This window comes from Streptomyces indicus, from assembly GCF_900100315.1.
GTDB classification, from domain to species: Bacteria; Actinomycetota; Actinomycetes; order Streptomycetales; family Streptomycetaceae; genus Streptomyces; species Streptomyces indicus.
Genome location: NZ_FNFF01000001.1, coordinates 507,802 through 564,015, shown reverse-complemented (window position 1 = coordinate 564,015; position 56,214 = coordinate 507,802). Strand labels below are relative to the sequence as shown.

General features: G+C 71.2%; 48 protein-coding genes and 4 pseudogenes (1 of these 52 only partly in view). 23 read left to right on the top strand and 29 right to left on the bottom strand.

What is annotated here, in order from left to right; translation table 11 throughout:
• Positions 1-1,693, top strand: the 3' portion of a protein-coding gene (locus tag BLT97_RS02575; protein WP_093606974.1) for a putative bifunctional diguanylate cyclase/phosphodiesterase. 470 nt of this gene lie to the left of the window's left edge; the window shows 1,693 of its 2,163 coding nt (coding positions 471-2,163); the start codon falls outside the window, past its left edge; its stop codon occupies positions 1,691-1,693.
• 94 nt (positions 1,694-1,787) lie between these two features.
• Positions 1,788-2,342 (top strand): ATP-binding protein, encoded by a 555-nt coding sequence (locus BLT97_RS02570; protein ID WP_176953614.1) that lies wholly within the window; start codon positions 1,788-1,790, stop codon positions 2,340-2,342.
• A gap of 42 nt (positions 2,343-2,384) precedes the next feature.
• Here the strand turns inward: BLT97_RS02570 and BLT97_RS02565 are convergent, their stop codons facing one another.
• Entirely contained in the window at positions 2,385-3,275 is an 891-nt protein-coding gene (locus tag BLT97_RS02565; protein WP_093606973.1) for a LysR family transcriptional regulator, read from the bottom strand.
• 95 nt (positions 3,276-3,370) lie between these two features.
• On the opposite strand from BLT97_RS02565, the gene BLT97_RS02560 reads away from it, so the two are divergent.
• From BLT97_RS02560 to BLT97_RS02550, 3 genes are read left to right on the top strand one after another with little or no spacing between them, the layout of a single operon-like run.
• Positions 3,371-4,135, top strand: a complete 765-nt coding sequence (locus tag BLT97_RS02560; protein ID WP_176953613.1) for a succinate dehydrogenase — start codon at positions 3,371-3,373, stop codon at positions 4,133-4,135.
• Between the two features lie 2 nt (positions 4,136-4,137).
• A complete protein-coding gene (locus BLT97_RS02555; RefSeq protein ID WP_093606972.1) occupies positions 4,138-6,087 on the top strand; it encodes a fumarate reductase/succinate dehydrogenase flavoprotein subunit in 1,950 nt (649 codons plus the stop codon).
• Entirely contained in the window at positions 6,084-6,833 is a 750-nt protein-coding gene (locus tag BLT97_RS02550; protein WP_093606971.1) for a succinate dehydrogenase/fumarate reductase iron-sulfur subunit, read from the top strand. Before BLT97_RS02555 ends, BLT97_RS02550 begins: the two co-directional genes overlap by 4 nt.
• 42 nt (positions 6,834-6,875) lie before the next feature.
• On the opposite strand, the gene BLT97_RS02545 is transcribed toward BLT97_RS02550, so the two are convergent.
• On the bottom strand, positions 6,876-7,730 hold the full coding sequence (locus BLT97_RS02545) for a helix-turn-helix domain-containing protein (protein ID WP_093606970.1): 855 nt from the start codon (positions 7,728-7,730) through the stop codon (positions 6,876-6,878).
• Between the two features lie 145 nt (positions 7,731-7,875).
• On the opposite strand from BLT97_RS02545, the gene BLT97_RS02540 reads away from it, so the two are divergent.
• On the top strand, positions 7,876-8,421 hold the full coding sequence (locus tag BLT97_RS02540; protein WP_093606969.1) for a YceI family protein: 546 nt from the start codon (positions 7,876-7,878) through the stop codon (positions 8,419-8,421).
• Positions 8,422-8,431: 10 nt separating this feature from the next.
• Here BLT97_RS02540 and BLT97_RS02535 read toward each other — a convergent pair whose 3' ends face one another.
• The gene (locus tag BLT97_RS02535) at positions 8,432-10,852 is read right to left on the bottom strand and encodes an excinuclease ABC subunit UvrA (RefSeq protein WP_176953612.1); all 2,421 of its coding nucleotides are present in this window, start codon (positions 10,850-10,852) and stop codon (positions 8,432-8,434) included.
• A gap of 246 nt (positions 10,853-11,098) precedes the next feature.
• Positions 11,099-12,196 (bottom strand): MsnO8 family LLM class oxidoreductase, encoded by a 1,098-nt coding sequence (locus tag BLT97_RS02530; RefSeq protein ID WP_093606967.1) that lies wholly within the window; start codon positions 12,194-12,196, stop codon positions 11,099-11,101.
• A gap of 51 nt (positions 12,197-12,247) precedes the next feature.
• On the opposite strand from BLT97_RS02530, the gene BLT97_RS02525 reads away from it, so the two are divergent.
• Positions 12,248-12,736, top strand: a complete 489-nt coding sequence (locus BLT97_RS02525; protein ID WP_093606966.1) for a phosphatase domain-containing protein — start codon at positions 12,248-12,250, stop codon at positions 12,734-12,736.
• A 40-nt stretch (positions 12,737-12,776) separates the two neighbouring features.
• On the opposite strand, the gene BLT97_RS02520 is transcribed toward BLT97_RS02525, so the two are convergent.
• Positions 12,777-12,992: a dodecin gene (locus BLT97_RS02520; protein WP_093606965.1), complete on the bottom strand. Its 216-nt coding sequence runs from the start codon at positions 12,990-12,992 to the stop codon at positions 12,777-12,779.
• A gap of 291 nt (positions 12,993-13,283) precedes the next feature.
• Here BLT97_RS02520 and BLT97_RS02515 point away from each other — a divergent pair, with 291 nt between their 5' ends.
• From BLT97_RS02515 to BLT97_RS02505, 3 genes and pseudogenes are all read left to right on the top strand, one after another.
• Positions 13,284-14,552, top strand: a complete 1,269-nt coding sequence (locus tag BLT97_RS02515; RefSeq protein WP_093606964.1) for an extracellular solute-binding protein — start codon at positions 13,284-13,286, stop codon at positions 14,550-14,552.
• 43 nt (positions 14,553-14,595) lie between these two features.
• Positions 14,596-14,853 (top strand): annotated as a pseudogene (locus BLT97_RS38365) (KR domain-containing protein); the annotation flags it as partial.
• A gap of 127 nt (positions 14,854-14,980) precedes the next feature.
• Positions 14,981-15,799: a TIGR02452 family protein gene (locus BLT97_RS02505; RefSeq protein ID WP_093606963.1), complete on the top strand. Its 819-nt coding sequence runs from the start codon at positions 14,981-14,983 to the stop codon at positions 15,797-15,799.
• 23 nt (positions 15,800-15,822) lie between these two features.
• Here the strand turns inward: BLT97_RS02505 and BLT97_RS02500 are convergent, their stop codons facing one another.
• Positions 15,823-16,278 carry a type II toxin-antitoxin system PemK/MazF family toxin gene (locus tag BLT97_RS02500; RefSeq protein ID WP_093606962.1) on the bottom strand — a complete coding sequence of 152 codons (456 nt, stop codon included), beginning with the start codon at positions 16,276-16,278 and terminating at the stop codon, positions 15,823-15,825.
• Between the two features lie 135 nt (positions 16,279-16,413).
• Here BLT97_RS02500 and BLT97_RS02495 point away from each other — a divergent pair, with 135 nt between their 5' ends.
• Entirely contained in the window at positions 16,414-17,508 is a 1,095-nt protein-coding gene (locus BLT97_RS02495) for a glycosyl hydrolase family 18 protein (RefSeq protein WP_093606961.1), read from the top strand.
• A 96-nt stretch (positions 17,509-17,604) separates the two neighbouring features.
• Here the strand turns inward: BLT97_RS02495 and BLT97_RS02490 are convergent, their stop codons facing one another.
• The 3 genes from BLT97_RS02490 to BLT97_RS02480 all read right to left on the bottom strand — a co-directional run bounded on the left by BLT97_RS02490 (position 17,605) and on the right by BLT97_RS02480 (position 20,962).
• Positions 17,605-19,107 carry a flotillin family protein gene (locus BLT97_RS02490; protein WP_093606960.1) on the bottom strand — a complete coding sequence of 501 codons (1,503 nt, stop codon included), beginning with the start codon at positions 19,105-19,107 and terminating at the stop codon, positions 17,605-17,607.
• Between the two features lie 123 nt (positions 19,108-19,230).
• Complete coding sequence (locus BLT97_RS02485) at positions 19,231-19,434, bottom strand: hypothetical protein (protein ID WP_093607716.1); 204 nt, start codon at positions 19,432-19,434, stop codon at positions 19,231-19,233.
• Positions 19,435-19,492: 58 nt separating this feature from the next.
• Complete coding sequence (locus tag BLT97_RS02480; protein WP_093606959.1) at positions 19,493-20,962, bottom strand: amidase; 1,470 nt, start codon at positions 20,960-20,962, stop codon at positions 19,493-19,495.
• Between the two features lie 172 nt (positions 20,963-21,134).
• On the opposite strand from BLT97_RS02480, the gene BLT97_RS02475 reads away from it, so the two are divergent.
• Positions 21,135-22,196, top strand: coding sequence for a LacI family DNA-binding transcriptional regulator (locus tag BLT97_RS02475; protein ID WP_176953610.1), 1,062 nt, complete (start codon positions 21,135-21,137; stop codon positions 22,194-22,196).
• A gap of 70 nt (positions 22,197-22,266) precedes the next feature.
• On the opposite strand, the gene BLT97_RS02470 is transcribed toward BLT97_RS02475, so the two are convergent.
• A complete protein-coding gene (locus BLT97_RS02470) occupies positions 22,267-23,289 on the bottom strand; it encodes a LacI family DNA-binding transcriptional regulator (RefSeq protein ID WP_093606957.1) in 1,023 nt (340 codons plus the stop codon).
• 295 nt (positions 23,290-23,584) lie between these two features.
• Between BLT97_RS02470 and BLT97_RS02465 the strand changes: the two genes are divergently transcribed.
• Positions 23,585-24,760 (top strand): 4-hydroxybenzoate 3-monooxygenase, encoded by a 1,176-nt coding sequence (locus tag BLT97_RS02465; RefSeq protein ID WP_093606956.1) that lies wholly within the window; start codon positions 23,585-23,587, stop codon positions 24,758-24,760.
• Positions 24,761-24,832: 72 nt separating this feature from the next.
• Positions 24,833-26,269: a benzaldehyde dehydrogenase gene (locus tag BLT97_RS02460; protein ID WP_093606955.1), complete on the top strand. Its 1,437-nt coding sequence runs from the start codon at positions 24,833-24,835 to the stop codon at positions 26,267-26,269.
• 99 nt (positions 26,270-26,368) lie between these two features.
• On the opposite strand, the gene BLT97_RS02455 is transcribed toward BLT97_RS02460, so the two are convergent.
• Positions 26,369-26,779 (bottom strand): thioredoxin family protein, encoded by a 411-nt coding sequence (locus BLT97_RS02455; RefSeq protein WP_245769100.1) that lies wholly within the window; start codon positions 26,777-26,779, stop codon positions 26,369-26,371.
• A 151-nt stretch (positions 26,780-26,930) separates the two neighbouring features.
• On the opposite strand from BLT97_RS02455, the gene BLT97_RS02450 reads away from it, so the two are divergent.
• On the top strand, positions 26,931-28,367 hold the full coding sequence (locus BLT97_RS02450; protein WP_093606953.1) for a dihydrolipoyl dehydrogenase family protein: 1,437 nt from the start codon (positions 26,931-26,933) through the stop codon (positions 28,365-28,367).
• A gap of 16 nt (positions 28,368-28,383) precedes the next feature.
• Here the strand turns inward: BLT97_RS02450 and BLT97_RS02445 are convergent, their stop codons facing one another.
• The 3 genes from BLT97_RS02445 to BLT97_RS02435 form a co-directional block, all read right to left on the bottom strand.
• Positions 28,384-28,650 carry a DUF6199 family natural product biosynthesis protein gene (locus tag BLT97_RS02445; protein ID WP_245769099.1) on the bottom strand — a complete coding sequence of 89 codons (267 nt, stop codon included), beginning with the start codon at positions 28,648-28,650 and terminating at the stop codon, positions 28,384-28,386.
• A 51-nt stretch (positions 28,651-28,701) separates the two neighbouring features.
• A complete protein-coding gene (locus tag BLT97_RS02440; RefSeq protein WP_093606951.1) occupies positions 28,702-31,056 on the bottom strand; it encodes a lysylphosphatidylglycerol synthase transmembrane domain-containing protein in 2,355 nt (784 codons plus the stop codon).
• 213 nt (positions 31,057-31,269) lie between these two features.
• The gene (locus BLT97_RS02435; protein ID WP_093606950.1) at positions 31,270-31,611 is read right to left on the bottom strand and encodes a tetratricopeptide repeat protein; all 342 of its coding nucleotides are present in this window, start codon (positions 31,609-31,611) and stop codon (positions 31,270-31,272) included.
• A gap of 298 nt (positions 31,612-31,909) precedes the next feature.
• On the opposite strand from BLT97_RS02435, the gene BLT97_RS02430 reads away from it, so the two are divergent.
• A complete protein-coding gene (locus BLT97_RS02430; protein WP_176953609.1) occupies positions 31,910-33,040 on the top strand; it encodes a methyltransferase in 1,131 nt (376 codons plus the stop codon).
• Positions 33,041-33,135: 95 nt separating this feature from the next.
• Positions 33,136-34,101: a pirin family protein gene (locus BLT97_RS02425; protein WP_093606949.1), complete on the top strand. Its 966-nt coding sequence runs from the start codon at positions 33,136-33,138 to the stop codon at positions 34,099-34,101.
• Positions 34,102-35,092: 991 nt separating this feature from the next.
• Here BLT97_RS02425 and BLT97_RS02415 read toward each other — a convergent pair.
• The 3 genes from BLT97_RS02415 to BLT97_RS02405 all read right to left on the bottom strand — a co-directional run bounded on the left by BLT97_RS02415 (position 35,093) and on the right by BLT97_RS02405 (position 38,749).
• The gene (locus tag BLT97_RS02415) at positions 35,093-36,082 is read right to left on the bottom strand and encodes an extracellular catalytic domain type 1 short-chain-length polyhydroxyalkanoate depolymerase (protein WP_093606947.1); all 990 of its coding nucleotides are present in this window, start codon (positions 36,080-36,082) and stop codon (positions 35,093-35,095) included.
• Between the two features lie 177 nt (positions 36,083-36,259).
• Positions 36,260-37,573, bottom strand: a complete 1,314-nt coding sequence (locus tag BLT97_RS02410; RefSeq protein WP_093606946.1) for an SLC13 family permease — start codon at positions 37,571-37,573, stop codon at positions 36,260-36,262.
• A 15-nt stretch (positions 37,574-37,588) separates the two neighbouring features.
• Positions 37,589-38,749 carry a CaiB/BaiF CoA transferase family protein gene (locus tag BLT97_RS02405; RefSeq protein ID WP_176953608.1) on the bottom strand — a complete coding sequence of 387 codons (1,161 nt, stop codon included), beginning with the start codon at positions 38,747-38,749 and terminating at the stop codon, positions 37,589-37,591.
• A gap of 154 nt (positions 38,750-38,903) precedes the next feature.
• On the opposite strand from BLT97_RS02405, the gene BLT97_RS02400 reads away from it, so the two are divergent.
• Both BLT97_RS02400 and BLT97_RS02395 read left to right on the top strand, forming a co-directional pair.
• Entirely contained in the window at positions 38,904-39,794 is an 891-nt protein-coding gene (locus BLT97_RS02400; protein WP_093606944.1) for a LysR family transcriptional regulator, read from the top strand.
• Between the two features lie 349 nt (positions 39,795-40,143).
• The gene (locus tag BLT97_RS02395; protein WP_093606943.1) at positions 40,144-41,040 is read left to right on the top strand and encodes an SMP-30/gluconolactonase/LRE family protein; all 897 of its coding nucleotides are present in this window, start codon (positions 40,144-40,146) and stop codon (positions 41,038-41,040) included.
• 420 nt (positions 41,041-41,460) lie between these two features.
• Here the strand turns inward: BLT97_RS02395 and BLT97_RS02390 are convergent, their stop codons facing one another.
• From BLT97_RS02390 to BLT97_RS39055, 3 genes are all read right to left on the bottom strand, one after another.
• Entirely contained in the window at positions 41,461-42,894 is a 1,434-nt protein-coding gene (locus BLT97_RS02390; RefSeq protein WP_093607714.1) for a carboxylesterase/lipase family protein, read from the bottom strand.
• Entirely contained in the window at positions 42,891-44,372 is a 1,482-nt protein-coding gene (locus BLT97_RS02385) for a long-chain-fatty-acid--CoA ligase (RefSeq protein WP_093606942.1), read from the bottom strand. The genes BLT97_RS02390 and BLT97_RS02385 overlap by 4 nt, the downstream gene beginning before the upstream one ends.
• 190 nt (positions 44,373-44,562) lie before the next feature.
• Entirely contained in the window at positions 44,563-44,637 is a 75-nt protein-coding gene (locus BLT97_RS39055; protein ID WP_425442657.1) for a hypothetical protein, read from the bottom strand.
• Positions 44,638-44,829: 192 nt separating this feature from the next.
• Here BLT97_RS39055 and BLT97_RS02375 point away from each other — a divergent pair, with 192 nt between their 5' ends.
• Positions 44,830-45,468: a SpoIIE family protein phosphatase gene (locus BLT97_RS02375; RefSeq protein WP_176953606.1), complete on the top strand. Its 639-nt coding sequence runs from the start codon at positions 44,830-44,832 to the stop codon at positions 45,466-45,468.
• A gap of 221 nt (positions 45,469-45,689) precedes the next feature.
• Here the strand turns inward: BLT97_RS02375 and BLT97_RS39050 are convergent.
• The 4 genes and pseudogenes from BLT97_RS39050 to BLT97_RS02350 form a co-directional block, all read right to left on the bottom strand.
• Positions 45,690-45,800: pseudogene (locus BLT97_RS39050) on the bottom strand (transposase family protein); the annotation flags it as partial.
• Between the two features lie 380 nt (positions 45,801-46,180).
• Positions 46,181-47,062, bottom strand: a complete 882-nt coding sequence (locus tag BLT97_RS02365; protein WP_093606939.1) for an arginase family protein — start codon at positions 47,060-47,062, stop codon at positions 46,181-46,183.
• Between the two features lie 127 nt (positions 47,063-47,189).
• Positions 47,190-47,375 carry a hypothetical protein gene (locus BLT97_RS02360; protein ID WP_143041302.1) on the bottom strand — a complete coding sequence of 62 codons (186 nt, stop codon included), beginning with the start codon at positions 47,373-47,375 and terminating at the stop codon, positions 47,190-47,192.
• Positions 47,376-47,926: 551 nt separating this feature from the next.
• Positions 47,927-48,556 carry a class I SAM-dependent methyltransferase gene (locus BLT97_RS02350; protein WP_093606936.1) on the bottom strand — a complete coding sequence of 210 codons (630 nt, stop codon included), beginning with the start codon at positions 48,554-48,556 and terminating at the stop codon, positions 47,927-47,929.
• On the opposite strand from BLT97_RS02350, the pseudogene BLT97_RS02345 reads away from it, so the two are divergent.
• Positions 48,545-49,503: pseudogene (locus BLT97_RS02345) on the top strand (IS5 family transposase). The gene BLT97_RS02350 and the pseudogene BLT97_RS02345 overlap by 12 nt on opposite strands.
• Positions 49,504-49,584: 81 nt before the next feature.
• Here BLT97_RS02345 and BLT97_RS02340 read toward each other — a convergent pair.
• Positions 49,585-50,739, bottom strand: coding sequence for a tyrosine-type recombinase/integrase (locus tag BLT97_RS02340; RefSeq protein ID WP_245769098.1), 1,155 nt, complete (start codon positions 50,737-50,739; stop codon positions 49,585-49,587).
• Positions 50,740-50,835: 96 nt separating this feature from the next.
• Here BLT97_RS02340 and BLT97_RS02335 point away from each other — a divergent pair.
• A pseudogene (locus BLT97_RS02335) lies at positions 50,836-51,000 on the top strand (pirin family protein); the annotation flags it as partial.
• Positions 51,001-51,137: 137 nt separating this feature from the next.
• Here the strand turns inward: BLT97_RS02335 and BLT97_RS02330 are convergent.
• From BLT97_RS02330 to BLT97_RS02320, 4 genes are all read right to left on the bottom strand, one after another.
• Entirely contained in the window at positions 51,138-52,265 is a 1,128-nt protein-coding gene (locus BLT97_RS02330; protein ID WP_093606934.1) for a sensor histidine kinase, read from the bottom strand.
• Entirely contained in the window at positions 52,262-52,939 is a 678-nt protein-coding gene (locus tag BLT97_RS02325; protein ID WP_093606933.1) for a response regulator, read from the bottom strand. The genes BLT97_RS02330 and BLT97_RS02325 overlap by 4 nt, the downstream gene beginning before the upstream one ends.
• Before the next feature lie 236 nt (positions 52,940-53,175).
• Entirely contained in the window at positions 53,176-53,328 is a 153-nt protein-coding gene (locus BLT97_RS37720) for a hypothetical protein (RefSeq protein WP_176953605.1), read from the bottom strand.
• Between the two features lie 54 nt (positions 53,329-53,382).
• Entirely contained in the window at positions 53,383-54,651 is a 1,269-nt protein-coding gene (locus BLT97_RS02320) for a cation:proton antiporter (RefSeq protein WP_093606932.1), read from the bottom strand.
• Between the two features lie 184 nt (positions 54,652-54,835).
• Here BLT97_RS02320 and BLT97_RS02315 point away from each other — a divergent pair, with 184 nt between their 5' ends.
• Positions 54,836-56,137, top strand: a complete 1,302-nt coding sequence (locus BLT97_RS02315; RefSeq protein WP_093606931.1) for a DUF418 domain-containing protein — start codon at positions 54,836-54,838, stop codon at positions 56,135-56,137.
• Positions 56,138-56,214 lie beyond the last annotated feature (77 nt).

Sequence of the window (56,214 nt, the reverse complement as noted above, 5' to 3'; positions counted from 1 at the left end):
CAGCGAGGCCCGCTTCCGCGCCGTCTTCGAGGGCGCCGCCATCGGCATCGGCATCGCGGACCTCGACGGCAACATCCTCCAGGTCAACGACGCGCTGAACGCGATGTTCGGCGCGGGCGGCATGAACGGATCGCTGCGCGGCCGCAAGGTCTCCGACTGGACCCACCCCGACGACGCGCCTCAAGTCTGGCGGCTGTACGAGGAGTTGGTGCAGGGGCGCCGCGAGCACTACCGCGTCGAGAAGCCGTACTACCGCGCCGACGGCACCGTCCTGTGGACCAACCTGACCGTCTCGCTGCTGCGCGACGCCGACGGACGGCCCCAGTACCAGCTGGCGCTGATGGAGGACACCACCGAGCGCCGCCTGCTCAACCTGCGGCTGCGGTACGAGGCCACGCACGACGCGCTGACCGGCCTGCCCAACCGCACCCTGTTCTTCGAGCGCCTGGAGAAGGCCCTCGCGGCGGGCGAGGGACGGCGCTTCGGCCTGTGCTACCTGGACCTCGACGGGTTCAAGGCGATCAACGACAGCCTCGGGCACGCGGCCGGGGACCGGCTGCTCGTGGAGATCGCCGACCGGCTCCAGGCCTGTGCGACCCGGCCCGGCGAGATGGTGGCGCGGCTCGGCGGCGACGAGTTCGTGGCGCTCACCACCGGACCCGACACCGAGAGCGAGGTCGACGAACTCGCCTCGCGCATCCTCAGCATGCTGGCGATCCCCGTCCGGATCGAAGGGCGCGAACTGACCGTGCGCGGCTCGATCGGCATCGTCGAGGGCCCGGCGGGGGAGCGCAGCCCGGCGGAGGTGCTGCGCAGCGCGGACATCACGATGTACCGGGCGAAGTCGGCCGGCGGCAACCGCTACGAGATCGCCGACCCCGAGGCCGACGCCCGCACGATCACCCGCTACGGCCTGACCACCGCCCTGCCCACCGCGCTGGCACGCGAGGAGTTCTTCATCGAGTACCAGCCGCTGGTGAACCTGGCGGACGGCAGCGTGCGCGGTGCGGAGGCGCTCGTACGGTGGTCGCATCCGCAGCACGGGACGCTCAGCCCCGACCGGTTCATCCCGCTCGCCGAGCACACCGGGCTGATCGTGCCGCTCGGGCGCTGGGTGCTCGACCAGGCGGTGCGCCAGGCGCGCGAGTGGGAGGAGCGGCACGCGGACGCCGGGCCGCTGCGGATCAACGTCAACCTGTCCCCGCACCAGCTGCACTATCCGGGCCTGGTCTCCGACACCGTGGAGATCCTCCAGCGCTCCGGCCTCTCGCCCGGCTCCCTGTGCCTGGAGGTCACCGAATCCGCCCTGATCGGCGCGGACGACGACCTCCTCAAGCCGCTGCGGCGCCTTGCCGAGATGGGCGTGGACATCGCTCTGGACGACTTCGGCACGGGCTACTCGAACTTGGCGAACCTGCGGCGCCTGCCGGTGAGCGTCCTGAAACTGGACCGCTCGTTCACCCAGGGCATGCAGCGCTTCCCCGTGGACCCCGTGGACCTGCGGATCGTGGAGGGCATCGTGGGCCTGGCCCACAGCCTGGACCTGTCGGTCACCGTGGAGGGGGTCGAGACCGGGGCGCAGGCGGACCAGCTCAGGGAGCTGGGCTGCGACACGGCACAGGGCTGGTACTACGCCCGCCCCGGACCACCGGACCGGCTGCACGAGCTGGCGCTGGTGGATGCGGTGGGGTGAGGGGCGGCTTCGCGTGACGGTGCGCGTGCGTGAGGGTGGTGGGCGTCGTATGACGGCGGTGGGCGCCGCTTGACGGCGGCTTAGCATCACCTGCATGAACGCCGCCGCCGCACCCGGCCCTCCGACTCCTTCCGCCCTCCTGCTCACCGGCACGGTCGGCGTCGGGAAGACCTCCGTCGCGGACGAACTGGGGGACCGCCTGGCCACAGCAGGCGTCCCGCACGGCGTGATCGACCTCGACCGCCTGAGCCAGGCGTGGCCGGCGCCGGCGGATGACCCCTTCAACGCGGCCCTGATGCTGCGCAACTTGAAGGCGGTGGCGGCCAACTACCTCGCGGCCGGGGCCCGGCACCTCGTCCTGGCCGGAGTCGCCGAGGACGAGACCGACCGCGGACGCCTCGCGGACGCGCTCGGCGTCCCGCTCGCCGTCTGCCGCCTCACGGTGCAACTCCCGGTGGTGCACGAGCGGTTGCGCCACCGGCACGAGGACCGGCCGGACGACCTGGCATGGCACCTGAAGCGCTCGGGCGAACTGGCCGCGATCCTGGACCGGGCCCGCGTCGAGGACTTCACGGTGGACGCGACGCACGCGCCGGTGGGCGAGGTGGCGGATGTGGTGCTGGCGGGTGCGGGGTGGCTCGCTCGGTGACCTGAGCCGTCAGGCACCGCACCGTCAGGACAAGTTGCCCGGTCAGGACAAGTGCCCCGTCAGCATCCGCTGCAGCTCGCGCGCAGCCCGTGGTGGAGCCACATCGCTGCGGTGGGCCAGCGCGATCGTGCGGTGAAGGCCGGGGCGGGTCAGCGGGGTGACGCGGAGGCCGAGGCCTGCTCGTGTGGCGACCATGCGGGGGACGACCGCGACGCCGAGGCCTGCCCGTACGAAACCGAGGACCGCGTCCATCTCCCCGCCCTCCACCGCGAAGTCCGGCTCGAACCCCGCGGCGCGGCAGGCCGCCACCGTCAGCTCCCGCAGGTCGTAGCCGTGCCGGAACATCACGAGCGGCTCGTCCTGGAGGTCGGCGATCCGCACCGAGCGGCCCGCGCGGCCCGGTGCGGGTGAGGCCGGCGAGGAGACCACCACCAGGTCCTCGCGCAGCAGCTCCACCGTGGTGAGGGCGGGGGAGGGGGAGGGCAGGGGCAGGACGACGAGTGCCAGGTCCAGGGCGCCGCGCGCCAGATGGCGGACGAGGTCGTGCGAGCCGCCCTCCTCGACCATCAGCCGCACCCCCGGATACGCGTCGTGGAACGTGCGCAGGATGTCCGGCAGCAGCCCCGTGCACAGACTCGGTGTGGCTCCGAGACGGACCCGGCCCCGGCGCAGCTGGGCCAGCTCCTGCACCTCCAGGCGCGCGGTGTCCGCATCCGCGAGGATCCGGCGCGCGAGCGGGAGGAGCGCCTCGCCGGCGTCCGTGAGCGCGATGTTGCCCCGCGCCCGGCTGAACAGCTCCGCGCCCAGCTCCCGCTCAAGGGCCTTGATCTGCTGGGACAGCGAGGGCTGCGCCACGTGCAGCGCGTCGGCCGCCCGCGTGAAGTGACGGGTCTCGGCGACCGCGACGAAGTACTGGAGCTGCTGGAACTGCATACACGGCAGCGTACCCGCACGATAGGCAGTGGCTATGGAAATGAGGCGGATCATGTCTTGGACTGATCAGGTCCTTGGCCCCTACCGTCATCTCCATGGCTCTGGCAACGCGCCCCGACAAGGACACCGCACCGGGCAAGGCCCCGGGCAAGCGTCCGTCCCCGGCCCGCTCGGGCATGCGCCCCTCCCTGGTGCGCTCGGTGTGGGACTCGACGATCGGCAAGAAGACCGTGATGGCCGTGAGCGGGCTCATCATGCTCGGCTACCTGGTCGCCCACATGATCGGGAACCTGAAGATCTTCTTCGGACCCGAGGACATCAACGAGTACGCGCACTGGCTGCGCACCATGGGCGAGCCGGTGCTCCATTACGAGTGGGCGCTGTGGCTCGTACGGATCGTGCTGGTCGCCGCGGTCGTGCTGCACGCCGTGTCCGCGTACCAGCTGAGCCGCCGCGACATCAAGGCGCGCCCCGCCAAGTACGTGCACAAGCGCAAGCGCGCGAGCTACGCGACGCGGACCATGCGCTGGGGCGGCATCATCCTCGCCCTGTTCATCGTGTGGCACCTCCTCGACCTGACCACGGGCACCGTCCACCCGGGCGAGTTCGAGCACCTGCACCCGTACCAGAACATCATCGACACCTTCTCGACCTGGTACAGCAACGTCATCTACATCGTCGCGGTCGTCGCCGTCGGCCTGCATGTGCGGCACGGCTTCTGGAGCGCCGCGCAGACCCTCGGCGCGGGCAACGCGCGCCGCGACAAGGTCCTCAAGGCCACCGCCAACGCCCTTGCCCTGGTGCTGACGCTGGGCTTCGTCTCCGTCCCCGTCGCCGTCATGACCGGAGTGGTGAGCTGACCATGAGCACATACGCGGAATACGCAACCGGCGCACCCGTCGTCGACACCAAGGCGCCCTCCGGTCCGGTCAACGAGCGCTGGGACAAGCGCCGTTTCGAGGCCAAGCTGGTCAACCCGGCCAACCGCCGCAAGCACACCGTGATCGTCGTCGGCACCGGACTCGCCGGCGGCTCGGCGGGCGCGACGCTGGCCGAACAGGGCTACCACGTCGTGCAGTTCTGCTTCCAGGACTCGCCGCGCCGCGCCCACTCGATCGCCGCGCAGGGCGGCATCAACGCCGCGAAGAACTACCGCAACGACGGCGACTCGATCCACCGGCTCTTCTACGACACCGTCAAGGGCGGCGACTTCCGGGCCCGCGAGTCCAACGTGCACCGGCTCGCGCAGATCTCGGTGGAGATCATCGACCAGTGCGTGGCCCAGGGCGTCCCCTTCGCCCGCGAGTACGGCGGCCTGCTCGACACCCGCTCCTTCGGCGGCGTCCAGGTCTCCCGTACGTTCTACGCCCGCGGCCAGACGGGACAGCAGCTCCTGCTCGGCGCCTACCAGGCGCTGAGCCGGCAGATCGCCGCGGGGAACGTGGAGATGCACGCCCGCACCGAGATGCTCGACCTGATCGTGGTCGACGGACGGGCCCGCGGCATCGTCGCCCGCGACCTCATCACCGGGAAGATCGACACGTACTTTGCGGACGCCGTGGTGCTGGCCTCCGGCGGCTACGGCAACGTCTTCTACCTCTCGACGAACGCCATGAACTCCAACGCGACCGCGATCTGGCGGGCCCACCGCCGCGGCGCGTACTTCGCCAACCCCTGCTTCACGCAGATCCACCCCACCTGCATCCCGCGCACCGGCGACCACCAGTCGAAGCTCACGCTGATGAGCGAGTCGCTGCGCAACGACGGCCGGATCTGGGTGCCCAAGGCCAAGGGCGACACCCGTCCCGCGGCCGAGATCCCCGAGGACGAGCGAGACTACTACCTGGAGCGCATCTACCCGTCCTTCGGCAACCTGGTGCCCCGCGACATCGCCTCGCGCGCCGCGAAGAACGTGTGCGACGAGGGCAGGGGAGTGGGCCCCGGCGGCCAGGGCGTCTACCTGGACTTCGCCGACGCCATCCAGCGCATGGGCCGCAAGGCCGTCGAGGCCAAGTACGGCAACCTCTTCGACATGTACCAGCGGATCACCGACGAGGATCCGTACGAGGTCCCGATGCGGATCTATCCCGCCGTGCACTACACGATGGGCGGGCTGTGGGTGGACTACGACCTGCAGACCACCATCCCCGGCCTGTTCGCGATCGGCGAGGCCAATTTCTCCGACCACGGCGCGAACCGCCTCGGCGCCTCTGCACTGATGCAGGGCCTCGCCGACGGCTACTTCGTCCTGCCGTCCACGATCAACGACTACCTGGCCCGCAACCCGCACCAGGACGAGCTGTCGACGGAACACCCCGTCGTGCAGGAGGTGTTGGCGGAGACCGAGGACCGCCTGAACCTCCTCCTCTCCGTCGACGGCGACCGCACCCCCGACTCCTTCCACCGCGAACTCGGCGAGCTGATGTGGGAGTTCTGCGGCATGGCGCGTACGGAGACGGGCCTGCGCAAGGCCCTGGAGCGCATCCCGCAGATCCGCGAGGAGTTCTGGCGCCGGATCAAGGTGCCCGGCACGGGCGAGGAGTTCAACCAGTCCCTGGAGAAGGCCAACCGCATCGTCGACTACCTCGAACTCGCCGAGCTGATGTGCCTGGACGCCCTGCACCGCGCCGAGTCCTGCGGCGGCCACTTCCGCGAGGAGTCGCAGACCGCGGACGGCGAGGCCGAGCGCAAGGACGAGGAGTTCTCGTACGCCGCGGCCTGGGAGTTCACCGACACGGGCGCTTCCCCCGTGCTCCACAAGGAAGAGCTGACCTTCGAATACGTACACCCCACCCAGCGGAGCTACGCATGAAGCTCACCCTGCGCGTCTGGCGGCAGAAGAACGCCGGCGCCGACGGCGCGATGTCCACGTACGAAGTGGACGGGATCTCCCCGGACATGTCGTTCCTGGAGATGCTCGACACCCTCAACGAGGAGCTCATCGTCAAGGGCGAGGACCCCGTCGCCTTCGACCACGACTGCCGCGAGGGCATCTGCGGCGCCTGCTCGCTGGTGATCAACGGCGACGCCCACGGACCCGAGCGCACCACCAGCTGCCAGCTGCACATGCGCTCCTTCCAGGACGGCGACACCATCGACGTCGAGCCGTGGCGGGCCGCGGCCTTCCCGGTGGTCAAGGACCTCGTCGTGGACCGCTCGGCCTTCGACCGGATCATCCAGGCGGGCGGCTACATCACCGCCCCAACGGGTGCGGCCCCCGAGGCACATGCCACCCCCGTGCCGAAGCCGGACGCGGACTTCGCCTTCGAGCACGCCGAGTGCATCGGCTGCGGGGCGTGCGTGGCCGCCTGCCCCAACGGCTCGGCGATGCTGTTCACTTCGGCCAAGGTCAACCACCTCAACGTCCTTCCGCAGGGCTCGCCCGAACGCGAGACCCGCGTGCTCGACATGGTGGACCAGATGGACGCGGAGGGCTTCGGCGGCTGCACCCTCACCGGCGAGTGCGCCACGGCCTGCCCGAAGGGCATCCCGCTGCCGTCCATCGCGGCGATGAACAAGGAGTGGCTGCGGGCGCAGCGCAGGGTCGCACGCCGCTGAGCGGCGGCCGGTGAGGGGTGCGGGGGTCCGCCGCCGCGCCCCTCAGCTGCCGACGGCCCGCAGCGTGCCGGGCCGGCGCCCGTTGAGCAGATCGAGGGCGGCCGAGGCCGCCTCGTCGGCCGGCAGATGCACGATCATGCGCTGGCCGTCGCCCTCCGGCAGCTCCAGGATCTCGTACGCGAGGCGCAGCTCGCCCGCCTCCGGGTGCACCAGCGTCTGCGTGCCGCTGCGCCGGGCGACCCGCGCCGGTGCGGCGATGCGGTCGGTGAACGCGGCGCCGACGGTGATCGTCAGCTCCTGCGCGAGCTCCGTGGTCTCCGGGTCGCCCTTCGTGATGCCGAAGCGCAGCAGCTCCACCTGTTCGTCGGCGGCCCGCTCCCAGTCGGCGTACGCGTCCTTCGCCCGCGGATCGGTGAGGACATAGCGCGGCAGGCTCGGCGCCTCGCCGTCCAGCATGCCGAGCGGCCGCGCGAGCCGTGCGAAGCCCTCCGTGTACGCGGCGATCTCGCCGAGCCAGTTGACCACCAGCGCCGGGGTGGGCTCAAGGCGGTCGAGCAACGCCCGTACGGTGGGCCGCACTTCGCGCTGCGGACGCGGCCGGACCGCGCACAGGAAGTCGCTCTCCTCCGACTTCAGGAGCTGCCGCAGATAGAGCCGCTCCTCCAGCGGGATCCGCAGCGCGTCGCAGAGGGCCCCCAGCACCTGCGGCGACGGATGGCGGTCGCGCCCCTGCTCCAGGCGGGCCAGATACTCCACGCTGATGTCCGCGAGCATCGCCAGCTCGGAGCGGCGCAGCCCCGGGGTGCGCCGGCGCGGCCCCTCGGGCAGGCCCACCTCGGCGGGTGTGACGGCCTCGCGGCGGGCGCGCAGGAAGGAGCCGAGCTCGTTGTCGGTCATCCGTCGATCGTACGAGGGGCAGGGCGCCGGAGGGTGGCCCTGCCACTACCAGCCTCCGCCGGGCCAGCCTTCCCCGGACCAGCCTCAGCCGGACCAGCCTCGGCCCGGCCTTCCTGGTCCGCCCGTAGCGCCCGAGGGTGGAGCCATGACGACCTCACGGACCACCACGCTCCCCCTGTCCGCCGGCGCCTGGGCCTTCGACCCCTTCCACTCCGCCGTCGGCTTCACCATCCGCCACCTCGGCATCTCCAAGGTGCGCGGCCGCTTCGACCAGCTGGACGCCACCCTGACCGTGGGCGAGACCCTCGCCGACTCCTCCGTCACCGCGACGGTGGCCCTGGAGTCCATCGACACCGGCAACGCCGACCGTGACGCCCACGTGCGCTCCTCCGACCTCCTCGACGTCGCCAACCGGCCCACGATGAGCTTCCGTTCGACGCGCATCAAGGGAGCGGGCGAGGACTGGACGATGGAGGGTGAGCTGACCATCGGGGACGTGACCCGGCCGGTCACCTTCGCCGTGGAGTTCGGCGGCGTCGCCGATGCGCCGATGGGCGGCAAGCATGCGGGATTCGAGGCCACGGGGGAGATCCGGCGGAGTGAGTTCGGGCTCACCTTCGCGCCCGGTCTGCTCGGCGAGGTGGTGAAGATCCACCTGGACGTGCAGTTCATCGCGCCCGCCCAGGTTTGACGCGCGCGTCTCAGCCGCGCCGACCACCTGTCCCGCTGCCGAGCCGAGCCGCCAGATACGGGGCGGTCCGGCTCCCGGCCGTCCGCGCGACCTCGGCCGGCGTCCCGGCCGCCATGATCCGGCCGCCGTCCGCGCCGCCGCCCGGCCCCAGGTCGATCACCCAGTCCGCACCCGCGACCACCTCCATGTCGTGCTCGACCACGATCACCGAGTGGCCGGCGTCGACCAGACCGTGCAACTGCCGCATCAGCACCTCGACATCGGCCGGGTGCAGACCGGTGGTCGGCTCGTCCAGGAGGTACAGCGTGTGGCCGCGCCGCGCCCGCTGGAGCTCGGTCGCGAGCTTGATCCGCTGCGCCTCGCCGCCGGACAGTTCGGTGGCGGGCTGCCCGAGCCGCAGGTGGCCCAGGCCCACGTCGAGCAGCGTGCGCAGCGAGCGCGCCGCGGCCGGGATCTCCCCGAGGAACTTCGCGGCCGCCTCCACGGACAGGTCGAGCACGTCGGCGATGTTCCGGCCGCGGTACGTGACCTCCAGCGTCCCGGGGTTGTAGCGGGCGCCGTGGCAGTCCGGGCAGGGCGCGTACGTACTGGGCAGGAAGAGCAGCTCGACCGAGACGAACCCCTCGCCCTGGCAGGTCTCGCAGCGCCCGCCGGCCACGTTGAACGAGAACCGTCCCGCCTTGTAGCCGCGCGCCCGCGCCTGGTCGGAGTCGGCGAAGACCTTGCGTACGACGTCGAACAGGCCGGTGTACGTGGCCAGGTTGGAGCGCGGGGTGCGGCCGATGGGCCGCTGGTCCACCTGGACGAGCCGGTCCACGGCCCCGTCCAGCCTTCCCGGCCCCGGCTGCCCGTCCAGGAGCGGCGCGAGCACCTGCCCCACGAGGGTGGACTTGCCCGAGCCCGAGACGCCGGTCACGGCCGTGAACACCGCGAGCGGGAACTCCGCGTCCACGCCCCGCAGGTTGTGCAGCTCGACCCCGGTGAGCTTCAACCACCCCTTGGGGGTACGGAGTTCGCGTACCGGTGCGGGTCCGCGGGCGAACAGGTGGCGCGCCGTCGCGGACTCCTCGACCGCCGCGAGCCCGGCGACCGGCCCGCTGTGCAGCACGCGCCCGCCATGCTCACCGGCGCCCGGACCCACGTCGACCAGCCAGTCCGCCTCGCGCACGACGTCCAGGTGGTGCTCGACCACGCAGACCGAGTTGCCCGCCGCCTTGAGCCGGCGCAGCACGGTGAGCAGCGCTTCGGTGTCGGCCGGGTGCAGACCGGCCGACGGCTCGTCGAGCACGTACACGACGCCGAACAGGCCGGAGCGCAACTGCGTGGCCAGGCGCAGGCGTTGGAGCTCGCCCGCGGAGAGAGTGGGGGTGGCGCGGTCCAGGCTCAGATAGCCGAGGCCGAGCTCGGTGACGACGGCGATCCGGGCCAGCAGGTCTTCGGTGAGGACACGGACCGTCTCGTCACCGGTGTCCGCCGTGCCGAGCAGTGCGGCGAAGCGGTCGAGGGGGAGTGCGGCGAGGTCCGCGATCGTACGGCCGGCGAACGTGACGGCGAGCGCCTCGGGGCGCAGCCGGCTGCCGCCGCAGGACGAGCACGGCGTGCTCTCCAGGAAGCGCTCGGCCTTGGCGCGCAGGCTCTGGCTCTTGGACTCCGCGAAGGTCTTGAGGACGTAGTGCCGGGCGCTCATGTACGTGCCCTGGTAAGGGCGTTGGATCCGGTCCGCGTCGCGCACCGGGTGCACGGTGACGACCGGCTGCTCCTCGGTGAACAGGATCCAGTCGCGGTCGGCCCGGTCGAGGTCGCGCCAGGGCCGGTCCACGTCGTAACCGAGCGCGTCGAGGATGTCGCGCAGGTTCTTGCCCTGCCACGCGCCGGGCCACGCGGCGATCGCGCCCTCGCGGATCGAGAGCGACGGGTCGGGGACGAGCAGGGCCTCGGTCGTACGGTGGACGCGGCCCAGGCCGTGGCAGGCGGGGCAGGCGCCCGCGGCGGTGTTCGGCGAGAACGCGTCGGAGTCGAGGCGCTCGGCGCCGGCGGGGTAGTCGCCCGCGCGCGAGAAGAGCATCCGCAGGGAGTTCGAGAGCGTGGTGACCGTACCGACGCTGGAGCGCGAGGTGGGCGTGGCGCGGCGCTGCTGGAGCGAGACGGCCGGCGGCAGGCCCGTGATCTCCGCGACCTTCGGGGCCCCGATCTGGTGGATCAGACGGCGGGCGTACGGGGCGACCGACTCGAAGTAGCGGCGCTGGGCCTCGGCGTAGAGGGTGCCGAAGGCGAGGGAGGACTTGCCGGAGCCGGAGACGCCGGTGAACACGACAAGGTGGTCGCGGGGGATGTCCACGTCGACGGCCTTGAGGTTGTGCTCGCGGGCGCCGCGGATGCGGATGTTCGGGTCCTGGGCTTGCATGTGGGGCTCCGGGGTGGGGCTTTCCATGATCTCAGGGTGGGGGTGGCGGTGGGGGTATGGGCGTTTGTGGGTGCGGTGCGCTGTGGTGCGGGTCGGCTTGGGCTGAGGTGGGTGGCGCCTGCGGCGGGCGGAATTCCCCTACCCGCCCCTTCCCGAAACCGGGGGCTCCGCCCCCGGACCCCTTGGTGGGCACCCACGCGGGGGCTTCGCCCCCTGCACCCACTTTGGGGCTTCGCCCCTTGCCCCCGTATCGCGCCTGGACGGCGCTCGTCCTCAAACGCCGGACGGGCTGACAGTTGCCCCACCGGCAGAAAGCTGCGCACCGGCAGCAAGCTGCCCACGGGCCGAAGGGGGCCCCATCGCCGACATCAGTCTCGTGAACGAGTTCAGGAGCTCGTCCCGGTCGTACGTCGACGTAGTCACCAGCACCTCGTCCGCGCCCGTCGCCGTGATCACCTCGGCCAGGGCCGTCCTGACCTCGTCCTCCGTGCCGTAGAGCTTGCCGCGCAGACCGGACTCGAAGAGGTCGCGCTCCTTCGGCGACAGCTCGCGCGCCAGTGTCGCCTCGACGGGCTCCAGCGGCGGGAACACGCCGTGCGTGCGCGAGTACGCCATCGACCATGCCTCGGGGATCAGGAGTCGCCGCGCCGCCTCCGCGGTCTCCGCGACCGCCACCTCGCCCGCGATCATCACGTACGGTTCCTCCGCCCACACGGAGGGCTTGAATCCGTCCCGGTAGCGTTCGACGGCTTCGGTCATGCGCGAGCGGCCGCGGAGATCGCCGATCACCAGGGGCAGCCCGGCCCCCGCCGCGATGTCGGCACCTTCGCCCATCGCCAGGACGAACGGCGGGACACGACGGCCCTCGGCCGGATACGCGTGCACCTGCGGGTGGGCCGTCTGCGTACCGGTCAGGTAGCCGAGCAGCAGCTCCAGCTGCCCGGCGAAGTCCTCCGCGTCGTCCTTGCCGTGGCCGAGCGCCTTGCGCACCCCGCCCGTGAAGCCGACGCTGCGGCCCAGCCCCATGTCGATCCGGCCGGGATACAGCGCGTCGAGCACCCCGAACTGCTCGGCGACGACGAGCGGTTGATGGTTGGGCAGCATGACCCCGCCGGTGCCCACCCGGATCGTGGAGGTCGCCGCCGCCACCGCCGCGGCGAGCACTGTCGGCGCCGAGCCCGCGACACCCGGCACGCTGTGGTGCTCGGACACCCAGAAGCGGTGGTAGCCGAGCGCCTCCACCTGCTGGGCGAACCGCACCGTGTCCCGCAGCGACTGCGCGGGATCCTGTCCCGTGCGCGTACGGGAGCGGTCGAGCACGGAGAACCTGGTCCGGGCGAGGACGGCGGCGGCTGCATCGGTCGTGGTCACACCCGTACAACACCGCGAGGCGCTCAGGATTCCCTGGCTATCGTGGGGCGCATGGACGCCGCCCGCCGCCCCGTGGCCGTATTCGACCTGGACAACACCCTCGCCGACACCGCGCACCGGCAGCGCTTCCTGGAGCGCAAGCCGCGCGACTGGGACGGCTTCTTCGCCGCCGCGCCCGACGATCCGCCGCTCGCGCGCGGAATCGAGCTGGTCCTGACGAGCGCCGAGGAGTGCGAGATCCAGTACCTCACCGGCCGGCCCGAGCGCTGCCGCGCCGACACAGAGGCGTGGCTGGCGCGGCACGGGCTGCCGGAGGGCCGCATGTACATGCGGCGGAACAGCGACCGCAGGCCCGCCCGCATCACCAAGCTGGAGGTGCTGCGCAGACTGGCCCGCGGCCGCGAGGTGCGGATGCTGGTGGACGACGACGAGCTGGTGTGCGACGCCGCCGAGCGCGCCGGCTTCCGTGTCGTACGGGCGCGCTGGGCCCAGGAGTCCGAGGCCCTGCGGCAGGCGCAGGAGAAGGAAGGCCGCACCTGAGGGAGCGGCCGCAGGCCGCTCGGGCCGCCGGGACCGCCGGCTAGTCCGCCTCCTCCAGCCGGAAGCCGACCTTGAGGCCCACCTGGAAGTGGGCTACCTCGCCGTTCTCGATGTGGCCGCGCACCTGCGTCACCTCGAACCAGTCCAGGCCCCGCAGCGTCTGCGCGGCGCGGGCGATCCCGTTGCGCACGGCCTGGTCGATGCCTTCGGTCGAGGTGCCGACGATCTCCGTGACCCGGTACGTGTGGTCCGACATGGCGGTCGCACTCCTTTCGGCTGGTCACTCGGTCCACTCCACGGTGCCTGATGCACCCGTGCCGCGCGAGACGGGGGACGTGCCGGAATGCGGGGCCGGGACGTGCGGGAGAACGGCCGGACTGTGTCACGTATTGAGAACGTTTCGTGTCAAGTGGTGAGACCGTGCAGGCTGGCCCCTTGACCGTCCCTTTGGTCCATACCAAACTCCAGCGTCACACCCGTACAAGCGTCACCGCGCTTCCCCCCACGTCGGGCGAACTTCCGTGTCCCTGCGCCGAAGGTGAGCCGCGTGAACCGCCGAGTCCTTGCCGTGCCTTTGTCCCTGCTCACGCTGGCCGCCCTGAGCGGCTGCGGGAGCGTGTCCTTCGGCGGCTCCGAGGGCCGCGACACGGTCACGGTGTGGCTCATGCAGAACAGTGCCTCGCAGGGCTTTTTGAAGAAGTTCAAGCAGGAGTTCGAGGCCGAACACGGCGGCGTGGAACTGGACATCCGCATCCAGGAGTGGACCGGCATCGGAGAGAAGGTCGGCAAGGCGCTGGAGAGCGAGGACCCGTCCGCACCCGATGTGATCGAGGTCGGCAACACGCAGGTCGCGCAGTACGTGGAGCAGGGCGGCGTGCTCGACCTCTCCCTGGAGTCGCTGCGCGACCTCGGCGGCGAGGACTGGCTGCCCGGTCTCGCCGAGCCGGGCGCCGTCAACGGCTCCCAGTTCGGCATCCCGTGGTACGCGGCCAACCGCGTCGTGCTCTACAACAAGGACCTGTTCGCGGCCGCCGGCATCGACAAGCTGCCCCGTGACCGCGAGGAGTGGCTGGAGCAGACGGAGAAGCTCAACTCCGGTCCGCAGCAGGGTATTTACCTCGCCGGCCAGGACTGGTACACGCTCGCCGGATTCATCTGGGAGGAGGGCGGCGAACTCGCCGTCGACAAGGACGGCGTGTGGACCGGCGCCCTCGACACCCCGCAGGCGCGCGCGGGCATGGACTTCTACGCGCGGCTCCAGGCGCTCGGCAAGGGTCCGAAGGACGCCGACGAGCAGACGCCGCCGCAGGCCGAGGTGTTCGCCAAGGGGAAGGTCGCGCAGATCATCACGGTGCCGGGCGCGGCGAAGCTGATCGAGGAGACCAACCCCGAACTCGCCGGGAAGATCGGCTACTTCCCGGTGCCCGGCAAGAAGGCCGGACAGCCGTGTGCGGTGTTCACGGGCGGTTCGGACCTGGTGATCCCCGAGCGCACCGACCAGGAGTGGGCGGCCCTGGACGTGGTCAAGGCCCTGGCCGGCGAGCGCTGGCAGAAGGAGCTCGCCACCACCATGGACTACGTCCCCAACAAGACCACGCTCGCCTCCGCGGTCGCCGCCAACCCGGGCGCGGCGGCGATGGCGAAGGGCGCCGCCCGCGGCCGGGCCACCCCCAACTCCCCGCGCTGGGCGGCGGTCGAGGCCGACAACCCGATCAAGAGGTACATGACGGAGGTCCTGACGGGCGGCGACCCGGAGCAGGCGGCACGCGCCGCCTCACGGCAGATCACGGAGACCCTGGACCCCCGCGAGGAGTAGGGCGGTCGGCGGCGGGTGCGGGGTCGCGTGTGACGGGGTGCGGGCTCGCCACCTGGCCGAGCGCGGGGTCGAGCTGCGGGTGGCCGACTACGGGCAGCCGGAGACCCTGGCCGGTGCCTTCCAGGCGGGCGACCGCGTGCTGCTGATCTCCGGCAGCGAGGTCGGTCAGCGCGTGCCCCAGCACCGGGCCGTGATCGACGCCGCGAAGAACGCGGGCGTGGCGCTGCTCGCGTACACCGGCGTACTCGGCGGCCCCGAGGCCGACTTCAAGCTCGCCGACGAGCACAAGGTCACCCGTGAGGGTGCGGGGTCGTGTCTGGCGGGGTGCGGGCGGCGCAGCCGTACGGAAATGCGTTGCCGGGCGCGGCCGGCGCGGAGCAGGATGCGAGCCGTACGACATCGCACGCACCACCACGGGGGATCCACGCATGAGCGCACGTCTGCGCAGCCTTGCCGCCGCGACCGAGGCCGTCGTCGCAGCGGGCGGGTACACCGCACCCGGCGGCCGCACCGTCGACCTCGCGGACGCGATCGCGGCCGCACGGTCCGGCACCACGCTGCACGGCCCGCAGCCCGTGCCCTGCTCCGTGGACCCCGTCCACACGACGGCCTTCGAGGTCACGCCGGAGAGCAGCACCGAGGCGGCGCGGCGGCTGACGCGCGAGAGCGCCGCACCGGTCGCCGCCCTGAACTTCGCCTCCGCGCGCAACCCGGGCGGCGGCTACCTCAACGGCGCCCAGGCCCAGGAGGAGGCGCTGTGCCGAGCCTCCGCCCTGTACACCTGCCTGCGCGAGGCGCCCGCCTACTACGAGCACCACCGCACCCACCGCGACCCCTTCTACACGGACCGCGTCATCCACACGCCGGCCGTCCCGGTGTTCCGCGACGACAGCGGCCGGCTGCTCGAAGAGCCGTACACCGTGGGCTTCCTGACCTCGCCCGCGCCCAACGCCGGGGTGATCCGCCGCAGCCGGCCCGACGAGGCGCACCGCATCGGCCCCGTCCTCGCCGCGCGCGCCGAGCGCGTCCTGGAGACGGCCGTCGCCCACGGCTACCGGCACCTCGTCCTGGGGGCCTGGGGCTGCGGGGTGTTCCAGAACGATCCGGCCCAAGTGGCCGGCACCTTCCGGGCGTTGCTCACCGGCGAAGGCCGATTCGCCGGCCACTTCGAGCAGGTCGTGTTCGGCGTCCTCGACCGTCAGGGCCGCACGCGTGCCGCCTTCGAACAGGCCTTTCCCGCCGCCTAGTTCCGCACCGGCGCAGCGGAGAGTCAGCTCCAGCCGTACCGCTCCCGCAGCCTCAGCCGCACCAGGTTGAACCGCCCCTGGTCCAGGGCGCAGGCCTCGCGCCGCATCCCCTGCTCGTGGATGCGCAGCACCCGGTCCAGATCCACCCAGGAGTCACGGCCCGAGCTGTCCCACGGCCCGCTGCCGAGTGCCACCCATTCGCGGTCGTGGTCATGGCGCTTGCTGGAGAGCTGGATCCCGAGCAGCGTGCCGGCCGCCTCGCGCGCCACGATCAGGACGGGCCGGTCCTTGCCGCGCCCGTCGTTCTCCTCGTACGGCACCCAGGTCCACACGATCTCTCCCGGGTCGGGATCCCCGTCGTGGGCGGGCGCGTACTCCATCTGGACGGCACCCATCTCGTGGGGCTCGGCCTCGGTGGTCGCATGCGGTCCGCCGCGTCCCGGCACGTAGTCCTGCCCGATCGCCTGCTGGTCCGTCATTCCCGGCTCCGCCCTTCGCACCTGTCCTCGCACCCGGCCCCGGGCCCGCGCCCGGTCCGCTCTCGCGGGTCACGTTAGAGCCTGTACGGAGCAGCCCGCAGCGCGAGGGCCGGGGTCCCGCCGCAGGCTCGGCGCATGTCAGCCCGCACCGTTCTCGCCGCCGCAGCCCTCCTCCTGACCCTCGCCGCCGCACCGCCCGCACCACCGGACACGGACACGGGAGCGGGGGCGGCGGGCACGGACCGCGAAGCCGCACCGCCGCCGCGCACCGTCTCGGGCTGGCTGCCGTACTGGGACCAGGAAGCCGCCTACGCCACCGCTCTGCGCCACAAGGACCAGCTGCACACCGTCAGCCCGTTCTGGTACGAGGCGAAGGCGGACGGAAGCGTGCTGCCGCACCGCGGCGCGGGGGACCGGAAGGTGATCGACGGCCTGCGCGAGGCCGGGATCAAGGTGGTGCCCACGGTGCACGAGCGGATGGCGCCCGGCCGGCTCGCCGCCCTCGTCACGGACCCTGAGCGGCGCACCGCCCACGTCGACGCGCTGGTGCGGACGGTGCGCAGCCGGGCGTACGACGGCATCGACATCGACTACGAGACGCACGCGCCGACCCCCGAGGCCGAGTACCGCCGCGTGCGCGCCGGATACGCCGAGTTCATCACCGCGCTGTGCCGGCGGCTGCACGCCGATCGGAAGCTGTGCGTCACCACCGTCTCGCCGCAGGCCCGCGGCAACGGCCGGATCTGGGACTACCGTCGGCTCGGCGCCGCGAGCGACCGGCTGCGGATCATGGCGTACAACCTGCACTGGGCCGGCGGCGAACCCGGCCCGATCTCCTCGCCCGACTGGTACGAGGACATCCTCGCTCACGCCACACGCCTCGTGCCGCGCGAGAAGATCGAGATGGCGCTGCCCGCGTACGGCTGGGACTGGCCGGTGGCGGGCTCCGGCAAGCGCGAGCGCGCCCGGCATGTCACCTCCAAGTCGGGTGAGGAGCTGCGGCGCAAGGTGGGCGCGCGCTACCGGCTCGACCCCGCGTCGAAGACGCCCCACTTCACGTACACGGAAGGCACCGGCGCCGCCAAGCGCCGCCGCGAGGTCTGGTACCAGGACGCGCGGGGTACGGCCGCGCACCTGCCGGTGCTGCGGAAGTACGGGGTGCGGCACACCGCGATCTGGGCGCTGAACTTCGAGGACCCCGCGCTGTGGCGGACCCTGGCGCGGGGCTGAACGCGCGGATGCGCCCGGACGCGGGCCGGGAAGAACGGTACCGGCCCGCGTCCGGGCGTGTGTGCTTCCAGCCGCCGAAGCGGCCCGGCAGCCGGGTCAGTCCGGCTTCGTCACCCCCTCGATGACGATCTCGTCGAGGGTGGTCTCCTTCGCCGCCACGGCCTCGTCGAGGCGCACCGGCTCCTTGTTCGCGGGCTGCGGCCCGCCTCCGTTGCGCGCGCCCCCGTTGAGCAGGCCCTTCTGCGGTGCGTCGGCCGGCCCGTTCGCCTGCCCGCCGTTCATCGCCGACATCAACTGCCGTGCCAGACCCAGGCCCGTGCCGCCCATGGTGAGGGCCTTCGTGAGCAGGTCGCTCATGCCGTCCGCCCCGTTGAGCACCACCATGTTGTCCACCGAGTCGAACGCGCCGGCACCCGCGCGGACGATCTCCGGCCAGTTCTCGGCGAGTTGCTGGGCGATCACGGCCTCCTGGTTCTCCGCGAGCGCCGCCGCCCGCGCCTTGATCGCCTCCGCCTCGGCCAGGCCCCTGGCCCGTACCGCCGCGGCCGCCGCCAGACCCCGCGCCTCGGCCGCCGCGGCGTCCGCCTGACCGGTGATCCGGGTGGCCGACGCGTCGGCCGCACTGGCCAGTTCGGTCTCCTTGGCCTTGGCCTGCGCGGCCGAGACCCGGGCGTCCCGCTCGGCCTCGGCGAGCGTACGGGTCTCGTACGCCTTGGCGTCCGCGGGCTTGCGCACGTCCGCCTGGAGCTGCTGCTCCCTGCGGTGCGCCTCCAGCTCGGCCACGCGTGTCTCCTGGACCACGACCTCCTGCTTGGCGGCCGCCTCCGCGAGCGGCCCGGCCTGTGCCGACTCGGCGCTCGCCCGGTCGCGTTCCGCCTTGTAGCCGGCCTGGAGGATCTCGCTGTCCCGCGTGGCCTCCGCCATCCGCGCCTGCGCCTGCTGCTCGGCCTCCGTGGCGCGCCGGTTGGCCTCCGCCTGGGCGATCCGAGCGTCGCGCTGCACGGCTGCCGCGTGCGGCATCGCGAGGTTCTGGATGTAGCCCGTCGGGTCCTCGATCTCGTGGATCTGAAGCGAGTCCACGATCAGCCCCAGCTTCTCCATCTCCGTACCGCAGGCCGCCCGCGTCTGCCCCGTCAGCTTGTCGCGGTCGCGGATCATGTCCTCGACCGTCAACCCGCCCACGATGGACCGCAGATGACCCGCGAACACGTTGTGCACGCGCTCGGACATCAGCCGCTGCTGGTCGAGGAAGCGCCGGGCCGCGTTGGCGATCGACACGAAGTCGTCGCCCACCTTGAAGATCACCACACCCCGGACCTTCAGCGGAATGCCCTGGTGGGTGACGCAGTCCACGGACAGCTCGGTCTCGTTGAGGTCGAGCGAAAGCCGCCGTACGGCCTGCACTCCGGGCAGTACGAGCGTGCCGCGCCCGGTCACGATGCGGAACCCCATGCCCTCGCCGAGCCCCTCGGTCCGGTGCTTCGAACCGGAGATGATCAGCGCCTCGTTGGGCTCGGCGACCCGCCACATCGCCTTGAACAGGATCACGGCGAGCAGCAGTCCGCCCGCCGCGAGCGCCAGAACGATGCCGATACCCATCGGCAACCCCCCTTGTCTGCAACGCCGTTCGGCGCTGTGTGGGGAGTGTCCTGCCCGCCCGTCAGGCGGTGAAGACGCCGGGGATTCCTTGTTGCGATCCTGGCGAAAAGGAACCCCGGCGCGTCACGTTCCGTATGCCGCCTGGACGTAGACGGTCCGCGGCGGCTGGTACTCGACGACCATCACCACCGTGCCGGGCTCGATCCGGTCCTTCGCGGTGGCCGGGTACGCGAGGAATGCCTCCGCGCCGCCCCTGATCCGCACCATCACCTCGCCGACGAGCCCGGGCCCGACCGTACCCGTCACGCGCCCCGTCAGGCCCACCATCGACGCTTCGTCCACGCCCTCACTGTACGGTCTCAACTCGCCGACGGGGCAGGGCGGTTCATGCCGCCGGCTGCCAGGAGGGCCACTGCTCATGCCAGTTGAGCTCGCGCTCCAGCTGGGCCGCCAGCGAGATCAGCCGCGGCTCACTGTGCGCAGGACCGAGCAGCTGCGCCCCCAGCGGCAGCCCGCCGGAGCTGAACCCGGCCGGCACGTTCACCCCCGGCCAGCCCAGCACGTTCCACGTCCACGCGTACGGGCAGGCCGCGATCATCGCCTGGTCGGTGCGCATCGGTCCCATCCGGGCGAGGGTGGCGATCCGCGGCGGGGGAGTGGCCGTGGTCGGCGCGAGCAGCACGTCGTACGAGGAGAAGAGCGCACCGACCCGCCGGTGCAGCCGGGCCTCCGCCGCGCGGGCGGCCCGCAGCGGCGCCCCGCCGAGCAGCCGGCCGAGCCGCGCCGCCTCACGGGTGCGCGGATCCAGGAGCGCGGGGTCGGGCACCCGCTCCACCCACTCGGCGATCCCGGCCGTGCCGCGCGGCACGAAGGTGAGCCCGATCCGCCCGTACGACGGGTCGGCGGCCTGCACGTGGTGGCCGAGCGCGGCGAGCCGCTCGGCGACGGCGGTGACGGCCCTGCGCACCTCGGGGTGCAGGCGCTTCGGCGTGCCCGTGAACGGCATCTTGAAGGAGAGCGCGATCCGCAGCCGCCCGGGGTCGCGCTCCACCGCCTCCGTGGCCCGGATCGGCGGCGGCTTGTGCAGATCGCCCTCGTGGCTGCCGCTCGCGCAGTCGAGCAGCAGCGCGGCGTCCGCGACCGTGCGGGCGAGGGTGCCGTTGACCGTGATGCCCTGGAAGGCCTCCGCGTCCGGCCAGGAGGAGATCCGGCCGCGCTGCGGCTTGATCCCCACCAGGTGCGACCAGGCCGCCGGGATGCGGACCGAGCCCGCGCCGTCCGAGCCGAGCGCGGCCGGTACCAGGCCGGCGGCGACGGCGGCGGCTGACCCGCCGGAGGAACCGCCCGGGGTGTGCCCGGTGTGCCACGGGTTGCGGGTGTTCCCGAAGGCCGGGCCCTCGGTGAAGGGCCACTGCCCGAGCTCGCACGTGTTGGTCTTGCCCACGATCACGGCGCCCGCCGCCCGCAGACGCCGCACCGCCTCCGCGTCCTGCTCCTTGGCGGGGAACTCCCCGGGGCAGCCGAACGCCGTCGGCTCCCCGGCCACGTCCATGTCGTCCTTCACCGCGACCGGCACCCCGAGCAGCGGCAGCCGCTCACCGGCGGCGAGCCGCCGGTCCGCCTCGCGCGCCTCGGCGAGCGCGGCCTCCGCGCGCACCCGCCGGAAGGCGTTCAGCGAGGACTGGGAGGCCTCGATCCGGGCGAGACTCTCCTCGACGAGGGCGACGGAGGACACCTCGCCGGCGGCGAGCGCCCGTGCCGACCCGGCGAGGCCGGCACGGATCGTGCGCGACACCGGAGTGTGCGACACCGGCGTCTGCGGCACCGGCGTGTGCGGCGCGGGCGTGTGCGTCATGGGGCACCTCGGGGTCGGCTGCCTGGCAGTGCGGTCCGGCGGAACGTTACCCGCTGGTAGGGGTACGGCGTAAGCAGTCCGAGGGCGAATTCCGCACCTCGGCAAGGGAGTTCGGAGATCGTCGGGGCCGCGGCCGGACCCGTACGCGGGCGCCGCACACCCGTCTGGAAGGATGCGGCTCGTCATGGTGCAGATTCCCAAGCAGGCGGGACAGCCGCCCGCCGAGAGCGGGGAAACGCCCGGGCCCCGGCCGGTGCCGACCAGTGCCGATGTGGCCCGGCTCGCCGGTGTGTCCCGCGCCACGGTCTCGTACGTCCTCAACAACACCTCGTCGGTACGCATCAGCGAACCCACCCGGCACCGCGTCCGTGCGGCGGCCGAAGAGCTCGGCTACGTGCCGCACGCCGCCGCCCGCAGCCTGCGCGCCGGGCACTCGCGGATGGTCCTGATGCCCGCCTCGCACGTGCCGGTCGGCCCGCTGTTCAGCCATTTCCTCTACGAGCTGCACTGGGCGCTGCGCCGCCTCGACTACACCGTCGTGCAGTACGGCAGCGTCGGCATGGGCGGGGACGAGGCCGCACGGGCCTGGGCGGAACTGCGCCCGGTGGCCGTGTTCGTGCCGGGCACCCTCGAGCCCGGGCAGGTCGAGGTGCTCAAGCGCGCCGGCGCGAAGGCCGTGGTGACCTTCGGGCCCGAGCGGGTCGAGGGCGCCCACGCGCTCCTGGCCGACCACCGCGAGGTCGGGCACTGCGCGGGCCGGCACCTCGTCGAGCGCGGACGGCGGCGCATCGGGGTCGTGGTGCCCGAGGAGACCGGACTGCACGTGTTCTCCGAGCCGCGCCTGGCCGGCGTGCGCGCCGCCGCCGAGCCCGCGGGCGCCGAGGTCGTGCCGCTGCCGCTCGCGTACACCGAGGAGTCGGCCGCCCATCTGGCCGCGGGCTGGCGTGCGTCGGGCCTGGACGCCGTGTTCGCGTACAACGACGAATACGCGATGCTCCTGATGCGGGCCCTTCAGGACGCGGGCGTCGCGGTGCCCGAGGAGACCGCGGTGATCGGCGCCGACGACCTGCTGATCGGCAAGCTGACCCGGCCGCGCCTGAGCACCGTCCACCTGGAGATGCCCTCCGGACAGCTGCTCGCCGAACTGCTCGACCGCGTCGTGCGCGCACCGGGCGCCGAGACGGAGGTGCACGACCTCCTGGCCGCCTCGGTGGTCCAACGGGAGTCGACCTGACCGGCCGTCGAAGGTGGTCCGGCGGGGGTCGATCCGACCAGCCGCCGAGGGTGGTCCGGCGGGGGTCGAACTATCCGGCCGCCGAGGGTGCCCCGGCAGGGGCCGCAGTGGATCCCCGTACCTGCAACTCCACCGGGACCGCGGCCGGATCCTCGCCGCCCGCGCCCTGCAGCAGCCGGGCCAGCGCCTCGCCCGCGAGCCGGCCGAGCGTGTCCCGCGGCACCCGCACCGTCGTCAGGCCGGGGGAGGCGTACCGCGCCATCCCGATGTCGTCGAAACCGGTCACCGACACCTCCTCGGGCACCCGCACCCCGAGATCCGCGCACCGGGCGAGCGCCCCGAGCGCCACGAAGTCGTTGTACGCGACCACCGCACGCGTCCCCGATTCGAGCGCCGCCGACGCCGTCTCGTACCCGGCCTCGGTGGTCGAACCGCAGGGGATCGTACGGAACGAGAGCCCGAAGGCCCGGGCCGCCTCGAGGGCGCGCAGCCGCTCGGCGTTCGCCCAGGACGCCTCCGGGCCGGAGAGGTAGACCACCTCGCGGTGGCCGAGCTGGGCGAGATGGCCGCAGACCGCGAGCATGCCGCCGAAGAAGTCCACGGTGATGGTGTGCAATTCGAGGCCGAGCACCACGCGATTCGCCACGACCATCGGGTGCCCGCGGTGGGCGAGCGCCGCGAGATCGGCGCGCGGCATCCGCGGCGAGCACAGCAGGATGCCGTCCGAGTGCCGGATCAGATCCTCGGCGAGCTCCCGCTCCTCGTACGGGTCCTCGCCCGAGTCCATCACCAGGACCCGCTGCCCACCGCCGCGCGCGAGGGCCGAGAGCGCCTTCAGCATGTCGTGGAAGTACGGGTTGGCGAGGTCGGGCACCAGGACGCCGATGGTGCCGGAACGGCCGCGTGCCAGGCCCTGCGCCGCCGCGTTCGGCCGGTAGCCCAGCTCCACGACCGTACGGCGCACCCGTTCGGCAAGTGCCGCGTCCACCGTGTCCACGCCGTTGACCACGCGGGACACCGTCGAGATCGAAGCCCCCGCAGCGCGCGCCACATCCGCGATGGTCGTCCGCCGCTGCCGGCTCGTCGTCGTCATCCCCTGCACCCCCGCAGTCGTCCCCGTCGATTCCGTGCAGCGCAAAGTAGCAGGTGGGCGGCGTGCCGGACGCGGGGCCCGGCAGCCCGACGGGCAGCTGGGCAGGGCGCGTTGACAGGGGCACGGCGGCGGCCGAGACTCGACCCACCATCGGCGGCAGGGGAGGCTGCGTGACGGGGAGTCGCTTACGTGCGGGTGCGCGGGGGAGCCGGGTGCCGGGCCCGCACCGTACGGGGGCCCGGGGGAGTCGGGCGTCGGGCCCGCACCGTTGGCAGGCCCGGGGATGGCGGCCTTGATGCGCACCCGCGTCGGCATCATCGGCGGCGGCCCGGCGGGGCTGCTGCTCGCCCGGCTGCTGCACCGCGAAGGCATCGACTGCGTGGTCCTGGAGTCGCGGACGCGTGCGTACGTGGAGCAGCGCCAGCGGGCCGGCATGCTCGAACAGGGCACCGCCGACGCCCTGCGCGCCTGCGGCGCCGGCGCCCGGCTGGACGCCGAAGGCCTCGTGCACCACGGCATCGAGCTGCGCTTCGACGGCACCCGCCACCGCGTCGACTTCTCCCGGCTCGTAGGCCGCACCGTCACGATCTACGCCCAGACCGAGATCGTGAAGGACCTCGTGGCGCTCCAACTCGCCGACGGGCCACCGCTGTTGTTCGAGGCCGAGGCGTACGCGATCGAGAAGCCCGAGGGCAGCGCCCCGCGCATCCGCTTCCGGCACGAGGGGCGCGAGCGCACGCTCGACTGCGACTGGGTGGTCGGTTGCGACGGCTTCCACGGCATCGCCCGCGGGACGATCCCGGCCGGCCTGCGCCGCACGTACGAACGTGACTTCGCGTACTCCTGGCTCGGCATCCTCGCCGAAGTGCCGCCCTCCAGCGAGGAGTTGGTCTACGCGCGCGGCGCGGACGGCTTCGCGCTGCACAGCATGCGCTCGCCCACCGTCTCGCGCCTCTATCTCCAGGTGCCGAACGGCACGGACGCCGCCGACTGGCCCGACGAACGGATCTGGGACGCGCTCGACGCCCGCTTCGCCACCGGCGACGACTGGACGCTGCGGCGCGGGCCCATCATCTCCAAGTCGGTGACCCCGATGCGCAGTTACGTCTCCGAGCCCATGCGGTACGGACGGCTCCTGCTCGCCGGGGACGCCGCCCACATCGTGCCGCCCACCGGGGCCAAAGGCCTCAACCTCGCCGTCTCCGACGTATGCCTGCTCGCCCGCGCCTTCGCGCACCTGGAACGCACCGGAAGCGAGCAACTCCTCGACTCCTACTCACAGTTGTGTCTCGAACGTGTGTGGCAGGCCACCCGATTCTCGTGCGACATGACTACGATGTTGCACGCTCAACCAGGTGGGGGTGCCTTCGAGCAACGGCTTCAGCTTGCCCGGCTGCGCCGGATCGCGGACTCCCCGCACGCGGCCGCCGAACTGGCCGCTCTTTACACGGGACTTCCTCTGGGGAGCTGACGGCCCGCACCGGCCGCCCGCTTCTCGCGTCGGACGTAGTCGACGCCCACGTCGACAGAACGGAGCCTTGGCATGCCCCTGCTCGACCCCAAGACCTGGCAGTCCCGGCCGCTCGGCGGCGGTGAGCACCCGGTCACGGAGCCCGCCACCGGCGAGGAGCTCGCCACGGTCATGCTCGCCGCACCGGAGGACGTGGCCGCCGCCACGGCGGTGGCCGGCGCGGTCCAGGGCGCCTGGGCCGCGAGCCCGCACTTCGTGCGCGCGGCCGTGCTGCGCAAGGCCGGCGACCTGTTCACGGAACACGCCGAGGAACTGCGCGAGTGGCTGGTCCGCGAGTCGGGATCCATACCCGGCAAGGCCGACTTCGAGCTGCACGTCGCGGCCCAGGAGTGCTACGAGGCCGCCGCACTCGCCTCGCGGCCCACCGGCGAGGTGCTGCCCAGCGAAGCCCCGCGGCTGTCGTACACGCGCCGCGTGCCCGTCGGTGTCACCGGTGTCATCGCCCCCTTCAACGCTCCGCTGATCCTGGCGATCCGCTCCGTCGCCCCCGCGCTCGCGCTCGGCAACGCGGTCGTCCTCAAGCCCGACCCGCGTACCGCCGTCTGCGGGGGCCTGTTCCTCTCCGCGGTCTTCGCGGAGGCCGGACTGCCCGAGAACCTGCTGCACGTGCTGCCCGGCGGACCGGACGTCGGCCGGGCCCTCGTCGCCGACCCGCAGGTCCCCGTGATCTCCTTCACCGGCTCCACCGCCGCGGGCCGCGCCGTCGGCGAGGCTGCGGGCCGCCACCTCAAGCGCGCCCACCTCGAACTCGGCGGCAACTCCGCCCTGATCGTGCTCGACGACGCCGACCTCGACGCGGTGATCTCCACGGCGGCCTGGGGGTCCTTCTTCCACCAGGGCCAGATCTGCATGACCACGGGCCGCCACCTGGTGCACGCCTCGGTCTACGAGGAGTACGTCGAGCGCCTCGCCGCCAAGGCCGACTCCCTGGCGGTCGGCGACCCGCACCGCGCCCAGGTCCACCTCGGCCCGCTCATCGACTCCGGCCAGCTCTCCAAGGTGCACGGCCTGGTCACCGCGAGCACCGGACGCGGCGCCCGGCTCGCGGCGGGCGGCACCCACGAGGAGCTGTTCTACCGGCCGACGGTCCTCGTCGACGTGGACGAGGACACCCCCGCCTACGCCGAGGAGGTGTTCGGGCCGGTCGCTCCCGTACGCTCCTTCGGCACGCTCGACGAGGCGGCGGCGCTCGCGTCCGCCAGCGAGTACGGCCTCTCCCTCGGCATCGTCACCCGCGACGCGGCCCGGGGTCTCGCCCTCGCCGACCGCATCCCCACGGGCATCGTGCACATCAACGACCAGACGGTGAACGACGAGGCGGTCGCGCCCTTCGGCGGCGTCGCGGCCTCCGGCACCGGTGCGCGCTTCGGCGGAGCGGCCAACATCGAGGCGTTCACGGATGTGCGCTGGACGACGGTGCGCGGTGACGTGGCGGGCTATCCGTTCTAGGACCGTCCCGGGGCTCTGTGTTCGGACCCGTCCTGCACGCCGAAGGGGTGCCGTTCCGCTGAACGGCACCCCTTCGCGCTGACGCTGGCGGTCCCGGCCTTACGCCGTCGGACCCTGCGGCTCGGCCTGACCGCTCTGACCCGCCTGCTTGGCCTGCTCGGCAGCCACCTGCTTGCGCACCTCGTCCATGTCCAGGTTGCGCGCCTGGCCGATCACGTCCTCCAGAGCAGCCTCGGGCAGGGCGCCGGGCTGCGCGAAGATCGCCACCTTGTCGCGGATGATCGCGAGCGTGGGGATCGACTGGATGCCGAACGCCGCGGCGAGCTCGGGCTGCGCCTCGGTGTCGACCTTGCCGAAGACCAGGTCGCCGTGGCGCTCCGAAGCACCCTCGTAGACCGGGCCGAACTGCCGGCACGGACCGCACCACTCCGCCCAGAAGTCGATGAGGACGAAGTCGTTCTCGGTGACGATCTCGTCGAAGTTTTCCTTGGTGAGTTCCAGGGTGCTCACGGTGTTCCTACCATTTCGCCGACATCTACTGGCTGCCCCGCACAACCGCGGGGTATTACGGCGTATTCCGGGACGGGCCGTCCCGAAGAATTCCGTGCCGGGTCGACTGCCCCTGTGGCCCCGGACTACACCTGCCACCAGACTGGCATCCATGGGACAGGGACATGTGGAGACGACCGAGTACGACGTGGTGGTCATCGGCGCGGGACCGGTGGGCGAGAACGTGGCGGACCGCGTCCGGGCCGCCGGCCTGAGCTGCGCCGTCGTGGAGAGCGAACTGATCGGCGGGGAGTGCTCGTACTGGGCGTGCATGCCCAGCAAGGCGCTGCTGCGCCCGGTGATCGCCCGCTCCGACGCCCGCAAGGTGCCCGGACTCGCCGGCGCCGTGCAGGGCCCGCTGGACGCCGCGGCCGTGCTCGCCCACCGCGACTCCTTCACCAGCCACTGGAAGGACGACGGCCAGGCCGCCTGGCTCGACGGCATCGGCGTACGGGTCCACCGCGGCCACGGCCGCCTCGACGGACCGCGCCGCGTCACCGTCAAGAGCCCCGAAGGCGAACGGCACGTGCTGGCCGCGCGGCACGCCGTGGCCGTCTGCACCGGCACCCGTGCCGCACTCCCCGACCTGCCCGGCCTCGCCGGCGCCCGCGCCTGGACCAGCCGCGAGGCCACCAGCGCGCAGTCCGTGCCGGGCCGCCTGATCGTGGTCGGCGGGGGAGTGGTCGCCACCGAGATGGCCACCGCCTGGCAGGCCCTCGGCTCCCGGGTGACGCTGCTCGTACGGGGCCCGGGCCTGCTGCCGAAGATGGAACCGTTCTGCGGCGAGCTGGTCGCCGAGGCACTGCGCGAGGCCGGCGCGGACGTCCGTACCGACACCTCCGTCACCTCCGTGGCCCGCGACGGCGACACGGTCACGGTCACCCTCGACGACGGCTCGACCGTCGAGGCCGACGAGCTGCTCATCGCCACCGGCCGCGCCCCGCGCACCGACGACATCGGCCTGGAATCCGTCGGCCTCACGCCCGGCCGCTACCTCGACGTGGACGAGAGCTGCCAGGTCGTCGGGAGCGACTGGCTGTACGCGGTCGGCGACGCCAACGGGCGGGCGCTGCTCACCCACCAGGGCAAGTACCAGGCGCGGATCGCGGGCGCCGCGATCGTGGCCCGCGCCCAGGGCGTGCCGATCCTCGAGACGGACCGGTGGGGTGCCCATGCGGCCACGGCCGACCACGACGCGGTGACGCAGGTCGTCTTCACCGACCCGGAGGTGGCGTCGGTGGGCCCCACGCTCGCCGAGGCCGAGCGCGCCGGTCGCCGTGTGCGGGCCGTGGACTACGACATGGGGTCGGTGGCCGGTGCATCGCTGTACGCCGACGGCTACAAGGGCCGGGCCTGCATGCTGGTCGACCTCGACCGCGAGGTGGTCATCGGCGTGACGTTCGCCGGGCCGGGTGCGGGCGAGCTGCTCCAGGCCGCGGCGATCGCGGTGGCGGGCGAGGTGCCGGTGGACCGCCTGTGGCATGCGGTGCCGGCGTATCCGACGATCAGCGAGATCTGGCTGCGGTTGCTGGAGACGTATCGGGGGTGAGGGCGCCGGGCGCCTGTCATAGGGCCTGGACCAGCATCCAGACGGCCATCCCCAGGAAGAGCACGCCCACCACGCGCTGGATCGCGTATCCGGCCGGGGTCGGCTCCGTGGCGTCGTAGTCCCTGACGAACGGGCGCTGGAGGGGCCGGTTCAGCTTCCACAGGAGCTGCGGTCGCACGACGAGGCACAGCCCCATGGCGATGAACAGGCACAGGAAGACGATCGACATGGGGCCACCGCCCGATTCGGCTGCGTAGCCGCGGAGTTGGTCGGATGCAGACATGCGTGCCGGGTACCCCGATGCGGTGGCGCGCCCACCTGCGCGCGGGCGGCGCTAGAGCGCCTCACGCTTCTGCAGCCAGGTCGTCGCGACCCAGCCGGGCACGATCGGCAGCCAGAACGTCAGGAGGCGGAACAGGATCACGGCGGAGAACGCAGTCGAGCCGCTGATGCCGGTCGCCGCCGCCAGACCGCCGGACAGCAGGGCCTCCACCGCGCCCAGACCGCCGGGCGTCGGCACGAAGGAGCCCGCGGTCTTGCCGATCAGGAAGACCACCGCGACCGTCGCGAACTGCACCTGCTTCTCGTCCTCGAACGCGAGCACCGAGGCCCACAGCGCGAGACCGCCGGCCAGCGGCAGCAGGAACGCACCGCCGATGCCGAACGCCAGGCGCACCGGATCCCGGGCCAGTTCCAGCATCCGCGGGCCGACATCGCTGAAGTACGGCCTCACGCGGTCGAGGGCGAACTTCCGCAGCCGCGGCACCGTCGCCACCGCCACGGCGAGCAGCGCCACCGCGAGCAGCACCGTCACGATCACCGAGGAGGGCGGCAGCTGCGACCCCGTCGACGATCCCGACAGGGAACCGAAGAGCATCACCAGGAGCAGGAACGCCCCGAACATCGCGATCTGTGAGGCCGCCATGCAGGTCACGGCGAGACCGGAGGCCACGCCCGCCTTCTGAAGGAAGCGGGTGTTCACCGCGAGCCCGCCGACCGCCGCCGGGGTCACCAGCGTCACGAAGGAGGCGGCGAGCTGGGCCAGCAACAGCCGTACGTAGGGCAGCCGTTGGGGCACGAAGCCGGCGAGGTTCATCGCGGCCGCCACATACGTCACCGCGGCCCCGGCGAGCGCGAGCAGCGCCCACGGCCAGGACATCCCGGTGAACAGCTCGCCGAGGGGCTTCGAGGCGAACTGCCCGATCAGGAAGTACACGGCCACGCAGCCGCCGAGCGCGGAGAGGATGGTGCGCGGCCGCAGCCGCTCGTACACCACGGTGTTCGCGGGCGGTGCCTCCGGCTGGAAGGCGAGGATCTCCTTGCCGACCTGTTCCAGGACGCCCTTGTTGCGGCGCAGCCGCGAGCGGGTGGCGAGGCTGAGGCCCGCGGGGCGCAGCAGCGGCAGGACGGCACCGAGCGTGGCATCGCCGAGCACCGTCCGCGCCGTGCGCACGGCGCGCTCCGGGGTGGTCAGCAGGCCCAGGGTGACGAGGAGTTCGGCGTCGTCGAGGCGATGCTGGAGCGTGGCCGTGGCCACCCCGCCCGCCTCCAGGCGGGTCAGCCACACATGGCCGTCGTCCCCGGCGATGAACGCGTCGGCCGACATCCGGCGGTGGCTGATCTGGTGCGCGTGCAGATCCTGCGCCACCCGCCAGACGTCCTCCAGGAGCTCGTCGGTGAGCTCCTCGGGCGCGAGCCGGTCCAGGGTGCGGCCCGGCACGTCCTCGTACGCGAGCAGCACCGCGTCGGCGTTGACCTTGCGCACGGCGGCTAGCCGCGGCGTGCGGATCCCGCTGTGTTGCACCGAGAGGGCGAGCAGGGCGCGCTGCTCGACGAGGTGCTGGAGCGAGACGAGGCCCTGGCTCTGCGCGGGACGGCGCAGCCGGAGCCGCTGGTAGAGCCGGTAGGCGAGGCCCGAGGTGATGCGGTCGCGGTCGAGGACCGTGACAGTGAAGCGCTCGTCGGTGTCCGTGAGGGCCTCGTAACGCCGGGTGCCGTCGCGTGCGTTGGCGATCCGGCGGCTGGTGACCTGCGGCAGGTCGGTCTCGGCGAGCGCCGCGGCGACCTCCGCGTCCGTCGGCGACGGATCGGTGGTGCCGCGCAGCCACCGCACCGCGAACGCGACCAGGCGTCCGAGCAGGAAGGTGAGGAGTATGCCGGGCAGCGTCGCCGTGTTGCCGACGAGCGCGGCGAGGGCCGTCACGACGAGGCCGCCCCAGGCGGCGTTGCGCAGCAGGTAGCGGTCGCCGAAGCCGACGACGGTGATGAACGCGACGACCGTGGCGATGTAGAGGTGCAACGGGGAGGTGTTCCCGCCGTTGCCGTGGGTCTCCGCGAGGGCGCGCTGGACGACGTCGGGTCCGGGCCCGAGCACGTACAGATTGAGGCCGACGGCCGCGAGATACGCGACGAGCGCGGCGAGCACCCCGTTCGTGACGAGGCGGGCCTCGCCGCGGACCAGGCGCTCGACGGCGACGAATGCGGGGACCGCTGCCATCACGACGCCGGCGGCGAAGACGATCGGGCCGAGCAGCAGATCCGGTACGGCGCGCTGCAGCACGGCGAGCGCGACCACGAGGACGAGGCCGGCCAGGGCCAGCACCAGACGGACCCGGTCCACCGGGCGCCGGGCGGGGCCGCGGCGTGCCGAGGGGACCCCGTTGCCCTTCGCGTTGCCGCTCAGCGTCACCAGTGCCAGCCGTCCGCCATGAACTCCCGAGGATCTCCGACCTGACGATCGTGGCACGGGGGTTGAGGGCGGACCTGTGGTTTTAGGCCGGGCGGGGGACGGGGGCGCGGGGCGGCCGGAGGGGCCGCCCCGCGCGTTCCCGCAGGTGAGGTCGGGTCGGGTCGGGCTCGCGAGGCCAGGTCGGCTTCACGAGGTCAGGTCGGCTTCGCGAGGTCAGGTCAGGCTCGCGCCGAGCGCCTCGGCCACCCGCAGATGACCGGCGGCCTCCTCGTCCCGGCCCTGCCGCTCCAGAGTGCGGCCGAGCATCAGACGCGCGTAGTGCTCGACCGGGTCGAGGTCGAGGACGGCGCGCAACTCGGCCTCGGCGCGCGAGAGTTGCGCGGAGTGGTAGTAGGCGCGGGCGAGCAGCAGCCGCGGCGCGACCTGCTCCGGGACCTCCTCGACCAGGGAGCCGAGCACCTGAGCGGCGGCGGTGTACTCCTTGGCCTCGAAGAACAGCCCGGCGCGCTCCCAGCGCTCGGCTGCGTTCCCTTGCGTGTAGTACGTGTCCGTCACGGGTGACCTCCTTCAAGCGGGACAACCGGGAGGGGTAGTTGAATATTCCACGACCCGACTCGGGGGGGGGGGCGTGGATGCGGGCGCTGATACGGTCCCGTACCGCCGTTGATACGGTCCCGTACCGCCGTTGGATCGGCTCCGTACCGCCGTCGAGTCGGTGCCGTACCGCCGACGAAACGCACCCGTACCGACCGCGGAACGGACCCGTACCCGCGGAGCACCCCGACCGCCCGGACTGCCGTGGCACGGGCAGCGGCGTCCCGGCCCCGCAGGCTCGACTAGCCTGAAGCCCACGATGAACCGTCTGACCACGTCATGGGGCTCCCACGACCTCACGCGCCACCCCGTCGACCCCCGCGACCAGCTCCGCGCCTGGGACGCCTCCGACGAGTACCTGCTCGACCACCTCGAAGGCACCGTCCTCGATGGCCGGCGGCTCGTCGTGCTCGGGGACCGGTGGGGCGCGCTGACCACCTCGCTCGCCGCGTACGCACCCGTCCAGATCACGGACTCCTGGCTGACCCGCCAGGCCACCCGCGAGAACCTGGAGCGCGCGGGCCGCACGGCGGGTGGCCTGCTGACCACCCAGGACCCGCCCCCGGACCGGATCGACGTCCTCCTCGTCCGCGTCCCCAAGAGCCTCGCGCTCCTCGAGGACCAGCTCCACCGCCTCGCCCCGGCGCTGCACGCGGAGAGCCTGGTGATCGGTACGGGCATGGTGAAGGAGATCCACACCTCCACCCTCCAGCTCTTCGAGCGGATCATCGGCCCGACCAAGACCTCCCTGGCCAGGAAGAAGGCCCGCCTGATCTTCGCGACGCCCGACCCCGGGCTCGCCAGGGAGGCCGACCCCTGGCCGTACCGCTACCGACTCCCCACCGGCATCGGCCCGATGAGCGGCCGCACGGTCACGAACCACGCGGGCGTCTTCTGTGCCGACCGGCTCGACATCGGCACCCGCTTCTTCCTCGGGCACCTCCCGTCGTCCGAGGGCGCGGCCCGCATCGTGGACCTCGGCTGCGGGAACGGCGTCGTCGGCACGAGCGCGGCCCTCGCGAACCCCGGGGCCGAACTGGTCTTCACCGACGAGTCGTACCAGGCCGTCGCCTCCGCCGAGGCCACGTACCGCGAGAACGCCGACGGCCGGGCCGAGTTCCTGGTCGGGGACGGCCTTGCCGGACTGGCGGCGGACAGCGTGGACCTGGTGCTCAACAACCCGCCCTTCCACAGCCACCAAGCCGTCACCGACACCACCGCACGCCGGATGTTCGCCGACGCGCGCCGGGCGCTGCGGCCGGGCGGCGAGCTGTGGGTGGTCGGCAACCGCCACCTCGGCCACCACGTCTCGATGCGCCGGATCTTCGGCAACTGCAGGACGGTCGCGGGCAATCCCAAGTTCGTCGTCCTGCGCGCGGTCAAACGCTGACCCCTGGTGCCGGCGCTCCGCGGCTGAGCCGACCGGTGGGCGGACCCGCCACCCACTGAGGGACATTCCGGCACCCAGGGGCTACCTTGAGCGGCATGAGCAATCTTGACCGTGAGGCAGCCCTGTCCGTGTGCGGCGGACGCGGGTTCGTCGTGGCCGAGCCCGTACGCGAGCTCCTCACCCCGCGCAAGGTCCAGCTCGGCGAGTCCACCGAAGTCCGGCGGCTGCTGCCGAACTTGGGGCGCCGCATGGTCGGCGCATGGTGCTTCGTCGACCACTACGGTCCCGACGACATCGCCGACGAGCCCGGCATGCAGGTGCCGCCGCATCCGCACATGGGCCTGCAGACGGTGAGCTGGCTGCACGAGGGCGAGGTGCTGCACCGCGACTCAACCGGCTCGCTCGCCACCATCCGGCCCCGCGAACTGGGCCTGCAGACCACCGGATCGGCCATCAGCCACTCCGAGGAGACCCCCAGGTCCCACTCGCGGTTCCTGCACGGTGCCCAGCTGTGGACCGCGCTGCCGGAGGGCTCGCGCCACATCGACGCGCACTTCGAGCACCACACGGACCTGCCGCAGGTCACGGCCGCCGGTCTCACCGCCACCGTCATCCTGGGCACGCTCGACACCGCGACCTCGCCCGGCGCCACGTACAGCCCGATCGTCGGCGCCGACCTGACCCTTGCCCGCGGCACCGAGACGCGTCTGCCGCTGGAGCCCGACTTCGAGTACGCGGTGCTCTCCATGTCGGGCGAGGTCCACGTGGACGGCGTCCCGGTCCTGCCCGGCTCGATGCTCTACCTCGGCTGCGGCCGCTCCGAACTCCCGCTGCGCGCCGAGTCGGACGCCGGGATCATGCTCCTGGGCGGCGAGCCGTTCGAGGAGGAGATCATCATGTGGTGGAACTTCATCGGCCGGTCGAACGAGGATATCGCGCAAGCCCGCGAGGACTGGATGAATGGCGACCGGTTCGGTGAGGTGAAGGGGTACGAGGGTGATCCGATCCCTGCTCCCAAACTTCCGGCGGTGCGGCTGAAGGCGCGGGGGCGGGTGCGCTGACCTGGGCGGACGCCGGATTCGTCCGGCGCCAGATGATGTGCTCGCGGTGGGTTCGCCGACTGTCCACCGGGACGTGCGGGAACCGCTCGGGGTGCGAGGATCACGGCCTCGCGACCCGAGCGTTTGATCCAGGGTTTGGCAGGGTGTGGCAACCTCTGGTGAGACTCATGCTGAGTTGATGCTGAGTTTCCTGACGGTGCGTCAGTTTCAGCTGTCGTGTTCGATCGGCGCTGAGAGTGGTGAGGCCGCCTTAGCGAGGGCGGTGCAACACGTTGTACCGGGCTGTGTCGTCGGTCAAGGTCTGCGTTCTCGCCGCTTCTCACTCTCAGGCGGTCCGGAGGGCTGCCTGCTGCCTCGCCACCCCCGGCAGGGCCGAGTTGATCGGGCAGCAGGCAGGGAAGGCATCAGCCAATGCCATGTGAGGTGAAGCTGGCCCGGGCCCTTGTGGAGTCGTCGCCTTGCGCGGGCGTGTTCCAGGCAGCAGGTGACACCGGTACGCCGCGCCCCCTGAGGTTTCCGCGCGTACGTGTTCGCGGAACCGTGGTTGTCCGCCGGGGCGCAGGACTCGGAGTGCTTCGCGCAGCGCCGTCTCCGGGCGGCGCACACTGTGCAGAGGACTATGGAGAACACGGCGGCGTCCAGGCTCTGTTCGGTTGCGGGAAGGTTCTCGGCGACGGCGTCCACGACTTCGACCGGGACAGGGGGCTTGACGCGCGGCTGCCTGGGCCAGGGTTCGTAGGCGGGGCTCGGGTTCCACGGCGAGGACGCGGGTCACCGTGGGCGGGTAGTGGGCGAAGCCCGCGCCGTCGCCCGCGCCGATCTCGATGACTTTGCCGGTGAGGCCGGCGAGCAGGGCTTGGCCGCGGTCGCCCATGCCGCCACGGCCAAAGGGCGGGCGCGATTTCCCGGGGTGGTACCGGCCGGCGACGACCGAGCAGTGGGCTTGCATCTCGGAAGGTGGCAGTGCCGTCGGCGAGCAGCGCCAACCGGCTTATGTGAGGCGCTGCTTGGCGAAGAAGTCCCACAGCAGCACACTCATGTCCGGGCCCAGGGGATCCGCGTTGGGGCCGGAGCCGCCGGGCCACTTGTGGCCCAGGCCCTCGACCACGTACTTCTCGATCAACGTCGGTCCGCCGTCGCGCGCCGTGTACCGGGTGCGGATGTAGGGGCGGTCGCCTGGGCCGTCCACCCGCTGGGTGGTGTCGGGGGTGTCGTCCACGTCCCCGTCGAGTACACCGTCAGGCGCCAAATCGTCGAGGACGGCCCACTGCGATGCGAGCCGTTCGGCCATCCACGGCGGCGTCGTGGTGTCCGCATCGCCCTGCTCGATCAGCAACGGCACCTGCCGGGCCCGCGGCCCCATCTCGGCGTAGGCCAGTTTCGCCGTGTCGACGGGGCTGACGGCGTCCGGATCGGGCTGGACCGTGTGGAAGGCGTATTCGCCGCCGGCCAGTGACGCGGCCGAGGCGTACACGTCCGGGTAGGTCACTGCCATGACGACCGCGAGACCCGCGCCCGAGGAGGCCCCTGCGATGTGCACCCGTTCGGCATCGGCACCGTAACGCTCGATGACGGCCCGGGTGGCACCGGCGATCAGCGACGGCTCACCACCGCCCCGGTGCTGGTGCTGCGGCTGGATCCCGTTCCAGCAACGGCGGAGATTACGCAGCGGATCCTGAGACGGGTAGACGACGATGAAGTTCCGAGCGTCGGCCACCTCGTTCAACCGGGTCATGTCTTTCATCGAGTTGATGCGGAAGCCGGTCATGCCGCAGCCGTGCAGCGCCACGAGCACCGGCAACCTCTCGCCGTGTCCGTACCCGGGCGGCAAATGCACCTCGTACTCCACCCGCCCCGCGTCATTGACGTAGGTGTCGCGTTCGTCGCGCCCCTCGGCGGCGGGCGCGGTGTCCGACAGGAGCGGCAGCCACATGCTCGTCATCGCCGCCGCGACCAGCGCGCGCCGAATCCTCTTTCCCATAGCAGTCCTCCAGTTGATTACGGTGCGATCGGGCACGTCCCTTTACTCCCGTGCCAGTTCACTTCGCGCTGATCGGCAACTTCCCCATACGTCGCAGGGTTTGTGAGCTGCGTAGGCGGAAGTTCGCACGGTGGAGGCCGGTCCGGCCGTTCTCCTGTGGATCGGACGGCCAGCCCCTCACCACCATCCGAAGGCCGCACAGGCCAACGCCGGAGCGGCGACGACGGATACGAGTCCGCAGGTGAGGAGTTGCCGGAAGAGTGGTGCCCGGTCGTCTGGACCGGCGGCGCCGAGGATCAGGCCGCCGGTGATGCCCAGCGGATTGATGTCGACCAGGATCGACGCCAACGCGATCGCGAGGATGGCGCCCACGGGTGAGGCCCCGTCGGCGACGATCGCGGGAACCAACGGCATGGTGGTCGCGAAGACCGCGATGGAGCTTGCCGCGAAGGACGTGATCCCGGCGATGTAGCAGAGGACGAGCAGGCTGAGCATCGGTGCCCCTTCCACCCGCAGCAGTTCGCTGATGCGAGTGAAGGCGCCCAGGTCCTGCATCAGGGCGACGTAGGTGAGGAGTCCGCCGATGAGGAGCACGATGTTCCAAGGAATCCGGGAGATGATCTCGCTCGGATCCAACCGGAGAGCGAGCTGCTGAACGACCGCGGCGGCAAGTCCCAGGTATCCGATGTTGATGTCGAAGCCGACTGACAACACCACCACGGCGAGCAGACATGTGAGCGTGAGAATCCGGGCCGCGATCGGGGAACGCGCGCGCCTGGTGGACTCCTCCAGGTAGGGTCGCCCGGTGCCGTGGGCGGTGGATGGCTCTGTGGCCGGCGGGTCGGCGGGCGGAGGGCCGACCGGCGTGAGGTGACCGCTCGGCATGGCCCCGGTGCGGAACCCGACCACGAGGCAAGCGGTGGAGACGATGAGGCCCGCAAGCACTCCGCCGAGGAAGAAGCTGCCCGGTGCGGAGCCGGGCAGGCCGACCTTGAGCTTCTCGCCGAGCTGATACGCGGTGCTGCCGTACACGGCCAGCGGCGAGAGCAGTCCGCTGATGATGCCGGTGAGACCGAGTACGGCCGCGATGAGCGGAGGTATCCCGTACCGCGCGGCGATCCCGAGCGCGATCGGCGCGACGATGGCGGTGGCCGCGGCCGGGAGAGTGCCGATCGCCGTCAGTACGGCACCGATCAGGAATGGCACCAGAGCGATCATCAGGGCCCGTCCGCCGACCAGGCGGAGCATGCCGTCGAGGAGCCAGTCGAGGGTGCCGTTGATCTGGGCGACCGCGAACAGCGCGGTGATTCCGACAAGCAGCACGAAGAAGTCGCCAGGGAAGAAGGCCGTCACCTCGTCGGCGCTGCGGTCCGCGGCGAGCCCGACCAGGAAGGCGACCGGCAGGGCGGCGAGTCCGAGGTGGAACCTCGGAACGAGGGCTGCCACGAAGAGAGCGAGGAGTACGACGATCGACACGTCGGCCACGGACATGAGTGCGTTCCCCGTTCAGATGACGCCGCGGTCGGCGAGGTCGTCGATGGCAGCTGCATCGAGGCCGAGGCCCTTCAGCACGTCGTGGGTGTGCTCGCCCAGTCGTGGAGCGCGCCTGTCGATCTGCTGCGTGAAGCCCGAAAAGTGCCCCGCGGAGCCCTGCACCCTACGGATCCGGCCGCTGCGCTCATCCGCCACCTCCACCACAGATCCCCGCGCTCGCACCTGCGGGTCGGCGCAAATGTCGGCGGCAGTGTTCACCGGACCGCAGGCAACTCCCGACGTCTCGAGCAATTCGGTGAGGGGGGCGAGGTCGTGGGCGGCCACGAAGGCGGCCACCCGCCCTTCGATCTCCGCGCGGTGTTCAAGGCGCGCCGTCATGGAGTCGTAGGCCGCGAGATCCGGTGCGTCCATCGCAACGATGAGCCGGCGCCACATCTGCTCGGTCGACGCGGGCAGGGCCAGCCACCGCCCGTCCCGCGTCCGGTAGAGGTTGTTGGGACTGATATGCGGATTCTCGTTGCCCTGGCGCCCCTGGGCCTTGCCGGTTGCGTCGTAGTCGACGATGAAGTCCTCCATCATCCGCAGCAGAGGTTCGTACAGGCCGATGTCGGCCAGTTGAGGCTCGCCGGTCAGGTCCCGCTGACGGAGTGCGAGCATCGCGGCGAACGCTGCGTAGATCCCGGTGACTCCGTCGGCAACCGGGTAGCCGGCGAAGACCGGCGGCCCATCGGGGAAACCCGTGCGATGGGTCAGGCCCGCGAAGGCCTCGGCGACGCGGGCGAAGCCGGGACGATCCGCGTATGGGCCGGTGCGACCGTAGGCGCTCACATGCACCATGACGAGGTCGGACCGATAGGCGATGAGGTCGTCGTAGTCGATGGAGAACCGGCGCAGGGTAGCCGGCCGGAAATTGGTGACCACCACGTCCACCGTCGCGGCCAGCCGCCCGACGAGCTCCGCGGCCTCCGGGTGGTGCAGGTCGATGGTCACGCTGGACTTGTTGCGCCCGATGACCGCCCAGCCGGCGGACACTCCGTCCTCCAGCGGAGGGTAGCTGCGTGCCGGGTCCCCGGCACCGGGCACCTCGACCTTGATCACCTCGGCGCCGAACTCGGCGAGCAGCGAGCAAGCGAGGGGGCCGGCCAGGACGGTCGAGATGTCCAGAACACGCACTCCATACAGAGGCCCAGGCACAAGGAATCCTTTCACCGGCGACCGGCGCGTCATCGCGCGATCGTGACTTACGGCACGATGTCGCGGCGCGGCCGGCCTGGGAACCATGTGGGATGCTGGCTCCGGTGCAAGGCAATGGCTATAACCTGTGCCGATGCGAGTCGAACGCGCCCGGTACCTCCTCGCCGCGATCAGCACGGGATCGCTCCGCTCGGCGGCAGCGCTCTGCGGTGTCAGCCAACCCACGATCAGTCAGCAGCTGATCGTCCTTGAAGAGGAGCTGGACGCCGTCCTGCTGATCCGCAGCCGCGGCGGAGTCCGGGCCACTCCGGCCGGTGAAGCGCTCGTCGGCCCGCTGGGCCGCCTCGTGGCAGCCGAAGACGCGGTGCGCGAGGCGGCGCTCGCCGCCAACGGGACCTACCAGGGCAGGGTTTCCATCGGCGGCGGATCGGTGACCGTCGAGACCATCGTGGCTCCTGTCGTCGGACGGCTGCTCAGCGACCATCCGGGCCTGCGCTTCTCTGTACGCGAGGGCTCCTCGACCGACATCGAACGCGCCGTCCGCGACGGTGATCTGGACCTTGCCGTGGTCACCACACCGAACGAGCCGGTCCTCAGCGGCCTGATCCGGCGGCGCCTCATGGCGGCGCCCTTGGGCGTCTACGCCCGGTCGGACCACCCGCTCGCCAACCGGAGCCGGATCACCTGGGACGATCTCGCAGCCCAGCCGATCGTGACCATGCGGCCAGGAACCGTCCTGCACCGGCGGCTCGCGGAGCGCCTGCCGCAGGCCGAGTCGATGGTCGAGGCGATGTCGGCACGAACAGTGCAGACCATGGTGCGCCAGGGCGCCGGTGTCGGACTGCTCGCCCGCTTCGGCCCGCAGGAGCAGCCGACGGATCTGGTCTGGCTGCCACTGCTGGATGCCGAGCCGGTTGAGGCCAGCCTGGTCCAGCGCACGGACAGCCAACCGTCGCGATCGGCTGCCGTTGTCCGCCGACTGATCAGTGCCCGCGCCGACGAACTATCCGAGCGCCAGGACTGACCGGCTGCGGTTGCTGCGAGCACGAGTTCCCCCGAAGCGTGAGTGCCGCGTGGACACCGCGCCCGAGATGGGAACGAGCGCCAAGGTGGGTGCTGAGCCTTCCCGCCCACCAGAGTGCGGCACCTCGGGAACGTCGGATCGGCCCGGCAGCCCCGGCCACCCCGACCGTCGAATTCGTAGGCGTTCGATCACCAGCGATCCGTGGGACATGAAGCCGCCCAACGATCTCGTGCTTGGTTGGCGGTGGCGCGGAACGATGCGGGCGGGTGTCGTTTTCGTTCATCGGTGCCGGTGAACGGTGGGCGGTTGCCCATGGACCCACGCGTCCTCCTTCGGCGAGAGTGCGGGCATGACGAAGCCGACATGGACCCCGATCGGCGCCACGGGCGCGTTCTACGAGTGCCCGCGGTGGCACGAGGGCGTGTGGTGGCTGTCAGACTTCTACGCGGACCGCATCGTGACCGTGACCGACGACGGCCGGACCACCACCGTTCTCGACCTCGAGGGCGACCACCCTGGGGGCCTCGGCTGGCTGCCCGACGGAGCACTCCTCTTCGTCGCGATGCGGGCGCGGCAAGTCATGCGGCGCGAACCGGACGGCAGCGTCGTCGTGCACGCCGACCTGACCCCGTACTGCGAGGGGCCGGCCAACGACATGCTCGTCCTACCCGACGGAACCGCCCTCGTGGGGTGCTTCGGCTTCGACCTGAACGGCGGCGAACACCCGCGTACTGCTTCGCTGCTCAGCGTCCGGCCCGACGGAGCGGTACGGGTCGCCGCCGAAGGCCTGGTCTTCCCCAACGCGGCCGTCCTCACCGATCACGGCAGGACTCTCGTCGTCGGGGAGACCTTCGCTGCCCGCCACACCGCTTTCACGCTCACACCGGACGGCCTGCTGGACGGGCGCCGCACCTGGGCGCAGGTCGCTCCCTCGCCGCCGATGGCCCCGGTCGGCGAGATGATCGCGGGACTCAGGTACGCGCCCGACGGATGTGCCGTCGACGGTGCAGATGACCTGTGGGTCGCCGATGCCCTTCACGGACGTGTGGTCAGAGTCCGCGAGGGTGAGGGGATCGTCGAGCAGCTCGACCTGCCCGCTGGTCTCAGGGCCTTCGCCTGCGGACTTGGCGGCGACGACGGCCGGACGCTCCTCGTCTGCGCTGCGCCGGACTTCGACCCCAGTGCCAGGGCCGCCGCCCGCGACTCCGTACTACTGACCACCCGCGTCCGCGTCCCGGCGGCATGATGACCCGACGCCGGGCGTGGTCCGGCGGCGGGCAGCGGCAGCTCCCAGGCGTCAGTGAGGCGGTGGCAATGGCTTCCCTGAAGGCGCGCGAGCCTGAGGGCGGGGTGAAGCTCGAAGCAGGCGGAACGGTTCGGCGTCGTTGGAGCAAGCCAACGGTCATGGCCCCCAGGTCGGTGTCGGCCGAGAGCGCGTCGTGTGGGGGCGGTGTTCGGGCGTGCGTAGAGCGAGTGAAGCCGCTGGCGGTGGTGCCGGAGCATGCGACGACGGTCAACGCGGCCTCCAGTAGATCTGAGGCTCCGTCGGGGCAGTTGGCCAGCGAACGGACGCACCGCAGGTCGATGAAACGTCGGGAGCGCCGGTGTCGTGCGATCGGGCAGCCCCTGACTGTGGGCCAGAGCAGGTGGGCGGGATGCCCGGGCCTCAGTCCCACAGGCGCAGTTCTTCGTCTCTCGGAGCGTGGACGGTTCGGGGGCCGTCGGCGCCGAAGGTCATCACGGGCTGGGTGCGGTTCCAGGGTTCCCAGCCGGGGTCCCCGTGGGTGGCGAAGGCGATCCACGCTTGGTGCATGGCCCGGGCGAGCTCTTGCGGGGCCGCGTCACCGGCCAAGAGGTGGCTGTCGGCGGTGTGCAGAGTGTCGAAGACGAAGCCGATTTCCAGGGCGTGGCAGGCTCCGAGCCGCCCTACCGGTGACGGCCACGCGAATTCGTAGACATAGGTTCGGCCCGGTCGGCCGGTGCGGTCATCGGCGAGTCGGATGAGCGGGGCCCTGAGGATTTTGTCGGTGGTCATCGCTCCGAGGATCTCGCCGGGCGGTGCGTCCGGCCGGGAGGCTCGGTAGACCCCGGGGGCGCGCAGGGGGGCCCGGTTCCTCAGCGTGGCGGCCCACAGGGTGCCGCGGCCGATCCGGTCGACGAGGCCGCTGGGTTCGAACCACAGCCGGTGCTCGTGAGTGTTGCTGCCCAGGAGGAGATCGATGCCGTCAGTGGCACCCGCCGCTGGTGCGGCGGCAGGTGCGGCAGGAAGAAAGTCCCCGTCGATCACAGGGTGGAACCCGCGGTTGCCGGTCAGAGGGGTGCCCCCGGAGGTCGCGGTACGCTGCGCGGCCAGCAGGCGTGACGGTTCGACGCGGGCAAAGGCCGCAGCGGTGGCGTCGACTCCCAGGTGCTTGGCCATGGCCACGGTGGTACGCGCTGCCTGGGCGGGTGGGAGCGCGGTCGGGGCTCCGCTCTGCATGACGGCCCGGTGGAACAGCCCGGTGGCGTGGGGGCTGGTGAGCAGAGCGGCGATGCTGGTCGCCCCCGCGGACTCCCCGAAGACCGTGACGTTGCCGGGATCGCCGCCGAAGGCGCGAATGTTGTCACGGACCCAGGACAGCGCGGCGAGCTGGTCGCGCAGTCCGAGGTTGGCGGGGGCGTCCGGAAAGACGCCGAAGCCCTCGACGCCGAGCCGGTAGTTGAGGGAGACCAGCACCACCCCGTCACGGGCGAAGGCCCATCCGTCATAGAGGGGGACGGCGGAGGAGCCGTTGCGCAGTGATCCTCCGTGGATCCACACCATGACGGCCCGCTGCCGCTCGTCCGGGGCAGGCGTCCAGACGTTGAGATTGAGGCAGGCGTCGCCGGGGATGTCGGGGTCGGGTAGGAGCGCGTCCAACGGCGGGGCGTACGGGTTCTTGGGCGCAGTGGGCCCGAAGGTGGTCGCATCGCGGACCCCCTGCCAGGCGGGGACGGGAGCAGGGGCCCGGAAGCGCAGGGGGCCGACGGGCGCCGCCGCGTAGGGTATGCCGCGAAAGACGCTGACACCGTCCTCGACGGAGCCGCGGACCGTGCCCGTCCGGGTTTCGGCCTGAGTCATGCGCATGCCTCTCTCAGCTCGCGCTTGAGGACCTTGCCGCTGGGGCCGAGCGGCAGCGAGTTGAACACGCGCACGATCCGTGGGTACTTGTGCCGCCCGAGGCGGCCCCTGGCCCACTCGATGAGTTCGTCGGGGTGAAGCTGTGTGCCGGGGCGCAGCACCACGGCGGCGCAGATCTCCTCGCCTCTGACCTGGTCAGGCAGCCCCACCACGCTGACCTGAGCGATGTCGGGGTGGCGGGCCAGCGTCTCCTCGACTTCGCGGGGGTAGACGTTGAAGCCACCGCGAATGATCAGGTCCTTCTTGCGGTCGACGATGGTCAGGAAACCGTCCGGATCCTTGACGCCGAGGTCTCCGGTACGGAACCAGCCATCGACGAGGGCGTCGGCGGTGGCCCGCGGGTCGTCGAGGTATCCGGCGAAGACGTTGTGGCCGCGCAGGACGATCTCGCCCCTCTCGCCGTCGGCGAGGGTGACGACGCGGTCCTCGATCTTCGGATCGGCGACAGCGGCCTCGACCCCCGGGATGGGGCGGCCCACCGTCCCGGTCCGCCGTTCGGCGGGACGGTTGAACGTGGCGGCGGGCGACGTCTCGGTGAGCCCGTAACCTTCTAGGATCACCGTGTCGAAAGCGTCCTCGAAGCGCTCCAGGAGGGCGACCGGCAGCGCGGCGCCGCCCGAGACCGCCAGACGCAGGCCTGCCGGGCGGGGGCCGCCCTGCGCGGACGCCTCGGCGAGCGCGTGGTACATCGTCGGCACCCCCATGAACACCGTCACGGCTTCGCGCGCCATCAGCGCGAGGGCGTCGGGACCGGTGAAACGGGCGGTCAGAACCAGGGACGCGCCCGCGCTGAGTGCGGCGTTCATCGCGCAGGACTGGCCGAAGCTGTGGAACAGCGGCAGACAGCCGAGGACGACGTCGTCGGGGGTGAGAGTGAACAGGTCCTGGGCGCATACGGTGGCGTTCCGTACCAGGTTCGCGTGGGTGAGCAGGGCGCCTTTGGGCCGCCCTGTGGTGCCGCTGGTGTAGAGGACGACCGCGGTATCCTCCGGGTCGCACGGCTCGGGGCCGTCGAGGGCCGGCCCGCCGCGGTCGACGGGCAGGAGCCGGACGCCGGCGTCCGCCGCGGCGGCCTCAGCGACCGCGGCCGGCTTCCCGGCCGCGACCACGGCACGACAGCCGCTGTGCCGCAGCACGTACGCGACCTCGTCGGCCAGGAGCAGCCCGTGGACGGGCACCGCGGTGGCCCCGGCGGCGAGCACCGCATAGTAGACGCGCGGGAAGTCGGCCGTGTTGGGCAGCAGCAGGGCGACCCGGTCACCGGCTCTCACGCCGTCGGCACGGAGCCGGCCGGCGAGCTGCAAGACGTCCTGCCACAGGTCTCGGTAGGTGATGCGGAGGTCCCCGTCGACGACCGCGATCCGGTCCGGATGTCGGGCGGCGGATTCCTGCAGGACGGTGGCGACGCTCAACTGCACCTTGGCTCCCTCACGCGTACGGACGGGCTGTCTGATCGCCTCAACTTTGTCCAGGCGGCGCGGCGTCGGCCATATGCAGACGCCCAGCACCGCAGCCTGCGGCGTGGGCAACGGCACGGGCCACTGCGTGAGGGCCGCATCGGGCCGACCAGTTCAAGGGCGTGCAGCGCGGGCTCATCCGACCCGTGTCTCACTTGAGCCGGTGGGCCAGCCGGTCAGTTCGGCGACCCATGTGGTTGAGGACCGTGCTGCGGTGGCGGATCATCCGTGCGGCGGTCCCAGAGGCCGAGCAGCCCGAGACGAGCCAGGTCCGCAGCGTGCCCGGAAGCACGCCACGCAAGGGGCCGCGCAAGACCTGCCGGCCCGTGGGAGTTGGCAACTGTATGACCTAAGGGCGGAGTCCCACTGTTTCCCTGGTCCTTCCACAAGCGTCATGAGCTGTTGTTTCCATGAGGCAGTGCCGACCCCGTACGGCATTCGCATCCTGATGGCTGACCTGCCGGGAAAGTCCGATGCCACCCGTGCCGTGGCCGAGGAACTCCTGGAACGCTGGCGCCGCCAGAGCCTTACCGAGCCGAGTCTCACCGATCTGGCCGTGCGCCTGGACGCGGCCCTCGCCCCGCACCTGGACGCGTACGCCAAGGTATTGCTGATGAACGCCGCAGACGACGGCAGCAGGGTGGAGTTCATCTGCTGCGGCCATCAGCCGCCCTATGTAGTCGCTGACGGCCGTATCACTGCGATCGAACCCTTGACTATGCTGCCGCCGCTCGGCCTGTTCTCTCTCGCGCCGTCGGTCACCCGTATCTACGTCACTTCCGTAGGTATGGGCCCGAAACGGCGCATGCTCGCGCTGACGGATGGCGTGACAGAAGCGGTCGGCAACCAGGGCGCAGGCTTCGCGGTCACCGAGGATGCGGTTGCCCTCGGCGACCGTGAGTCCGCCGGTCTCGTGGCTCAACTCGCCGAGAAGTTCGACGAGCACCGCCGCGACTCCGACAGGGGGGAAGCAACGCTCCTGCTCTTGGAGCAAAACGTCCAGCGTGACGATAGCGACAGTGCCGGTGTCGAGGTACCGGGGAATGCTGCCGCCTGAAAGCTCGGTAGTTGAATGCAGGCGGTAGGGAGGTCCTTGCGTCCGGCGGCCGGGCGACGGACCCGGATCTCGGTGCCGTCGATGATCCCGGTCTGCCCGCTCGCACGGAGATGATGGATGGCGTCGGCGAGGGTGCACAGCCGCAGGCCGGGCGCGGCGGTGCAACCACGCTCAGCGAGCAGAGGCCGTACTTCACCGATTGCGCGTGTGATGGTCGAGCGGTCGACACCGAACCAGCAGGTCAGCACGTCGTGGGTGGCGCCGTGCCGGAGGTGGACGAGGGTCGCCAACAGCCGGTCGACGAAGACCAGTTTTGTGCTTTGCCCCGGCACCGACAGCTCGGCGACGAGGCCGTGAAACCAGTCCGGCCTGATGCCGCTCGTGCCACAACGGGCCGATCTCGGCGACGAGTTCAGCGACCACGTCGGGACTCAGCCCCGTGATCCGCCGGCTTCGGGTGATCGCTGCACGCACCCCGGTCCCTGCCACACAGGCCATGATCAACGACCAAGGTCCGACGCGCCACCGCCAACCACGCACGAGCTCGTTAAGGGCGGCTTGCCAAGAGCTTCCCCGGGTGAGAGACGGAAGGGGCAGTCAGCGGACCTGTTCACCCGTACGCCACGGGGCAAGACGGCGTGGATCACAGCGCCTTCGGCCACCACAAGTGCTGCAGCTGGGGTCAGTGCAGCACCAAAGGCCACCCTTGCGCCTACGGCGCTGCAACCTGCGTGTCTGAACGCAGCGGCGCTGGTGCACTCTCCTCAGGGGTGAACAGTCCGTTGACCATGCTGCGCAGTACAGCCTCTTCCTGTTCGGTGACGTCGCTTCGCTCATACTCGGTGAGGGCGATACCGGCGAGCGTGAACTCCGCGGCGAGTGCCCGCACTGCATGAAGTAGTTCAGCGACACCGAGCCCGCCCGGCTCCGGCGTGCCGACGGCCGCAAAGACGTGCGGGTCGAGGACGTCGAGGTCGATGTGGACATACACCGCCTCCGCGCCAGTGGCCTTCACGGTGTCCAGGAGCGCGCACGGGTCGGCCAACTGCTCGACGCCGAGAAGAGGGATGCCGCGGTGTGCGACCAGATCCCGCTCACCCGGATCCAGTGATCGGGCGCCTGCCAAGACGACGCGGTCGGCCGGCAGACTGCGCGCGGGGCGCAGGCCGTTCGGACCGTCGCCGATGAGCGCACGCAGCACCATGCCGTGGAAGGCGCCGGAGGGTGACGACTGCGGCGAGTTGAGGTCCGCGTGCGCGTCGAACCACACCAGTGCCAGCCGGTCCCCGTACGCAGCGAGGGCAGCCTCGATTGGCGCGAGATCGACAGCGCAGTCGCCCCCGACGATCACCATGAGGTCGTCCGCAGCAACCTCGGCTACTGCCGCCCGTACCGCGTGCAGGTGTCGTTCCAGAACTTCGGCGTTCCGCACACCTCCCCGAGACGTGCCGCCCTCTTCGTCGAGCGTGACCGTATGCCGACGACGCGCGGGAATCAGCTCAGCAAGCCAACGGGCTCCCTCCCGCAGCCGGTCGGCGGTAGCCGCCCCGGACCCCTGCCACTGCGCCACCTTGACCACATGCAAACCCGACACCGACAGCTCCCCTCACCTGTGATCACCGCAGCGTATGCCGATGCGCTCATTCGGCTTGGGCGCTGCTCAGATTCTGGGACAGAGAGGGTGAGTTGGCGCCGGTTGCGCTCGAGTGCCGCGGATCAGCTCAGCGCGGCAGCGCTGGCCGACGGTAGGCGAAGACTGGCTGGCCGAGAGCGACCATCAGCAAGAGCACGGGCCCGACCAGCCACGGCACGCCGACGGTGAGCGACAGAGGCAGGACCTTGCGCCGGAACGTCGCGAGGGCGGTGACCGCAAAGGAATACCAGACGACTGGCTCGGCACTCATCACCAAACGAGCCTCGCTGGGGCGGCTGTGGCGGCGTCATCTTGCTCAGCCCTCTGCATCAGGGGAATGCTCGCGCGTTGCCGGCCATCCCTTAGAAAGGTGACAGAACAAGGCTACACATTCGTCGCTACCCTCCAGCTGCCGCTTCGTGTCCGCGACCATTATCAGGAACCTAAGGGCCGAGCCAAGTCGCACTTCGTAAGGAGACCGGGGGAAGTCTGGGCTGCCGCTCAGATTGGTGGATACATGTGCGCGAGGATTCAGATGCCGCCCCAATTCATGGATGTCAAGCAGACAGCGGAGTACCTGAACATGTCCGTCCAGTGGGTGTACAAGGAGGCGCCGCGACTGGGTTTGACGCCATACAAGTTCGGGTCGGGTCGTAATGCGAAGCTTCAGTTCAAGTTGTCGGAAGTGCAAGGTTGGGTCAGGCAGCAGCGGGTTCCGGAATGGTGACGTCCTAGGGGTGTCTGACAATTCCGGTCTGATCAGCGAGATTCGGCTGAGCTGGCAATCCGGAGGTGCGCCGATCGGCTGGAGGGACTGGGCAGTGGCTACGAACGGCGGGCCAGTAGATGGGCGTCGAGGAAGCCCCGATCAGAGGATGGATCGTGGAGCAGCCGGGCGAAGGGATCGAACCCAGCATCGCCCAGAAGTTCGGCGAGGCGATCCACCGGCCAGCTGTAGGCGGGCGCCACCTTGTGGTCGAACCGGACCGGTTCTTGTCCGTCGGTCCCGAAGAAGGAGACCAGGAGTAGACCGTCCGGTGCCAGGACGCGTACCTGTTCGGCGAGCAGCTCCGGTAGTTTCCCCGGAGGGGTGTGGATCATTGAGTAGTGGGCCAGTACGCCGCCGAGCGCGGCGTCCTCGATCGGCAGGGATTCCATCCGCGCCTCTTGGAAGCGCAGCGCCGGATGGGCCTGCCGGGCGTGGTCGACCATGCCGGGGGCAAGGTCTAGTCCGAAGGCGTCCAGGCCGAGTTCGTGCAGCATGGCTGTCAGATGTCCGGGCCCGCACCCGACGTCCGCTGTCCGCAGGTTGCCTGTCGCGCGCACCAGTTCGGCGAAGGTGCCGATCATGGCCCGGGAGAAAGGCTGTGTTTCCAGCCGGTTTGCGAACAGCGATGCGTACAGCTCGACGACACCGTCGTAAGCCGTCCTGGTCTCGTCCTGATGATTCGCCACGGGCAGGACTCTATAGCCGGTCTGATAATTGATCTTGCGGCAGGTCGAGGTGAGTTGACGGATGCGGCATGGAGGCGGATAGAGCCCCTTTTGCCTCAGGTGGACGGACGGGGCCGTCCGTGGCGTGACCACCGGCAGGTGGTCAGCGGGGTGCTGTGGTGGCTGCGGACCGGGGCTCCGTGGCGGGATCTTCCCGACCGGTTCGGGCCGTGGCAGACCGTCTACGAGCGGTTCGTCCGCTGGGAGGCGGACGGCACCTGGGCACGGTTGCTGGAGCACGTTCAGGTCCGCGATGACGGGGTGGGCCGGGTGGAATGGACCGTCTCCGTCGACTCCACCATCAACCGAGCCCATCAGCACGCAGTCGGCGCCCGCAAAAAGGGGATGTGAACGGGAACGAACTGGAAGGTCCGGGCCGCTCGCAGGCGCGCCAGGCCCTCGGCCGCTCCCGAGGCGGACTGACCACCAAAGTCCATCTCGCCGTCGATGGCCGGGGCCTGCCCCTGTCGATTGTGCTCACGCCCGGCAACGTCAACGACGCGACGGCGTTCGGCCAGGTCCTCGACGGCATCCGCACCCCGCGCCTCGGCACGGCCGCCCGCGCACGACACCGGACCGTGTGCTGGGTGACAAGGCGTATTCCAGCAGGGCCATCCGCCATCTGTTGAGGCGCCGGGGCATCGCTGCCACGATCCCCGAGCGCCGCGACCAGGCGGCGAACCGCCACCGACGCGGAGCCCTCGGCGGCCGGCCGCCGGCCTTCGACAAGGTCGCCTACCGCGACCGCAACGTCGTCGAACGATGCTTCGCCCGCCTCAAGCAGTTCCGCGCGATCGCGACCCGGTTCGACAAGCTCGGCGACCGCTACCGTGCCGGAGTTGTCCTGGCTTCCTTGATCCTCTGGCTTCGCGAGTCCACGGGGTAAACATTTGTCAGACAGGCCCTAGAACACTCATTCATTTGTTGGGTGGTCCCGCGCGAGTGGCCCTCGATCGGTTCGGACCGAGCGAGGATCACTCGGTGGCACCTCACGCAGTCAGCCCCATGTCGAGGATCTTCGCGGCCTTACTCATCGATCCTGGCATGAGGTGCCGGTAGATCTTGAATGTGATGTCCAGACTCTTGTGCCCCATCCACTCCGCGACGTCCGTGATCGGAATCCCGTGAGTCAGGCAGTTTGACGCGAAGAAGTGGCGGAAGCCGTAGATGACCATGCCATTTGGAACGTCCGCCTCGCCCGACTTGATCAGCCGCTGCCACTGGTTCTGGAGGTAGTAGTACGGAAACGCCTTGGTCGGGTCCTTCGGGTGGCGGAGCAAGTACCCGTCGACCGTGCCGTACTTGTCGGCGTACCACTCGATGGTCGACTTGACCCGTGAGGGGAGAGGCACGTCCCGGTACTCGCCGATCTTGCGGTGCTTCAGGCGTCCGTACGTCTTGGTGGTCTGGTTCACCTGCTCCGTGATCCGGTACACGTCGTCGGCGACGATGTTGTTGAGGTTGACCGCGGCGGCTTCTCCGTTGCGCAGGCCGCAGCCGCTCATGAGGTCGGCGATCAGGAGGAACGTATCGTCACCGGCCGTGCGGATGGTCTGTAGCTGCTGCGCCGACGGGATGACCGCCCGCTCAGGGTCGTACTGGGGCGGCTTGACTCCTTCCAGCGGGTTCTCGCTGAACAGGCCCAGGCGATGCGCGTCTAGGAGTATCGCCTTGAGCTTGTCGTAGGCGTTGGCCTGCGTGGCGAGGCCGACGCTGTTCCGCTCCATGGTCTGGATGAAGCCATCGACGACCTTGTGGTCGAAGGTGTTCATCCGCCGGCTCTGCAGAGCCGGGAAGAGATGGTGTTCGAGCAGGGAGTCGAGGTGCCGAAGCGATGAAGCGGCAAGGTCCCGCTGACCGGCCTTCCATTCGTCGGTGTACTCCTTGAACTGCATCGCGCCGTACTTCTGGATACGTTCGGCCTTGCTCTGCCGTTGAGGCTTCGCCCTCTTCGCCTCATAGATCTCTACGAGACGTGCGATGGCCCGGTCCTGGTTGGTGAACCCGGCATCCTCGGTCTGCTTCCCGGCCGCGTCGCGGTACCGGATCGTGTACTCATGCGGGCACTTGGACCAGCGGGGCTCGGGGTGCTCACACACCTTGAAGAACGTGCCCATGCCGCGGGCCAGAGTCCTGGTCGCCATCGTGTTGCTGACTCCTCGATCGCCGATGCTGACTACTTGCTGACCGGCGATGGTCCGAGACAGCCCTGACCTGGGCTAAGCCGCGATTCTTGTGATATGTGGTGGAACTTCATCGGCCGCACCCAGGCCGAGATCGAGCAGGCGCGCACGGACTGGATGACCGGCGACCGCTTCGGTGAGGTGAAGGGGTACGACGGGGACCCGATCCCGGCTCCCGAACTCCCGGGCGTCCCGCTGAAGCCGCGGGGGCGGGTGCGCTGACCGGCGGGGCGCGGCGTCTCGGATCGCCCCTCAAGTGCCGCTGCCCGCAGACGAGTTCACGCCTGCCCACGTTGAGATCCGGCCCCCGGTGAGCTCCTGCCCACGTTGAGCTCCGGCCCATGTCGGGCCGTCGGTGCTCAGACGGGCCGCGCCGGTGCGCGCAGTGCGAGCGTGAAGCCGCCCTCCGGTGTGGGTTCGGCCGTGAGGGTGCCGTCGAGGAGTTCGGCGCGTTCGCGCAGGCCGACGAGGCCGTGGTGGGCGCTGGGCAGGGGGACGGTCGGGCGGGTCGGGGCGGTGTTCGTGACGGTGACGCCGAAGTTCCGGGCGTCGTGCCAGAGCCGGACCTCGGCCCGGGCGCCGGGGGCGTGTTTGCGTACGTTGGTGAGGGCTTCCTGGACCGTGCGGTAGACCGTCCGCTGGGCGGTTGTGCTGATTCCGGGCGGGAGTTCACCGGTCAGGGCGGTCTCGATGCCACTGTTCGCGATCAGCTGCTGAAGGTCGGCAAGGGTGGGCTGGGGCGTCAGTTCCGTCGCGCTGCCGCCGGACGCGCGCAGCAGCGTGACCATGTGGCGCAGTTCGTCGAGGGTGTTCACGCTCAGGGTGCGGATGGCGCGGGCGCCGTCGCGGGTCCGCGCGTCCTCGGCGGCCACCTGAAGGGCTCCGGCCTGTACGGCGATGAGGCTGACCTGGTGGGAGACCACGTCGTGCATCTCGCGGGCCAGTTGGGCGCGTTCGCGGGCGAGGACGGTCTGGGCGTACAGGGCGCTTTCGTGTTCGCGGGCCTCTTCGACCTCGACGAGCTTGCGTGCCACGTCCTGTCGGGCCTGCACCAGCTGACCGAAGAGCACCGGGGCGAAGGCCGTGGCCAGCGTGTAGACGAACTGGATCAGGGTCCAGGTGCGGTCCTCGCCGGAGAACGTTTCGGAGACCGGCCACACGAGGGTGCTGGCCGCCGCGTTCAGGAGCGCGCAGCCCGCGAGGAGCGGGCGGCTGCGGGAGTGCAGGGCGAGCGTGTACAGCGCGACGACGGGCGCCACCGCCACGTCCATGAACACGAGCATGGGCAGCGTCAGCAGAAAGGCGGCCATCGGAACGGACCGGCGCAGGAAGAGTCCAGCGCTGCCGACGGCGGCGCAGGCCCACATCAGCGGCGCGGCCTCACCGTAGAGATTGATCCACGCGTCGAGGAGGGAGAGGGCGACGAGGCCCGTGTCGACGCCCCACGCCGGTACGCGGCGCCACGGTGCCCTGCCGGTGGGCGTCATCCGGTGTCCCGCGCAGTGTCGTCACCGTGGCCCCCGAGCAGTCCGGCCCGCTCCGCGAGCAGGGCCGCTTGGACGCGGCTGGAGACACGCAGCTTGGTGAGGATGGAGCTGACGTGGTCCTTGACCGTGCCCGCGCTCAGGTGGATGCGGGTGCCGATGTCGGCGTTGGACAGCCCTTCGGCGACCAGGACCAAGACCTGGCGTTCCCGGTCGCTGAGCAGGCCCACGCGGGCCACCTCCGCGTCCTGCGGCGCGCCGGCCCCCGGATGGCCGCGCAACAGGGCGCGAGAGGCCTTCGGGGACATCACCACCCCGCCTGCGGCCAGGGTGCGCACCAGCTGGGCGAGTTGCTCGGGCTCGGTGTCCTTGAGAAGGAACCCGGCGGCGCCCGAGCGCAGCGCGGTCAGGATGTACTCGTCGGTGTCGAAGGTGGTCAGCATGGCCACCTGCGGTGGTGCGGGCAGTTCCTGGATCCGGCGCAGAACGGTGAGGCCGTCCACGTCCGGCATCCGGATGTCGAGGAGCACGACGTCCGGCTGCTCGCGCCGGACGACATCGGCGGCTTGGCCGCCTTCCGCGGTCGCCACGACCTCGATGCCGTCCGAGGCGTTCAGGATCAGTTCGAACCCGGACCGCACGAGGGCCTCGTCGTCCACCACCACTACCCGGATCACCGGCGTTCCGCCTCACACTCGTCAGTTCTCTCCGGCATCGCGGCGACCTGTGGGCCCCGGACCGGTGCGTCCGCTTCCCGTACGGTGATCGCGCGCCGCCGTCGACAGTACGTCGGGGACGCAGCGGGACCCCGCGACGGGATGGAGATCCCCGCCAACCGGCAGGCCGGTTCCAGCCGTTCGGGGGGACCGGCGGGTCCACCGGCAGCGGGCGGGGCGCACAGGGCGGGCCCGACTCAGGCGGCGAGTCCGGGGAAGACCGCCACGAGGCGCTCGATGAGGCCGGTGTACAGATCGGGGTGGAGCACAGCCAGGATGAGTGCGGCGGCGAGGAAGAGGAGGAGACCGGTCTCGCGGCGTACGGGTCGGTCGGCGCGGTTGTCGTTCATGCGTCCAGGCTGGCCGAGCGCCGGATCCGTAAGTGTCCGGCAGCCGTCCGGCCCTCACCCCCCAGGCGGCCGGAGCCGGCCCGCCGGTTCGCCGAGCCCGCCGGCGGGAGCGGCGAGCAACCGCGCGAGGGGCAGGGAACCGATGCCGTGGAGCACCACGCTGCCGAGCACGGTGAGGGTCATGGCGTCAAGGGCGGTGTCGGCGTTCGGCCCTTCGGGCAGGGTGTTGAAGGCGAGCAGCCCGAACACGATCGACGTGGTGCCGCGGGGGCCGAGTGCTCCCACCAGGAGCCGCTGGCGCCAGGTGAACGTCGAGCCGAGGAAGGCGAACAGGACCGGGATGATCCGTACGACGGTGAGCGCGGCGACACACAGCACGACGGTGGGCCAGTGGGCGGGGCCGCTCAGCGCGAACACCACGGCGTTCCCGAAGAAGAACCACATGCCCATCGTCATGATCTGCGTGGTGTCCTCGATGAGGCGGAAGTCCGAGGCGTCCGGGGCGTCGGCGCCGCGTCGCCGGGTCGGTGCCTGCCGCACGTAGCGGAAGGCGATGCCGCAGACGAACGAGGCGACGAAGCCGTTCCCCTCGAGTGCCACCGTCGCCGTGTAGGCGAGCAGCGGGGCGACGAGGACGAGGATGCGGCGGGACTGGGCGGTCATCAGGTGCCTGCGGTCGGCCTCGTTCATCAGCCACGCGAGCAGCATGCCGAGGATTGCTCCCACGACCAGTGCCTTCGCGGCGAACGGAATCGCCGTGCCCAGGGCCTGCGCGGGGGTGCGTGCCTGGGAGGTCGAGCCGGCCAGGATGAGGGCGAACAGGAAGACGGGCGAGATGATCCCGTCGTTGTAGCCGCTCTCCACGTTGAGGACCTCGCGGACCCGTTTCGCGATGCGCGAGTCCCGTACCAGGCTCTCGGCCGGGGCGAAGTCCGTCGGCACGATGATGCACGCGATGAGCAGCAGGAGCGCCCACGGCGCCCCGGGCAGCAGCAGCGAGCCGACGATGACCATGCACAGCAGACTGAGCGGCAGCGCCACGAGCAGGACGCGTGCTGCCGCGCCGGGTTCGTTGCCGAAGAGCCGTCCCCCGGGGAGTTCGGTGGCGTCGACGAACAGCAGCACCGCCAGGATGACCTCGGCCACGTGCTGGGCGATGTGGGAGTTGAGCGTTTCCGCGATGTGGTGGTGCGTGAAGATCCCGGTGACGATCCCCGCGAGGACCAGCACCAGTGGAGCTCTGATGTGCCGGTGCTCGAGCCATCCGGCGGCCAGTGCCCAGGCCGCGGCCACGGCAGTGATCACGATCAGTACGAGGGTCATGGCACTTCCGGTCGGGCAGGGACGGCGCGGAGGACGTTCCCGACCTTAGGTTCGGCCGGAGTGTCCGGCGGCCCCGCCGGCTCCGACTGCAGCCGTTCGGAGGGCCGGATCCCGCCGGTCGGCGGAGGTGTTGCCGACGCCTGCCGGATGGTTCGCGTCCCGGCGGCTTCGAAGGATCGTTCCTATGACATCGATACAGCCGCCACCGCAGGGCGCCACCGCTCCGCCGGATCATGGGCTTGGCCGGACCGCTACGTCGTCGGACCGTGTGCCTGGACAGCCCGGTACGCCGACGGAGTCCGCCGGACCTGCGCCCCGGGGGCCGTCGACGGGGCGTCTGGTCGGGGTCGATCTGGCCCGCGCGCTGGCGGTGTTCGGGATGTACATCGTGCACATCGGCCCGGCGCTCTCGGCCACGAGCGGGGCCGGCACCTGGGTCCGGTACCTGGCCGACGGCCATTCGTCGGTCCTGTTCGCCACGCTCGCCGGGTTCTCGCTGATGCTGATCGCGGGGCGCCGCGAGCCGAAGACGGGTCTCGCGGGCCGGCAGGCGCAGGCACGGATCGCGATCCGCGCCGTGGTCCTACTGGCACTGGGAACGGTCTTGGCCATGGAGTACGGGGGAGTGATCATCCTCGGCTTCTACGGCGTCTACTTCCTCCTCGCCCTGCCCCTGCTCCGGCTGAGCGCCAGGACCCTCGCGATCATCGCGGCCGCGCTCGCCGTCACCACGCCGCAGCTGGCGTTCTTCCTGAACACGCAGCTGAGCGAGTCGCTGACCCGGACCATCAACGCCTATGACCCGCTCCGGTCGCTCAGCGAAGTGGGCCTGCTCGACCTGCTGCTCACCGGCTTCTACCCGGCGCTCACGTGGATGTCGTTCGTGGTCGCCGGCATGGCGCTGGCCCGCCTCGACCTGTCCGCCGTGTTCGTCCAGTGGCGTCTCGCCGCGCTGGGCGCCGCCCTCACCGTGGGCGCGTACGGTCTGTCGCTGCTGCTCGCGGGGAAGGACGCGCTGCGGAGCATGGCGGAGGGCGGAAAGTCGTCCGGTCCCGGGTCTTCGGGCTGGTCCGGGGAGGGTTCCTTCGGGGAGGGCTCCTTCGAGGGCAAGCACGCCGGCCCCGAACTGCTCTCCGCCGGGCCCCACAGCGGCACCACCTTCGACATCATCGGCAGCGTGGGCGTCGCCATCCTCGTGATCGTGGGCGCGACGGTGCTGATGGACCGCCTGCCGCGCCTGCGACGCCTGGCGAAGCCGGTCATCGCCGTGGGTACCATGTCCCTGACCGCCTACGTCGGCCACTTCCTTGCGCAGTCCCTGCTGAGCGTGCCGGGGGGCGAGAGCGACCGGACGTCCTGGCTGCCCGTGCTCCTGTTCATCCTCGGAGCGATCGTGTTCGCCGCGGTCTGGTCCCGCTTCTTCCGCCGCGGGCCGCTTGAACATCTCCTCAACGTCGCCACCAAGCCCGCCCGGTACGTCCGCTGAGGTCCGGACCGTCCGAACGCGGGGTGTGCTCCGGCCTACCGGCGGATGGATGGGCGAGGCCCGGCGGATGGAGTCCG

What these genes read in the sequence shown, in the direction of transcription:
- BLT97_RS02395 (WP_093606943.1), top strand. Translation starts at nt 40,144, where the DNA reads ATGACGAAGCCGACATGGACCCCGATCGGCGCCACGGGCGCGTTCTAC.
- BLT97_RS02505 (WP_093606963.1), top strand. Translation starts at nt 14,981, where the DNA reads ATGAGCGCACGTCTGCGCAGCCTTGCCGCCGCGACCGAGGCCGTCGTC.
- BLT97_RS02425 (WP_093606949.1), top strand. Translation starts at nt 33,136, where the DNA reads ATGAGCAATCTTGACCGTGAGGCAGCCCTGTCCGTGTGCGGCGGACGC.
- BLT97_RS02500 (WP_093606962.1), bottom strand. Translation starts at nt 16,278, where the DNA reads ATGACGGACCAGCAGGCGATCGGGCAGGACTACGTGCCGGGACGCGGC.
- BLT97_RS02570 (WP_176953614.1), top strand. Translation starts at nt 1,788, where the DNA reads ATGAACGCCGCCGCCGCACCCGGCCCTCCGACTCCTTCCGCCCTCCTG.
- BLT97_RS02400 (WP_093606944.1), top strand. Translation starts at nt 38,904, where the DNA reads ATGCGAGTCGAACGCGCCCGGTACCTCCTCGCCGCGATCAGCACGGGA.
- BLT97_RS02450 (WP_093606953.1), top strand. Translation starts at nt 26,931, where the DNA reads ATGGGACAGGGACATGTGGAGACGACCGAGTACGACGTGGTGGTCATC.
- BLT97_RS02340 (WP_245769098.1), bottom strand. Translation starts at nt 50,739, where the DNA reads ATGGCGACCAGGACTCTGGCCCGCGGCATGGGCACGTTCTTCAAGGTG.
- BLT97_RS02495 (WP_093606961.1), top strand. Translation starts at nt 16,414, where the DNA reads ATGTCAGCCCGCACCGTTCTCGCCGCCGCAGCCCTCCTCCTGACCCTC.
- BLT97_RS02320 (WP_093606932.1), bottom strand. Translation starts at nt 54,651, where the DNA reads ATGACCCTCGTACTGATCGTGATCACTGCCGTGGCCGCGGCCTGGGCA.
- BLT97_RS02415 (WP_093606947.1), bottom strand. Translation starts at nt 36,082, where the DNA reads ATGGGAAAGAGGATTCGGCGCGCGCTGGTCGCGGCGGCGATGACGAGC.
- BLT97_RS02565 (WP_093606973.1), bottom strand. Translation starts at nt 3,275, where the DNA reads ATGCAGTTCCAGCAGCTCCAGTACTTCGTCGCGGTCGCCGAGACCCGT.
- BLT97_RS02470 (WP_093606957.1), bottom strand. Translation starts at nt 23,289, where the DNA reads ATGACGACGACGAGCCGGCAGCGGCGGACGACCATCGCGGATGTGGCG.
- BLT97_RS02330 (WP_093606934.1), bottom strand. Translation starts at nt 52,265, where the DNA reads ATGACGCCCACCGGCAGGGCACCGTGGCGCCGCGTACCGGCGTGGGGC.
- BLT97_RS02525 (WP_093606966.1), top strand. Translation starts at nt 12,248, where the DNA reads ATGGACGCCGCCCGCCGCCCCGTGGCCGTATTCGACCTGGACAACACC.
- BLT97_RS02465 (WP_093606956.1), top strand. Translation starts at nt 23,585, where the DNA reads ATGCGCACCCGCGTCGGCATCATCGGCGGCGGCCCGGCGGGGCTGCTG.
- BLT97_RS02540 (WP_093606969.1), top strand. Translation starts at nt 7,876, where the DNA reads ATGACGACCTCACGGACCACCACGCTCCCCCTGTCCGCCGGCGCCTGG.
- BLT97_RS02445 (WP_245769099.1), bottom strand. Translation starts at nt 28,650, where the DNA reads ATGTCTGCATCCGACCAACTCCGCGGCTACGCAGCCGAATCGGGCGGT.
- BLT97_RS02535 (WP_176953612.1), bottom strand. Translation starts at nt 10,852, where the DNA reads ATGGAAAGCCCCACCCCGGAGCCCCACATGCAAGCCCAGGACCCGAAC.
- BLT97_RS02315 (WP_093606931.1), top strand. Translation starts at nt 54,836, where the DNA reads ATGACATCGATACAGCCGCCACCGCAGGGCGCCACCGCTCCGCCGGAT.
- BLT97_RS02390 (WP_093607714.1), bottom strand. Translation starts at nt 42,894, where the DNA reads ATGACTCAGGCCGAAACCCGGACGGGCACGGTCCGCGGCTCCGTCGAG.
- BLT97_RS02485 (WP_093607716.1), bottom strand. Translation starts at nt 19,434, where the DNA reads ATGGTGGGCCTGACGGGGCGCGTGACGGGTACGGTCGGGCCCGGGCTC.
- BLT97_RS02555 (WP_093606972.1), top strand. Translation starts at nt 4,138, where the DNA reads ATGAGCACATACGCGGAATACGCAACCGGCGCACCCGTCGTCGACACC.
- BLT97_RS02560 (WP_176953613.1), top strand. Translation starts at nt 3,371, where the DNA reads ATGGCTCTGGCAACGCGCCCCGACAAGGACACCGCACCGGGCAAGGCC.
- BLT97_RS02550 (WP_093606971.1), top strand. Translation starts at nt 6,084, where the DNA reads ATGAAGCTCACCCTGCGCGTCTGGCGGCAGAAGAACGCCGGCGCCGAC.
- BLT97_RS02490 (WP_093606960.1), bottom strand. Translation starts at nt 19,107, where the DNA reads ATGGGTATCGGCATCGTTCTGGCGCTCGCGGCGGGCGGACTGCTGCTC.
- BLT97_RS02410 (WP_093606946.1), bottom strand. Translation starts at nt 37,573, where the DNA reads ATGTCCGTGGCCGACGTGTCGATCGTCGTACTCCTCGCTCTCTTCGTG.
- BLT97_RS02520 (WP_093606965.1), bottom strand. Translation starts at nt 12,992, where the DNA reads ATGTCGGACCACACGTACCGGGTCACGGAGATCGTCGGCACCTCGACC.
- BLT97_RS02475 (WP_176953610.1), top strand. Translation starts at nt 21,135, where the DNA reads ATGCGGCTCGTCATGGTGCAGATTCCCAAGCAGGCGGGACAGCCGCCC.
- BLT97_RS02480 (WP_093606959.1), bottom strand. Translation starts at nt 20,962, where the DNA reads ATGACGCACACGCCCGCGCCGCACACGCCGGTGCCGCAGACGCCGGTG.
- BLT97_RS37720 (WP_176953605.1), bottom strand. Translation starts at nt 53,328, where the DNA reads ATGAACGACAACCGCGCCGACCGACCCGTACGCCGCGAGACCGGTCTC.
- BLT97_RS02460 (WP_093606955.1), top strand. Translation starts at nt 24,833, where the DNA reads ATGCCCCTGCTCGACCCCAAGACCTGGCAGTCCCGGCCGCTCGGCGGC.
- BLT97_RS02545 (WP_093606970.1), bottom strand. Translation starts at nt 7,730, where the DNA reads ATGACCGACAACGAGCTCGGCTCCTTCCTGCGCGCCCGCCGCGAGGCC.
- BLT97_RS02430 (WP_176953609.1), top strand. Translation starts at nt 31,910, where the DNA reads ATGAACCGTCTGACCACGTCATGGGGCTCCCACGACCTCACGCGCCAC.